This window comes from Vibrio sp. 1069 (genome assembly GCF_033340555.1).
Genome location: NZ_JAWOWP010000001.1, coordinates 576,716 through 634,386, shown reverse-complemented (window position 1 = coordinate 634,386; position 57,671 = coordinate 576,716). Strand labels below are relative to the sequence as shown.

General features: G+C 44.8%; 55 protein-coding genes (2 of these 55 running past the window's edge). 29 read left to right on the top strand and 26 right to left on the bottom strand.

What is annotated here, in order from left to right; genetic code table 11:
• The 10 genes from R7040_RS02760 to R7040_RS02715 form a co-directional block, all read right to left on the bottom strand.
• Positions 1 to 708, bottom strand: partial view of an RHS repeat-associated core domain-containing protein gene (locus tag R7040_RS02760; RefSeq protein ID WP_064353917.1) — the 5' portion only. Its footprint begins 3,690 nt before the window's first position; the window shows 708 of its 4,398 coding nt (coding positions 1-708); it begins with the start codon at positions 706 to 708; its stop codon lies beyond the left edge, outside the window.
• Between the two features lie 423 nt (positions 709 to 1,131).
• Positions 1,132 to 1,548: a membrane protein gene (locus tag R7040_RS02755; RefSeq protein ID WP_012841836.1), complete on the bottom strand. Its 417-nt coding sequence runs from the start codon at positions 1,546 to 1,548 to the stop codon at positions 1,132 to 1,134.
• On the bottom strand, positions 1,532 to 2,584 hold the full coding sequence (locus R7040_RS02750; protein ID WP_064353916.1) for a formate dehydrogenase subunit gamma: 1,053 nt from the start codon (positions 2,582 to 2,584) through the stop codon (positions 1,532 to 1,534). The genes R7040_RS02755 and R7040_RS02750 overlap by 17 nt, the downstream gene beginning before the upstream one ends.
• A gap of 14 nt (positions 2,585 to 2,598) precedes the next feature.
• Positions 2,599 to 3,207 (bottom strand): formate dehydrogenase FDH3 subunit beta, encoded by a 609-nt coding sequence (gene fdh3B, locus R7040_RS02745; RefSeq protein WP_005377536.1) that lies wholly within the window; start codon positions 3,205 to 3,207, stop codon positions 2,599 to 2,601.
• A gap of 11 nt (positions 3,208 to 3,218) precedes the next feature.
• A complete protein-coding gene (locus R7040_RS02740; RefSeq protein WP_262600241.1) occupies positions 3,219 to 6,074 on the bottom strand; it encodes a formate dehydrogenase subunit alpha in 2,856 nt (951 codons plus the stop codon).
• A 10-nt stretch (positions 6,075 to 6,084) separates the two neighbouring features.
• Entirely contained in the window at positions 6,085 to 6,285 is a 201-nt protein-coding gene (locus R7040_RS02735) for a twin-arginine translocation signal domain-containing protein (protein WP_005377542.1), read from the bottom strand.
• Positions 6,286 to 6,358: 73 nt separating this feature from the next.
• Positions 6,359 to 6,985: a molecular chaperone gene (locus R7040_RS02730; protein WP_005377544.1), complete on the bottom strand. Its 627-nt coding sequence runs from the start codon at positions 6,983 to 6,985 to the stop codon at positions 6,359 to 6,361.
• Between the two features lie 9 nt (positions 6,986 to 6,994).
• Entirely contained in the window at positions 6,995 to 8,656 is a 1,662-nt protein-coding gene (locus R7040_RS02725) for a 4Fe-4S dicluster domain-containing protein (RefSeq protein WP_017634908.1), read from the bottom strand.
• Positions 8,657 to 8,964: 308 nt separating this feature from the next.
• On the bottom strand, positions 8,965 to 9,594 hold the full coding sequence (locus R7040_RS02720) for a DUF3306 domain-containing protein (RefSeq protein WP_213895587.1): 630 nt from the start codon (positions 9,592 to 9,594) through the stop codon (positions 8,965 to 8,967).
• A complete protein-coding gene (locus R7040_RS02715) occupies positions 9,584 to 10,048 on the bottom strand; it encodes a DUF3305 domain-containing protein (protein WP_005377550.1) in 465 nt (154 codons plus the stop codon). Before R7040_RS02715 ends, R7040_RS02720 begins: the two co-directional genes overlap by 11 nt.
• Before the next feature lie 323 nt (positions 10,049 to 10,371).
• On the opposite strand from R7040_RS02715, the gene R7040_RS02710 reads away from it, so the two are divergent.
• The gene (locus tag R7040_RS02710) at positions 10,372 to 11,196 is read left to right on the top strand and encodes a formate dehydrogenase accessory sulfurtransferase FdhD (RefSeq protein WP_017820681.1); all 825 of its coding nucleotides are present in this window, start codon (positions 10,372 to 10,374) and stop codon (positions 11,194 to 11,196) included.
• Positions 11,197 to 11,436: 240 nt separating this feature from the next.
• Here R7040_RS02710 and R7040_RS02705 read toward each other — a convergent pair whose 3' ends face one another.
• From R7040_RS02705 to R7040_RS02695, 3 genes are all read right to left on the bottom strand, one after another.
• Entirely contained in the window at positions 11,437 to 13,029 is a 1,593-nt protein-coding gene (locus R7040_RS02705; protein ID WP_025766654.1) for an ABC-F family ATPase, read from the bottom strand.
• A gap of 217 nt (positions 13,030 to 13,246) precedes the next feature.
• Positions 13,247 to 15,286: a cache domain-containing protein gene (locus R7040_RS02700; protein ID WP_017634912.1), complete on the bottom strand. Its 2,040-nt coding sequence runs from the start codon at positions 15,284 to 15,286 to the stop codon at positions 13,247 to 13,249.
• A complete protein-coding gene (locus R7040_RS02695) occupies positions 15,276 to 16,727 on the bottom strand; it encodes a sigma-54-dependent transcriptional regulator (protein WP_136977097.1) in 1,452 nt (483 codons plus the stop codon). Before R7040_RS02695 ends, R7040_RS02700 begins: the two co-directional genes overlap by 11 nt.
• A gap of 334 nt (positions 16,728 to 17,061) precedes the next feature.
• Between R7040_RS02695 and R7040_RS02690 the strand changes: the two genes are divergently transcribed.
• The 6 genes from R7040_RS02690 to R7040_RS02665 all read left to right on the top strand — a co-directional run bounded on the left by R7040_RS02690 (position 17,062) and on the right by R7040_RS02665 (position 22,036).
• The gene (locus tag R7040_RS02690) at positions 17,062 to 17,880 is read left to right on the top strand and encodes a substrate-binding domain-containing protein (RefSeq protein ID WP_005389522.1); all 819 of its coding nucleotides are present in this window, start codon (positions 17,062 to 17,064) and stop codon (positions 17,878 to 17,880) included.
• 6 nt (positions 17,881 to 17,886) lie between these two features.
• Positions 17,887 to 18,585: an ABC transporter permease gene (locus tag R7040_RS02685; RefSeq protein WP_005389524.1), complete on the top strand. Its 699-nt coding sequence runs from the start codon at positions 17,887 to 17,889 to the stop codon at positions 18,583 to 18,585.
• 50 nt (positions 18,586 to 18,635) lie between these two features.
• On the top strand, positions 18,636 to 19,355 hold the full coding sequence (locus tag R7040_RS02680) for an energy-coupling factor ABC transporter ATP-binding protein (protein ID WP_025766658.1): 720 nt from the start codon (positions 18,636 to 18,638) through the stop codon (positions 19,353 to 19,355).
• Positions 19,333 to 19,920: a molybdenum cofactor guanylyltransferase MobA gene (gene mobA / locus R7040_RS02675; protein ID WP_017820674.1), complete on the top strand. Its 588-nt coding sequence runs from the start codon at positions 19,333 to 19,335 to the stop codon at positions 19,918 to 19,920. The genes R7040_RS02680 and mobA overlap by 23 nt, the downstream gene beginning before the upstream one ends.
• The gene (locus tag R7040_RS02670) at positions 19,917 to 21,695 is read left to right on the top strand and encodes a bifunctional molybdopterin-guanine dinucleotide biosynthesis adaptor protein MobB/molybdopterin molybdotransferase MoeA (RefSeq protein ID WP_318081210.1); all 1,779 of its coding nucleotides are present in this window, start codon (positions 19,917 to 19,919) and stop codon (positions 21,693 to 21,695) included. Before mobA ends, R7040_RS02670 begins: the two co-directional genes overlap by 4 nt.
• A gap of 74 nt (positions 21,696 to 21,769) precedes the next feature.
• Positions 21,770 to 22,036 (top strand): DUF2960 domain-containing protein, encoded by a 267-nt coding sequence (locus R7040_RS02665; RefSeq protein ID WP_005377584.1) that lies wholly within the window; start codon positions 21,770 to 21,772, stop codon positions 22,034 to 22,036.
• A 185-nt stretch (positions 22,037 to 22,221) separates the two neighbouring features.
• On the opposite strand, the gene nagK is transcribed toward R7040_RS02665, so the two are convergent.
• A complete protein-coding gene (nagK, locus tag R7040_RS02660; RefSeq protein ID WP_017820672.1) occupies positions 22,222 to 23,130 on the bottom strand; it encodes an N-acetylglucosamine kinase in 909 nt (302 codons plus the stop codon).
• 175 nt (positions 23,131 to 23,305) lie between these two features.
• Positions 23,306 to 24,055, bottom strand: a complete 750-nt coding sequence (locus tag R7040_RS02655) for a tRNA-uridine aminocarboxypropyltransferase (protein WP_021033873.1) — start codon at positions 24,053 to 24,055, stop codon at positions 23,306 to 23,308.
• 140 nt (positions 24,056 to 24,195) lie between these two features.
• Between R7040_RS02655 and R7040_RS02650 the strand changes: the two genes are divergently transcribed.
• Complete coding sequence (locus R7040_RS02650) at positions 24,196 to 25,011, top strand: sterol desaturase family protein (protein ID WP_031777247.1); 816 nt, start codon at positions 24,196 to 24,198, stop codon at positions 25,009 to 25,011.
• Positions 25,012 to 25,114: 103 nt separating this feature from the next.
• Here R7040_RS02650 and R7040_RS02645 read toward each other — a convergent pair whose 3' ends face one another.
• From R7040_RS02645 to R7040_RS02630, 4 genes are all read right to left on the bottom strand, one after another.
• Positions 25,115 to 25,333 carry a hypothetical protein gene (locus tag R7040_RS02645; protein ID WP_005389537.1) on the bottom strand — a complete coding sequence of 73 codons (219 nt, stop codon included), beginning with the start codon at positions 25,331 to 25,333 and terminating at the stop codon, positions 25,115 to 25,117.
• A gap of 48 nt (positions 25,334 to 25,381) precedes the next feature.
• Complete coding sequence (locus R7040_RS02640; RefSeq protein ID WP_005377611.1) at positions 25,382 to 25,762, bottom strand: hypothetical protein; 381 nt, start codon at positions 25,760 to 25,762, stop codon at positions 25,382 to 25,384.
• A 198-nt stretch (positions 25,763 to 25,960) separates the two neighbouring features.
• Entirely contained in the window at positions 25,961 to 26,374 is a 414-nt protein-coding gene (locus tag R7040_RS02635; RefSeq protein WP_021707743.1) for an NUDIX hydrolase, read from the bottom strand.
• A 270-nt stretch (positions 26,375 to 26,644) separates the two neighbouring features.
• Positions 26,645 to 28,663 carry a methyl-accepting chemotaxis protein gene (locus R7040_RS02630; protein WP_318081209.1) on the bottom strand — a complete coding sequence of 673 codons (2,019 nt, stop codon included), beginning with the start codon at positions 28,661 to 28,663 and terminating at the stop codon, positions 26,645 to 26,647.
• A 134-nt stretch (positions 28,664 to 28,797) separates the two neighbouring features.
• Here R7040_RS02630 and R7040_RS02625 point away from each other — a divergent pair, with 134 nt between their 5' ends.
• Positions 28,798 to 29,292, top strand: coding sequence for an NlpC/P60 family protein (locus R7040_RS02625; protein ID WP_005377619.1), 495 nt, complete (start codon positions 28,798 to 28,800; stop codon positions 29,290 to 29,292).
• Positions 29,293 to 29,336: 44 nt separating this feature from the next.
• Here R7040_RS02625 and R7040_RS02620 read toward each other — a convergent pair whose 3' ends face one another.
• The 3 genes from R7040_RS02620 to R7040_RS02610 form a co-directional block, all read right to left on the bottom strand.
• Entirely contained in the window at positions 29,337 to 29,681 is a 345-nt protein-coding gene (locus R7040_RS02620) for a DUF3802 family protein (protein ID WP_005377620.1), read from the bottom strand.
• 190 nt (positions 29,682 to 29,871) lie between these two features.
• Complete coding sequence (locus R7040_RS02615; protein WP_005377621.1) at positions 29,872 to 30,834, bottom strand: GGDEF domain-containing protein; 963 nt, start codon at positions 30,832 to 30,834, stop codon at positions 29,872 to 29,874.
• Positions 30,834 to 31,808 carry a response regulator gene (locus tag R7040_RS02610; RefSeq protein ID WP_042523017.1) on the bottom strand — a complete coding sequence of 325 codons (975 nt, stop codon included), beginning with the start codon at positions 31,806 to 31,808 and terminating at the stop codon, positions 30,834 to 30,836. The genes R7040_RS02615 and R7040_RS02610 overlap by 1 nt, the downstream gene beginning before the upstream one ends.
• A gap of 224 nt (positions 31,809 to 32,032) precedes the next feature.
• On the opposite strand from R7040_RS02610, the gene R7040_RS02605 reads away from it, so the two are divergent.
• Together R7040_RS02605 and R7040_RS02600 are read left to right on the top strand one after the other, a co-directional pair.
• The gene (locus tag R7040_RS02605; protein WP_005377623.1) at positions 32,033 to 32,899 is read left to right on the top strand and encodes a fructosamine kinase family protein; all 867 of its coding nucleotides are present in this window, start codon (positions 32,033 to 32,035) and stop codon (positions 32,897 to 32,899) included.
• Between the two features lie 253 nt (positions 32,900 to 33,152).
• Positions 33,153 to 33,347, top strand: coding sequence for a CPXCG motif-containing cysteine-rich protein (locus R7040_RS02600; protein WP_005377624.1), 195 nt, complete (start codon positions 33,153 to 33,155; stop codon positions 33,345 to 33,347).
• Between the two features lie 75 nt (positions 33,348 to 33,422).
• On the opposite strand, the gene R7040_RS02595 is transcribed toward R7040_RS02600, so the two are convergent.
• A complete protein-coding gene (locus tag R7040_RS02595) occupies positions 33,423 to 34,034 on the bottom strand; it encodes a riboflavin synthase (RefSeq protein WP_005377625.1) in 612 nt (203 codons plus the stop codon).
• Positions 34,035 to 34,426: 392 nt separating this feature from the next.
• Between R7040_RS02595 and R7040_RS02590 the strand changes: the two genes are divergently transcribed.
• The gene (locus R7040_RS02590) at positions 34,427 to 35,797 is read left to right on the top strand and encodes an MATE family efflux transporter (protein WP_005377626.1); all 1,371 of its coding nucleotides are present in this window, start codon (positions 34,427 to 34,429) and stop codon (positions 35,795 to 35,797) included.
• Positions 35,798 to 35,931: 134 nt separating this feature from the next.
• On the top strand, positions 35,932 to 36,930 hold the full coding sequence (locus tag R7040_RS02585; protein ID WP_171345400.1) for a DUF3080 domain-containing protein: 999 nt from the start codon (positions 35,932 to 35,934) through the stop codon (positions 36,928 to 36,930).
• Between the two features lie 15 nt (positions 36,931 to 36,945).
• Here R7040_RS02585 and R7040_RS02580 read toward each other — a convergent pair whose 3' ends face one another.
• A complete protein-coding gene (locus tag R7040_RS02580; RefSeq protein WP_053307085.1) occupies positions 36,946 to 37,791 on the bottom strand; it encodes a DNA ligase in 846 nt (281 codons plus the stop codon).
• Between the two features lie 423 nt (positions 37,792 to 38,214).
• On the opposite strand from R7040_RS02580, the gene R7040_RS02575 reads away from it, so the two are divergent.
• From R7040_RS02575 to R7040_RS02500, 16 genes are all read left to right on the top strand, one after another.
• The gene (locus R7040_RS02575) at positions 38,215 to 38,535 is read left to right on the top strand and encodes an STAS domain-containing protein (RefSeq protein ID WP_017634929.1); all 321 of its coding nucleotides are present in this window, start codon (positions 38,215 to 38,217) and stop codon (positions 38,533 to 38,535) included.
• Between the two features lie 26 nt (positions 38,536 to 38,561).
• Complete coding sequence (locus R7040_RS02570; RefSeq protein ID WP_017634930.1) at positions 38,562 to 39,428, top strand: OmpA family protein; 867 nt, start codon at positions 38,562 to 38,564, stop codon at positions 39,426 to 39,428.
• Positions 39,425 to 41,527, top strand: a complete 2,103-nt coding sequence (locus R7040_RS02565) for an SLBB domain-containing protein (protein WP_064353904.1) — start codon at positions 39,425 to 39,427, stop codon at positions 41,525 to 41,527. Before R7040_RS02570 ends, R7040_RS02565 begins: the two co-directional genes overlap by 4 nt.
• Positions 41,527 to 42,213: an AAA family ATPase gene (locus tag R7040_RS02560; protein WP_033905258.1), complete on the top strand. Its 687-nt coding sequence runs from the start codon at positions 41,527 to 41,529 to the stop codon at positions 42,211 to 42,213. The genes R7040_RS02565 and R7040_RS02560 overlap by 1 nt, the downstream gene beginning before the upstream one ends.
• 11 nt (positions 42,214 to 42,224) lie before the next feature.
• On the top strand, positions 42,225 to 42,605 hold the full coding sequence (locus R7040_RS02555; RefSeq protein WP_005377636.1) for an Hpt domain-containing protein: 381 nt from the start codon (positions 42,225 to 42,227) through the stop codon (positions 42,603 to 42,605).
• Between the two features lie 308 nt (positions 42,606 to 42,913).
• Positions 42,914 to 44,440, top strand: a complete 1,527-nt coding sequence (locus R7040_RS02550; protein ID WP_031778967.1) for a sigma-54-dependent transcriptional regulator — start codon at positions 42,914 to 42,916, stop codon at positions 44,438 to 44,440.
• Positions 44,415 to 45,485: a glycosyltransferase family 4 protein gene (locus R7040_RS02545; RefSeq protein ID WP_064353903.1), complete on the top strand. Its 1,071-nt coding sequence runs from the start codon at positions 44,415 to 44,417 to the stop codon at positions 45,483 to 45,485. The genes R7040_RS02550 and R7040_RS02545 overlap by 26 nt, the downstream gene beginning before the upstream one ends.
• A gap of 144 nt (positions 45,486 to 45,629) precedes the next feature.
• Positions 45,630 to 46,814 (top strand): glycosyltransferase, encoded by a 1,185-nt coding sequence (locus R7040_RS02540; RefSeq protein ID WP_318095342.1) that lies wholly within the window; start codon positions 45,630 to 45,632, stop codon positions 46,812 to 46,814.
• Between the two features lie 11 nt (positions 46,815 to 46,825).
• On the top strand, positions 46,826 to 47,998 hold the full coding sequence (locus R7040_RS02535; RefSeq protein WP_054730237.1) for a glycosyltransferase: 1,173 nt from the start codon (positions 46,826 to 46,828) through the stop codon (positions 47,996 to 47,998).
• Complete coding sequence (locus R7040_RS02530) at positions 47,991 to 49,421, top strand: lipopolysaccharide biosynthesis protein (RefSeq protein ID WP_213906447.1); 1,431 nt, start codon at positions 47,991 to 47,993, stop codon at positions 49,419 to 49,421. The genes R7040_RS02535 and R7040_RS02530 overlap by 8 nt, the downstream gene beginning before the upstream one ends.
• Positions 49,418 to 50,782 (top strand): O-antigen ligase family protein, encoded by a 1,365-nt coding sequence (locus R7040_RS02525; RefSeq protein WP_318095341.1) that lies wholly within the window; start codon positions 49,418 to 49,420, stop codon positions 50,780 to 50,782. Before R7040_RS02530 ends, R7040_RS02525 begins: the two co-directional genes overlap by 4 nt.
• Positions 50,783 to 50,897: 115 nt before the next feature.
• A complete protein-coding gene (locus R7040_RS02520; protein ID WP_054730653.1) occupies positions 50,898 to 52,022 on the top strand; it encodes a glycosyltransferase in 1,125 nt (374 codons plus the stop codon).
• Positions 52,019 to 53,452, top strand: a complete 1,434-nt coding sequence (locus R7040_RS02515) for a GumC family protein (protein WP_005377649.1) — start codon at positions 52,019 to 52,021, stop codon at positions 53,450 to 53,452. Before R7040_RS02520 ends, R7040_RS02515 begins: the two co-directional genes overlap by 4 nt.
• Before the next feature lie 221 nt (positions 53,453 to 53,673).
• Positions 53,674 to 54,792 carry a glycosyltransferase gene (locus R7040_RS02510; RefSeq protein ID WP_054730656.1) on the top strand — a complete coding sequence of 373 codons (1,119 nt, stop codon included), beginning with the start codon at positions 53,674 to 53,676 and terminating at the stop codon, positions 54,790 to 54,792.
• Positions 54,785 to 55,975 carry a glycosyltransferase family 2 protein gene (locus tag R7040_RS02505; protein ID WP_064353899.1) on the top strand — a complete coding sequence of 397 codons (1,191 nt, stop codon included), beginning with the start codon at positions 54,785 to 54,787 and terminating at the stop codon, positions 55,973 to 55,975. The genes R7040_RS02510 and R7040_RS02505 overlap by 8 nt, the downstream gene beginning before the upstream one ends.
• Positions 55,976 to 55,985: 10 nt before the next feature.
• Positions 55,986 to 56,624, top strand: coding sequence for a sugar transferase (locus tag R7040_RS02500; protein ID WP_054576904.1), 639 nt, complete (start codon positions 55,986 to 55,988; stop codon positions 56,622 to 56,624).
• 19 nt (positions 56,625 to 56,643) lie between these two features.
• On the opposite strand, the gene R7040_RS02495 is transcribed toward R7040_RS02500, so the two are convergent.
• Positions 56,644 to 57,033: an ATP-binding protein gene (locus tag R7040_RS02495; RefSeq protein WP_054579474.1), complete on the bottom strand. Its 390-nt coding sequence runs from the start codon at positions 57,031 to 57,033 to the stop codon at positions 56,644 to 56,646.
• 126 nt (positions 57,034 to 57,159) lie between these two features.
• Positions 57,160 to 57,671: the end of a BCCT family transporter gene (locus R7040_RS02490; protein ID WP_054579965.1), read on the bottom strand. It continues 1,069 nt past the right edge of the window; only the last 512 of its 1,581 coding nucleotides appear in the window; its start codon lies beyond the right edge, outside the window; its stop codon occupies positions 57,160 to 57,162.

Sequence of the window (57,671 nt, the reverse complement as noted above, 5' to 3'; positions counted from 1 at the left end):
TCCAATATCTACTGGCTCAAATTCTGTGATATCGGCCTTATCGTCAACAAACTCCCAAGCGATAACATTGTCTTTCTCGTTCGTCTTTTCGCGTAATTCAAACTGAAATGCATGTCGCCAACCAAAGCCCATTCCATGATTTACATCCGACTGCGAAGAGCGGTAAGTACGCTGCCAAGTAGTACCTTGTTGTAGCTCGATATCATAGAGTTCGAGAATTTCTTCACCCGTCACAAGTGATACAGGATCACCGGCTTTCTCATGTTTTTCGCTGCTTTGTTGCTGAGGCTTGGCGGATGCGGCACTTCTGCCACTCTTTTTATTCGACTTCCCCTTTCCCTTCGATGGTTTTGCATTGACGGTATTTTGAGTCGGTGGAGGCGTAACCGCCGACGAGAGTGCGTAGTTTTCGCCGGTAGGTACAATTCGAGCGACATGCAAGTCACCGTTCACCAAAGCATTGGCAAACGTTGAATTATAGTGTTGGGAAGTAAGCTCACCGTCAGGTATGTTTGGCTTGAATTGACCAATCGCATAGAACAAATCCTCGACATAGCGAAGGTCAAGCTCACCAAAGCTCTCAAGAAACTCTATTGCCTCTTGTTTGGTCACGAATGTTTTAGGTTCGCCGCTAGTAAGTAACTGACCAGAGAAGTGATAACTTTCGCCAAAGCGATTCGTGATAGGAATGACGAATTGAGGGATCATAGCCGTAACGTGTTTGTCCTTTTCTTACCTTGCCGCATCATTTAATGCTCGTTTCGCTCTTTTTATTTGTGAGAGCAAGATGCCTTAATCAAACATCCTCCGATAGAGATTCCTCTGTATGCGTAGACTGAATGTATTGATGGCAATTTTCACGTATGCAACTCTTTGAATTTCTGAGCGCAGCGTACTTTAACGGGACGATGAATCCTGAGTAAATGAACAATAGCGTGAGTGAGACTAATGTCTCATCGTGACGCGATTTTTTTACATGTTTCTTACTTAACTATGATTTTCTGCCCAGTTACGTAAATTCACTCAATAAGTTGCATCAAGTATCACCACTGCGACTCAACGCTTCATATTTGAGACAAAACAGCAACAAAAAAACCGCCTATTACGGCGGTTTTGCTTAAAGAATACTGATTAAAGGTTTGGACCTGTCGATGGTCTGTGTGGTTGGTTATTCCGCAGTTGCTGCATCCCTTGAAACATTCGCATAAACCACACCAAGATGGCTAATGCAGCAAACACCATCCCTACCCAAGGAATAAAGTAAGCGATGGTTTCAAGCAAAGTACTATGCAACCAATAATCACTCACGCCAACGAGTACACCGTTAGAAGTCGCGACGGTGACGATCAACACAACAAAAAACGTCAGGTAGAGAAAGAAGGTGCGAATTAAACCGTAGTAATGAGAAATCACTACGTCGCTGTCTTCTCCCTTATCTAATCGGTAACCCGCATAGATAATTGCGATAACGCCTGAGATCAGAAACGTAAACGGGGTCAGACAGCTCAGGATGTACGCAACCCAAATCCCGTTATGAGGTTTGTTCATTCGCTTTCGCTCCTTTTACTTCCGTTTGTGCCGTATCTGTTTCACCCATCGCTTCTTTGGACTTCACTTCCTCATACCAAAGATCGTGATGCTCTTTCGCCCATGTCTCGTCAACTTCACCAGTCACCATGCCTTCTAGCGCACCTTCCATACCGAATAGACCAATATAGATGTGGAAGATAAAGCCACAGATTAGAATCAGCGCCGAAATCGCATGAACTAAGTTAGAAAGCTCCATGTCACGGCGAGTTTGGCCAAAGATAGGAAAGTCCAGAACTAAGCCACTCACTGCCGCGATAGCACCAAAGAAGATTAACAACCAATAGATTGCCTTCTCACCACCGTTTGAGAAACCAGCTGACGGATGTGTGCCTTTGTATTTACCAACCATGCCGCCCATTTTCATAAACCAACGAACATCTGTCATGTTTGGAATCGACTTGCGCCACCATTTAAAGAGCACGAGCATCAGTAAAATGAAGAACAATGGTCCCATGTAATTGTGGTACTGCTTCGCCAACATGACGATAAAGCCCCAGAACTCAGTAGGAACGTACGGTTTTAAGAAGTGCTTACCGTAAACCAGCATCAAACCACTGAATGCCAGCGTTAAGAATGTAAACGCCATACTCCAGTGAAGCGCGCGGTCTAAACGAGACCAACGCTTCATTTTTTTACCAGTACGCGGCTTGCTAAGCATCAAAGGACCAACGAATACGTAAGCCATGATTACCATTGCAATACTGCCGAAAATCGCGACAGCACCCGCTGGAGACATCCATTTCTCTTTTAGAATGTACCAAGTCTCACCAGGTTTACTGATCAATACGCCATGTTCTGGCGATTGAGACGTGGTGTAGCCTTCTTGCCCCTCTCTGACTTCGCGCCAATAGTCTGCCCCGGCGAGTTGCGTGATCTCCTGTTGAATAACTTTAGAAGATTGTTCCTCTGCTGAAGCAGGCATTGCGAAAGTCAGCAGCAATGCTGTCATCATTGACAGCATTGCTAAAGATGCACGTTTAAGCGTGTTTAACATGTGCCTCTCCTTACTTAGCTTTTCGTCGCATCGTAAGAAAGATCGTTTCCGTCTGTCCAACCTGCGTTTTTCGCGCCGCGTTCTACCACACGTTGACGGAAAATGTCAGATACTTTCTCTGCGTCACCCGCAAGCAGCGCTTTAGTTGAACAAAGCGATGCACACATCGGTAACTTGCCTTCTGCGATACGGTTCGCACCGTATTTTTGACGTTCTTCCTCAGAGCCAGGCTCTGTTTCTGGGCCGCCCGCGCAGAAAGTACATTTATCCATTTTGCCACGTTCACCAAACGCTTCTTGTTTAGGAAATTGAGGTGCGCCAAACGGACAAGCAAACAAACAGTAACCACAACCGATACACAGATCTTTATTGTGAAGAACGATGCCGTCTTCGGTATGTTCGAAACAGTCTGCTGGACAAACTGCCATACAAGGTGCATCGGTACAGTGCATACAAGCAACAGAGATAGAGTTTTCACCAGCTTCACCGTCGTTTAGTGTTACCACGCGGCGACGTTGAATGCCCCATTCAAGCGCATCGTCGTTTTCGTTCTTACATGCAGTAACACAGCCGTTACACTCGATACAGCGTTTGGTGTCACATAGAAATTTCATTCGTGCCATTGTCAGACTCCTTACGCTTTACGAATGTTACATAGGGTTACTTTGGTTTCCTGCATCAAGGTAACCGGGTCGTAACCGTAAGTGGTTGCCGTGTTAGCCGATTCGCCAACAACGTAAGGTTGTGTACCTTCTGGGTATTTAGGGCGTAGGTCTTCACCTTCGAACTTACCGCCAAAGTGGAACGGAATGAACGCCAAACCAGGTTTCACACGACGTGTTACCATCGCTTTCACCTTGATTCGTCCTTTCTCTGCACCTTCAACCCAAACATCATCACCATCTCTAAAGCCAAGATCGTTCGCGTCTTTCGGGTTCACTTCAACAAACATTTCTTGTTGAAGCTCGGCAAGCCAAGGGTTTGAACGCGTCTCTTCACCACCACCTTCGTATTCAACCAGACGGCCAGAAGTCAGAACGATTGGGTACTCGCCCGATTTGTCTTGCTCTTGAATGGATTTATACAACGTAGGAACACGGAAGATTGCATCTTTGTCTTCCCAAGTTGGGTAATCCGTTACAAGGTCACGACGTGGTGTGTAAAGTGGTTCACGATGCAGTGGCACACGGTCTGGGAACGTCCAAACAATCGCACGCGCTTTCGCGTTACCAAATGGAATACAACCGTGCTTGATCGCGACACGCTGAATACCGCCAGAAAGGTCAGTCTTCCAGTTTTTACCCTCTGCTGCCACTTTCTCTTCAGCAGTTAAGTCGTCCCACCAACCAAGTTGTTTCAACAACTTGTCAGTGAACTCTGGGTAACCGTCTTTGATTTCACAGCCTTTCGAATAACTGTCTTCTGCAAGAAGGCTCTTGCCTTCAAATTCCACACCAAAGCGCGTACGGAAGTTACCGCCACCTTCTGCAACCGTCTTAGACGTATCGTACAGAATGTGTGTACCTGGGTGTTTCATTTCTGGTGTGCCCCAACATGGCCAAGGTAGACCGTAGGTTTCACCGTTGACAGGGCCACCTTCCGCTTCCAATGTGGTTTTGTGGAACGTATGCCAGTTTTGTTGGTGCGCTTTCAAACGCTCTGGGCTTTGGCCTGTGTAACCAATCGTCCACATGCCTTTGTTGAATTCACGCGTTAGGTCTTCAATCACCGGCTGGTTGTTTTCAACACGGATGTTTTTGAACAGAAGATCGGAATAGCCCAGTTTCTTCGAAAGCAGGTACATGATTTCGTGGTCTGGTTTTGATTCAAACAAAGGTTCAATCACCTGATCACGCCATTGTAGAGAACGGTTAGATGCGGTAACGCTGCCGTGTGTTTCAAACTGTGTTGTTGCAGGAAGCAGGTAAACGCCGTCGGTACGGTCGTTCATTACCGCAGCAACCGTTGGGTATGGGTCCACAATCACCATCATGTCCAACTTCTGCATCGCTTTTTTCATCTCAACACCACGTGTTTGAGAGTTCACTGCGTGTCCCCAGTAGAACATTGCACGGATGTTTTCGCGTTGACGAATGTTGTCTTTGTTTTCCAGTACACCATCAACCCAACGAGATACAGGAATACCTGCACTGTGCATTGGTTTCTGACCGCTGTAAGCGTTGTCATCGAAACGACCTTTGATCCATTCGTAATCGATTTCCCACACTTTTGACCAATGACGCCAAGCGCCTTCAGAAAGGCCGTAGTAGCCAGGTAGCGTGTCAGAAAGTACGCCAAGGTCGGTTGCGCCTTGTACGTTATCGTGACCACGGAAGATGTTTGCACCGCCGCCTGATTTACCAATGTTACCAAGCGCTAGCTCAAGCACACAGTAAGCACGTGTGTTGTTGTTACCAGTAGTATGCTGAGTACCACCCATACACCAAACAATGCAGCCTGGGCGATTTTCAGAAAGCAGTTTTGCTGTTTGGTAAACGTCTTCTTCGCTTACGCCTGTTACGCGCTCAACTTCTGCTGGCGTCCATTTCGCCACTTCAGCACGGATCTCATCCATACCGAATACACGTTGACGGATGAACTCTTTATCTTCCCATTGGTTTTCGAAGATGTGCCACAACACACCCCAAATGAATGCTACGTCAGAACCAGGACGAAGTGATACATAGTGATCCGATTTTGCTGCCGTACGTGTACGACGAGGATCCGCTACGACGATCTTACAGTTGTTCTTCTCTTTCGCGATCAGAATGTGCTGCATCGCTACTGGGTGTGCTTCAGCTGGATTTGAACCAATGAATAGCATCGACTTACAGTTGTGCATGTCATTGAAAGAGTTGGTCATCGCACCGTACCCCCAAGTGTTCGCTACACCCGCCACGGTTGTTGAGTGACAAATACGCGCTTGGTGGTCAACGTTGTTCGTACCCCAAAGTGATGCCATTTTGCGGAACAAGTACGCTTGTTCGTTGCTGTGCTTTGCGCTTCCCAAGAAGTAAACCGAATCAGGGCCGGACTCTTTACGGATGTCCATCACCTTGTTACCGATTTCTTCGATCGCTTGATTCCAAGAAAGCTTTTTCCACTTCCCGTTTTCAAGCTTCATTGGGTATTTTAGACGACGCTCACCGTGACCATGTTCACGCAGTGCTGCGCCTTTTGCACAGTGACCACCGGCGTTAAATGGGTGGTCGAATGCAGGCTCTTGACCCGTCCAAACACCATTTTGAACTTCTGCGTAAATACCACAACCCACTGAGCAGTGAGAACAGATAGTACGTTTTATTTCTGTTTTCGCTTCTGGATCGACTGATTTTGCTTGCGCTTTTTTCATCATTCCCGGTGCGAATAGACTAGCACCAACCACTGCGCCACCAGCGGCAAGCGAAGTGTTTTTCATGAATGCACGACGAGATACGCCAAGCTGATTCGTTTCTTTGCTCACACTGTCGGAGCGTTTGACAAGTTTCATCCGTTATCTCCTAAAGTGTGTCGTAGTAATCGCGAATGTGTTGAGTTTCACGATACCCTTTCTTCTTCACGTCATTTTCAGAAGGCTCAACCGTTTCTGAAGCAACGGCCACTTTCGTGGTTCCCGCAACAACAGCACCGGCAACGGCAGCGGTTGTGAAGCCTTTTAGGAGATCCCTACGGCTTGTGTTTATTTCTTTATTATCTTTCATCATTGCTTCCTTACCTTACGGTAGATCTTTGGAGACTCATGCCTCTCTATCGATATGACCAAGTACTGCTCGATTACTCGTAATCAGTGACGTTTTTCACATCAATTTTTAATTTGTTCTTACTGCTTTTGGTGTTCACGCTAAAGCGCACTTGCTCTAACGTTAAAAACGCATCGCAAAGCTGTGCAGCTGGCTTGTAGAAGTTCACGCTTTCTGCGCTCTCTAGTTGGCGCGTAAAAGATTGGAACCAAGGGGCGATGTGTTTGTTAAACACCGCTTGTTGAAGTTCTTCCTCTTCACCTGTCAGCATTGCCATCACTTCGCACAGTGCAGAAATATGGTCTTCAGGCTCTTTCACGTTCTCTTCTCGTTCGATGCCTAAAAGATCCAAATCGCGACGAATTTCCGCTAACGGTTTTTCCATCATCGAGCCAGTGCGATGCCAAGATCCGAATGGCACAACTTCACCACGTCCAATGCCAATAAACAGATCTTGATATTCTTCTTCTAACGCTTCTCGCTGCGTTTCGTTCGCGGCTTGTTGCAGTGCGAGCCAAGCTTTTTGCATCGCGCTCTCAGACGGTTCAATTTCTAGCGACTTCAGGAACGCCAGCATTTCATCACTAGGCGCACTACGAAAAAGTGCAGATAGTACGAGATAAATGTCTGTTCTCAGTGTTTGTTCTTGTTGTGTGTCCACTGCGAGCTCCTAGTATTTCAGTTGTTTCATTGGGTCTTCTGCCATCGACTCAAACATGTCGATCACACGGCAGTCTTCACACATCGCGATACGATTGATCGCCGCTTCATCAGAGAAATGAGAGTGACCGCGTAACTTGTTTTGTAGCATGTCGATCATCGATTGCGGAGCAAAAGGCTTGTGACAACGAATGCACTCGGCTGCCTTTTCTTCATGAATCACAACCGCTTTCTGGCGTTCTTCTTTCACCCAGTTCATACGAGGAGTAAGCGTCAGCACTTTCTCTGGACACGCTTTCTCGCACAGCCCACATTGAATGCAGTCTTGCTCGACGAATTTAAGCGACGGAGATCGACCGTCCGTATGCAATGCACGTGTTGGACACACCGCCACACAGCTCATACACAACGTACAACCTTTACTTTCACAAGAGACTGTGCCGTAAGGTGCGTTCGCTGGAAGTTCAACAATGTTCTCAACTGGAATACGTGATGCGGACAACGCATCCAACGCCGTAAATAGACGCTGACGTTTGTTGCCTTGCAAGTCTCCTAATGCCAAATCAAAAGACTCGGTACAAAGTGTCGGAGCACCTTCACGTAGTGACTCTAGATACAGAATGTCGATGGTTTCTTTGGCGATACCAAGCTGACCGAGCAGCTCTTGAGCAATACCTACTTCGCTATTAAGCACACGAATAATGGTTTGAGGCATAAAACGTGAAGCCGCAAACAGCACCTGAGTAGCACCATTCACAAGCGCGGCGAACCAAGTATCAATACCAACCGAAGGCAGTTCTTCCACCACAATTGGAATCACATTATCTGGCAGTGCTTTTAGTGCCATCACGTTGTAGCTCTCGTGGCGAGAACTGCAAATCAATACGATAGGATCTAAACCACCCGCTTGCTCATAGTTGGCGAGCGTACGTTCAATAAACTTTTGCGTATCTTCAGGGTTTGGCAGTGCGTAATGAATCGCTTCTGTCGGACACGCTGTAGCACAAGTACCCACGCCTTGACATAGGTATGGGTTGATCTCGATGCGATGGCCCGTTTTGTCGCTGCCTTCACTCGATAGTGCCCCTGCCGGACAAGCATCCACACACCGTTCGCAACCTTTTACGCCACGAGAGCTGTGTGCACATAAATCGGTATCTAAACGGAAGAATTTCGGTTTATCGAACGTCCCCATTAAGGTTGGAATCTCTTCCAACGCTTCAGCCAGTTTCGGATAGCCACGACCTACTGGGTAGTAGCCCGGTACTGGGACTTCTTCCGACATGCAGCTGTTAAGGCAAAGATCGAGTACGATATCGAAACAATCGCTATTGATCGCGACCTTGGCAAGATTGTTGGTCGAACCATGATTTTCAATCAGAACTTCAAACGTACCTAAGAACCCTGAAACCTGAACCGAATTGGCGTAATAAAGCTCGGGATTTGTGCCCTTTTCGCCATCGGTAGAAAGCAGCGTTAGGCTGTTCATTTGCGACAATTGCGCTGCCGCACTTTCGATGATTGCTGTTGGGCCCACAATCAAAGTATTACCGCCGCTTTCATAGCTTACGGTTGGTGGAATAAGATTGGTCAACTCTACGGTATTTTCGAAAGCGTACAGCCTCGCTTTACCGTTATTGGAAGTTGCTTGTTCTAATAATTGTTTCAGCATTGCTCAATTCCATTTATGAACATGGATAGTCTTTTCCATCTCTTAGTGTAGTTAGCGCCGGAGATTCTGCTGATTAACTTATCAATGGGCATTCTTATTCCGCCTTCTACAGGCGATGAATACTACGCAGTGCGTCCGTACTAACTTCAACCAGATTGGTATTGATCAACAAATAGCAAGTGTCATGCCAACAAAATATCAACTAAAAATCAATAGGTTATCAATTTTACTGACAAATAGTAGGGATAAAAAAACCGGTTGAGACATTTTGTCTCAGCCGGTTCATTGAGTGTTTAGTCAAAATGTACCTATTCTTTGTGTGGTATATTTTGTCTCACCTCGTTAGGCTGTGATTCTTCAGCAAAAGTATCACTTTCACTAGGCACTGTATTTATATACGGTTCATTTTCATCTTGAGTAATTTGGGCATTTTTGTCGGTGTTTGACTCTGCGTCTTCAACTACCTCAGATGCGATATCGTTAGCGTTAATCTCAGACCCTTGCGCAGTTTCAGCATCTGGTTCGTCTTCCACTTTGTCTTTAACCCAATCACGCAGCGTCTCAGCGACGTCTTGAGAAAGTGACTTTAAGTTACTGTAATCATCATCGTAATCGTCTAGGCCGTCACGCACGTTAAATTCTTCGGACAAGAACATTTTGCGCAGCGCAGCTTTCTTGACACTTTCTGAAGCTTCAGAAACCAGCAGTTGCGCCACAGACATTTCTTCAGTCTTTTCAGTCCCTACACTCGCGGTAATGTCTGGAGCCTGACTATCCTCATTGACGTTCAAAGCATTTGAGCTTTCGTCAGCGTTTGAAAGCGCTGTGACACTATCTTCGGATTGCGCCATCTCTGCTATCGGCGTGATCTCTTCAGCATGTTGGGAAGATTCTTCTAGTTTACGTTTCGACCAACGGCTTAAAAAACTAGTTGCCATTTGCTCTGCCTGCTCCTTTGCGTTTCTTGCGTCTTACTTCTAACAACTCACCGTGACGACCAATAAAGGCTTCCATCCAAGCCTGAACGGCTAACGGCATATCGTTAGATAGTACAAGGTTATCACCATCCATATATTGCGCCGCAACAGATTGTGAAGCCGTCAGTAACTGTATCGCTGGTTTTTCACCAGACTCGACGTTATCCATCACTAAAAAGAGTTTAGGTTGCTGAGAGCTTAAGTTAAAGCGGTAGTCTGTACGTTCATCTTTATGTAATTGCAACGGACAAACATCTGGAGTCTCTTCCGTCGGATTCAGCGCAAATCCTGTCAACTGCCATTGCGTTGTCACCCAAATCCCTGTACTGATCTCATGCTCAACAAGCTCTACGCCGATTGGCCATGTATCCTCAGTCTTTTCGTAATTTTTTTCGAAATCTTTCTTATCCGACATAACTCACCCAGTCTTTCTATTTTTGGTCTGAAAACACACAGGATATTTTGCCCCCGTTTTCGACCATTTTTATTGTCTTCGAAGCAATAAACGCGCCAAGCTGATATAACTTAGTCTATATACTCCCTCAGGCTATAAGTACCAAACTAGACGAAACTCAAATGTACTGATGTGTCATTACTGCGAACTCGCAGTTTTAATGCATTGTTGACATAAAACCTCGCAATTTCTGTGGGAACCGCTATTTTGGAATGAGATTTGCTAGCCACTTAAAAAGCTAAAATGCGTAGCAACCTAACGCTCTTAATCACTAGGACACGACTGTGCTGAAACCAAATATTATTAAAACCAGTGAAAATCCCCTGCAAACCATTGAAGTCGATGTGTACGACGAGTACGGCGAAAAGCTCACGAAGCAAATCGCTTGCGAGCGTCCTCTTACGGTCATGCTGAACTGGAAAGAAGTGGTCACGCTCATGACGCTAGGTTCGCGTCCAGAAGCACTAGTACTCGGTTATTTAAAAAACCAAAGCTTCCTGTCCGATCCAGCCGCGATCGAATCCGTTATTATTGACTGGGAAACGCATTCCGCAGCGGTGATTACTAAAGAAAACACTGAGCACTTAGAAGGCGCCCTGAAAAAGAAAACCGTCACCTCAGGTTGTGGTCAAGGCACTATGTATGGCAACGTGATGAAGCAGCTTGAAAATTATCAAGTGCCTCAAGTTCCTCTTAAGCAGTCAGAGATTTATTCTGCGCTGGAAGCGTTAACTCATTACAACGACACCTACAAAAAAGCGGGCGCAGTACACGGCTGTGCGGTTTGCAAAGGTAATGAAGTGTTGTCATTTGTGGAAGATGTCGGCCGTCACAACGCAGTGGATACACTTGCAGGTGAGATGTGGCTCAAAGAAGAAACAGGTGAAGATAAAATTTTCTACACAACTGGTCGCCTTACATCAGAGATGGTGATTAAAGTGGCTCAAATGGGCATTCCTGTTCTGCTTTCTCGCTCTGGCGTTACTCAAATGGGGTTAGATCTAGCGAAGCAATTTGGTATTACGACCATTGCGCGTGCGAAAGGTTTGCGCTTCCAAGTGTTTACAGGAGCCGACAAGGTTGAATTTGATGTAAAAGGCAACCAATAACACCTTTTCAGTGTAAACTAAAACCAATAATGCGGATTCACAGAGGATGTGGACTATGAATAATGACCAATTGTGGAATTTTCTGCTTACGCCCAGCGGTATCATGCTTTCTATGATTATTACCTTTGGCGTGGTCGGGCTCTATGCGTATATAACCGGTCAGTTTAAGGATTAAGGCCAAATATCAAAAAAGCCTCGCTAAATAGCGAGGCTTTTGCTTTTTAAACGCTTTGCGAGTAATTACGCGTCAACGCCACGAGATTTTAGGAACTCAGAGTAAGTGCCTTTAAAGTCTGTGATTTTACCATCGCGGATTTCGATAATACGCGTTGCTAACGAGTCTACGAATACACGGTCGTGAGAGACGAAGAACAACGTGCCTTTGTATTGCTCAAGCGCGGTGTTCAAAGATTCAATTGATTCCATGTCCATGTGGTTGGTTGGTTCGTCCATTAGCAGCATGTTTGGCTTGTGCATCATTAGCTTACCAAGCAGCATACGACCTTGCTCACCACCAGACAGTACTTTTACTGACTTCTTAATGTCATCTTGACCAAACAGCATACGACCAAGGAAACCACGAACGACTTGCTCATCATCACCTTCTTGACGCCATTGACCCATCCAATCCGTTAGATTCATATCTTCTGCAAAGTCATGCGCGTGGTCTTGCGCGTAGTAACCGATGTTTGCATTTTCAGACCATTTGAACTCACCAGCACGCGGTTCAAGTACACCAGCAAGCGTGTTTAGAAGTGTTGTTTTACCCACACCATTTTCACCGATGATCGCAACGCGCTCTCCCACTTCAAAAATTGCATTGAAGTCTGAGAACAAGTCCTCTTCAAAACCTTGGCTCAGGTTTTCTACAATCAGAGCGTTACGGAACAGCTCTTTAGACTGTTCAAAACGAATGAATGGGTTTTGACGACTAGACGCTTTCACTTCGTCCAATTTGATCTTGTCGATTTGCTTCGCACGAGATGTCGCTTGTTTTGCTTTCGATGCGTTTGCAGAGAAACGCGCAACGAAAGTTTGTAGCTCAGCGATTTGTGCTTTCTTCTTAGCGTTGTCGTTTAGTAGACGTTCGCGAGCTTGAGAAGCCGCCGTCATGTACTCGTCGTAGTTACCTGGGTAAACACGTAGTTCACCGTAGTCCAAGTCAGCCATGTGTGTACATACTGAGTTTAGGAAGTGACGGTCGTGCGAAATGATGATCATTGTGCAGTTACGCGCGTTTAGCGTGTCTTCCAACCAACGGATTGTGTCCATGTCCAAGTTGTTGGTAGGTTCGTCAAGAAGCATCACATCTGGGTCTGCGAATAGAACCTGCGCTAGAAGCACACGGAGTTTCCAACCTGGTGCTACTTCACTCATTAGACCGAAGTGTTGCTCCATTGGGATACCTACAGCAAGAAGAAGCTCGCCCGCTTTGGCTTCTGCCATGTAGCCGTCCATTTCAGCAAACTGAACTTCTAAGTCAGCCACTTTCATGCCGTCTTCTTCGCTCATTTCAGCAAGTGAGTAGATGCGGTCACGCTCTTTCTTCACTTCCCATAGCTCTTTATGACCCATGATAACGGTATCGATTACAGTAAATTCTTCGTAAGCGAACTGGTCCTGGTTCAGTTTTGCAACGCGCTCGTTTGGATCGTAGCTTACGTTACCACTGGTTTGCTCAAGCTCGCCGCTGAGGATCTTCATAAAGGTTGATTTACCACAACCGTTAGCTCCAATTAAGCCATAGCGATTGCCTTCGCCGAACTTAACTGAAATGTTTTCGAATAGCGGCTTAGCGCCGAATTGTTGAGTAATATTCGCTGTGGAGATCAAAACCTTTACCTTAGCAATTGGGGTGTATTTAGAAAAACCGGGCAACGGTACTTGTTCATGCTACATACTGCAAGTGTTGTTTTTATTAATTCATCGCTAGTGAAACCATCGCAGTGCTTCTTCAAAGCAAAAAGCTCAAGCACAAATGCGTCATTGAATACAAAAAAGAGCCAGTATTATAACTGGCTCTTTCTTCCGTAATGCTTACAACAAGTGACTAAGCGATATTCGTCACCTCTAGGATCAGTTCGGCTTTTTTAGGTAAATAAATACTGAATTTACTGCCTTTTCCCCATTCAGACTCTGCTTTTAACTCACCACCCGTTTGGCTGAGAATACTTTGGGAGACCGATAGCCCTAACCCTGTGCCTTCTCGTTTCGTTGTGTAAAATGGCGAGAAGATTCGACTCAAGTTTTCTGGTTTAATACCGCAGCCCTCATCGATAACATGAATCGCAGCTCCTTTCACTTCGCCCTCTTCAATCCAGTCTTCACTGACTACTGTTAAAGTTCCTTTACCGCTCATTGCGTGAATGGCGTTCATTTGCAAATTAACTAAGATTTGTAGCAAGTGGTGACGGTTTATCTCAACGGACGTATGCGCTTGTAGGTCAGTCACAAACTCAACGTCGCGTTTCTTGGTGCCAGTTTTAACCAAGGTGATGCTTTCATCAATGATAGGATTGACATGTTGCCAAGTGATTTCATCTTGAACACCGCCTTGGCGACTGTATTGCAATAAACTGCGTGTGATATTGCGGATACGATCAATTTGCGCGTGAATCGCATCAATCTCTTCTTGTACTCGACTTGCATCGTCACCCAATTCAAAATGGATCAATTCTACGTTGCCAAGAATCACGGCGGTTGGGTTATTAATTTCGTGAGCAATCCCCGCGGTGAGTTCTCCCAGTGCTGCAAGTTTTTCATGAACAACGAGTTTGTCGCGGGTTTGGTTGAGCAATTGAATATGCAGTTCAAGATCTTGGGTTTTTTCTCTCAGGCTTGCCGTACGCTCTTGAACTTTGCATTCAAGTTGAGCTGCGGAGTTTTTCAGTTCAATTTTGCGCTCTTCTAGCGCGTCTAACATATCATCAAACTGTCTGGCTAACTGCGCAAGTTCATGATCGGCATCTAATCCTAACGGGCCAATCCGTTTTTCTTTACCTTGTTGGACCTGCTTCACCACTTTATGAATGCGTTCGATCGGTCGAAACAGATCATAAGAACCGCGATATACCATCACGCCGGAAACCAGCAATAACATAACCGTAATCAAGCTGATTTCGGCAATGTTCGTCATGTAGGCTTTAACGAATGGCCACATGAGGTAACCCGTATAAAGCATACCAATAACATTGTCGTATTGGTCTTTGATTGGTTGATACGCCGTAATATACCAAGCGTCATACACATAAGCGCGATCAACCCACTGTTCACCCTTCGAAAGTACTTGGTTATACACTTCTGCGCTCACGCGAGTGCCTATGGCGCGCCCTAGCCTATGATCGCTGTCTAAAGGAACGTTGGTGCTCACACGCAAATCATCGAGAAATACCGTCAACGTACCCACAGGGCGAAGGCGGTCATTATCACTTAAGTATATGAGATCGCGGATTTGATCCACCAGCACTGTGCTGTTGTTAAGGAGCAAACCACCATCAAGAAAGCCGATCAAATCGTTCGCTTGGCTGTATACCGGAATCACGGTTCGACTGACTAACCCACGCACTTCCCTGTCACCATCAGCAAGAATAGGCACTTCTGCTCGTTTGGCGAGTTCAGGATCGAGGCGTTCGAGTTCTTCTTTATTGAGTACATCAAAAAACGATTCGCGCTTGGTGAGATCCATAAAGCGGAATTTGTTTTCCATGGAATTAACGCGTTGGAAAGAGAGAAAATCTAAAGCATATCTTTTCTTCTGCTCTGTGACCCACTTTTGCAGGTCACCTTGTGGCGTTCCTTGATTAATGCGAATACGGAAATCGTACGAATCGGCAAACGCCCGCACGTAATTGGCTTGCTTTTGCTGTAACAACGTTACACTGTTATTTGCAACACCAAGACGTTCCGAGACATCAAGCAGCGCATTTTGCCACGTGTAATGAATAGACCAATAAATGGTAATGCCGATCAGAGCTAACAATGTGAGGAAAATCGGCGCAGAGGTTAAGAATAACAAGCGATAACGCACCATGGTTTTAAAACGGTGCGTCCATTTTGACAATCCTTTGTGCTGTGGGCCGTTAGTCGGCATATTCCTCACCCTCAGAATCCCATTCTTTGTACTTACGTTCTAAGGTCTTGCGAGCTACGCCCAAGTCACGAGCAGCAGCAGACTTATTACCTTCATGCAAGTTAACGACTTGTTTAATATGTGCTTTCTCGACTTCTTTTAACGTCCAGCTGTTTGGATAGCCTTCGCCAGTAAATTCTTTGCCTTCTCTAAAGGTTGGTAACTCAGAAGAGTGAGAAACAGTAATCGATACATTAGGCAGTGAATGCCCGCCATTCAGCTCTCGCCAATAGTGTGCAGGTGGTTTGCCAAGCAAGATACAACGCTCAATCAAGTTTTTGAGCTCACGAATGTTTCCCGGCCAATCGTACTCACTCATGGCTTCCATATCCTCGTGAGCCCATTTGGGCGCAGGCATACCGAGCTCGCGCGTCAGCATGTTGCTGAAAAATGGCACCAACTCAAATAAGTCGGTTTTGCGCTCTCGCAGCGGACACACTTCAATTTTCAGAACGTTTAAACGGTAATAGAGGTCACTGCGGAAATTACCTTGATTGACCTCTTCTTGCAGATTACGGTTGGTGGCGGCAACAATACGGACATCAATACTGATCTCTCTTTCTGAACCGACAGGGCGAATCGTGCGCTGCTCTAACACACGCAATAATGATGCCTGCATTGCAAGTGGCATCTCCCCGATTTCGTCAAGAAATAAGGTGCCACCGTTCGCAACACGGAACAAACCTTCACGCGATTTTTTTGCACCGGTAAACGCGCCCGATGTATGACCAAACAACTCACTTTCTAAAAGCTCTGGTGCAATCGCACCGCAGTTGATTGGCACAAACGGGCCCGTTCTCCCACTCGCCTGGTGAATACCTCGTGCAACTAGCTCTTTACCCGTACCCGACTCACCTTCAACCAAAACAGAAGCGCGTGATGGTGCAAATTGGTTAATAAGTTGCTTAAGCAGACGCGTTTTTTCTGAGCCGCCGATGATCTCTGAGGTATTGTGACGCTGGTAATCGCGTGTCATGGCGTACTGCATGCGTTCGTTCAAACGGCGATCCATACAGCGACTGACCGCTTTTAACATCTGCTCAAGGTTGAATGGTTTGAGGATAAAGTCGGAAGCACCGAGCTGTAGCGCTCGAATGGCAATTTCTAAATCCGCATAACCCGTCATAAAAATCACATCGGCACGTTTGTCATCATCTTCAAACGCTTCTTCCCACTCAATTCCAGAACGCCCTGGCAGATTAATATCCAGTAAGATCAGATCATAATGTCGAGAATTACGCAGTTGTTCTGCTTCTTCGATGCTACCAGCTGTATCGACATGTGAAAAAAGCTTACCCAATGCCTTTTTCAAGATGGCTTGCATGCCTAATTCATCATCGACGACCAGTACGGAAAAGGCGCTATATTGTTGGTTTGTACTAAGATGGGATTGAGTAGACATATTTACCCCAGATGGATTTCGATGGGACAGAGTGTACCAAGTTTAAACAGAGATACCCTACAAAAAGTGCGACATTTTGTACCAACGCAAACTTTTATGCAAATAACCCCATGATTTAGTGCATAAACCAAGCACTTTAAGCTTGTAAAAGGTTGGCATCTTGTTTGCTATAAGGTGGATACGGAGCGCATTTAAGTGATCTCAGGATGTTGATGTTTGCTTATTCCAACACCCTGAGACAACTTGCGTATTACGCTAATCGCTCTCGTCCAAAAAGGCTTCTCCCTAAAACCTGGAGAGATTCCAAAGAATCATTGGAAAGGAACACATAAAAATGAAAAAAATTGCGCTAACTCTGGCTGCAACGTCAATCACGCTTGTAAGTTACTCTGCGTTTTCTGCTCAAGACGGAGAACACGTTCGCCTTGCAACCACAACCAGTACTTACCATTCAGGTTTACTTGATTACCTGCTTCCACAATTTGAAAAAGACACGGGCTACAAAGTCGATGTTATTGCTGCAGGTACTGGTAAAGCCTTAAAAATGGGCGAAAACGGTGACGTAGATTTGGTGATGACACATGCACCAAAAGCTGAAGGCGCATTTGTTGAGAAAGGCTACGGCGTTTTACCTCGCAAGCTAATGTACAACGACTTTGTGATTGTAGGCCCGAAAGCTGACCCAGCAACAATCAAAAATGACGAAGGCGTGTTAGATGTATTCAAAGAGATCGCAAACAAAAACGCAACGTTCATCTCTCGCGGCGATGATTCTGGTACGCACAAAAAAGAAATGGGCTTCTGGGCTCAAACTAAAATCGAACCGAACTTTGGTGGCTACCGTAGCGTAGGTCAAGGTATGGGCCCAACTCTAAACATGGCGTCTGAAATGCAAGGCTACACCATGACGGACCGCGGCACTTGGCTGGCTTACCAAAACAAATTGGATCTAGAAATTCTGTTCCAAGGCGATGAAAAACTGTTTAACCCGTACCAAGTTATTCTTGTTAACCCTGAGCGTTACCCAACGATCAACTACCAAGGTGCGAAGGCATTCAGTGATTGGTTGGTAAACCCTCGCGGACAGGAACTTATCAATGGTTTCCGCCTAAACGGTAAACAACTGTTTGTTGCGAATGCTGAGAGCAAATAACGCAATATGAATCTTGCTGATACAACACTGGAAGCGCTTCGCTTACTGGTGAATTTTGATGCAGACCTATGGGAGATCGTTGCGGTCTCCTTTAGTGTTTCTATTACGGCAATATCCCTAGTGGTATTGCCGGCTATTTTGATGTCCTTTGTACTGGCGTATACCGACTTTCGCGGTAAATGGTTTTTGTTGTCGATCGTAAATACGCTGCAAGCGGTCCCTACCGTGGTGATTGGCCTGTTGCTGTACATGTTGCTGTCGCGTGCTGGCCCTTGGGGAGACTGGCAAATGCTGTTCACTCAGAAGGCAATGATCTTCGGCCAAATGGTGATCTGCTTCCCTGTTTTGGTATCGATGATGCATGGTGCATTACAATCTAGCGACCGTCGTGCAGTGGAAACTGCCATCACGCTGGGCGTCTCCATTCCGCGCTTGGCAGCAACGATGATTTGGGAAACCCGCTTTCCTCTACTTGCGGCTATCATTGCAGGATTTTCACGTATCGTGACCGAGGTGGGCTGCTCAATGATGGTTGGTGGGAACATTATGGGCGTGACGCGAAATATTCCCACGGCTATCGCAATGGAAAGCAGTAAAGGTGCTTTTGCGCAAGGAGTTGCATTAGGAATTGTATTACTATCTTTAGCGTTGGCTCTAAACTTCTTCTTATCAAGTATGAGAGGCAAAGGCTACCTCAGAACATAGAACATGAAGCAAACAAACGACTCACCATTAACCCCATGTCGAGGCGAATTATGACTATAAAAATCACCGCCGAACAGTTATCCATGCGCTTTAAAGAGCGTGTGCTTTTCCACATCCCTGAGTTAGCCATCGGCCCAAATGATGCCATTTATCTCAAGGGTGACAATGGTGTGGGCAAAACTACCCTACTCAAAATCCTTGCTGGCTTGCTCAAACCCTCTACTGGCGATGTTGTTGCGCCAAAAGATACGTGGCTGAAAAGACTGACGCGTCGCAATGGTCGTGTCGATGTGATTTATCTCCATCAATCCCCTTACCTTTTTGACGGCACTGTATATGAAAACGTAGTCTATGGAGTGAAATATCAACAAGACACGCAAAAAGATAAGCGAGCTCAAGTTATTCACGCGCTGCGCATGGTAGGTTTAGAAACCTTAGCGGACGAACATATTTCCGTGTTGTCCGGCGGTGAAAAACAGCGCGTTGCCATGGCAAGGGCTTGGATCTTAAAACCGTCGATTTTATTGATGGATGAGCCAAGTGCGTCTTTAGACCAAGAATCCATTGAACGATTGGTGGTGATGGCGAAAGATCTTTTGGATCGCGGTTCCAGTATCGTGGTGACAAGCCATCAGGCAAACGCACTGACCGACTTATGTAAAAAACAGTGGTGGATTAAAGACAAGACTTTGATAGAGTCTCCTCTGTTGTATGTCATACCAAAAGAAACATCCCAAGAGAATGCATATGCTTCAACCAACACAAACTAGTTGGGTCATTTTGGCTGGTGGCCAAGCCAGCCGTATGGGTGGAAAAGATAAAGGTCTGATTGAGTTAAATCAGAAGCCACTCATCGAACACGTTATTGAACGTTTATCTCCACAAACTCCACGCATTTTAATTAATGCCAACCGAAACCAAGATGCGTACAGCAAATTTGGTTTCGTATTTAGTGATCAATTCAAAGATTTCCCTGGGCCTATGGGCGGTATTCACGCGGGTTTGATGCATGCTGAAACTGACTGGGTCGGATTTGTACCTTGCGATAGTCCACAAATTAACACCGACCTTGTCGAGCGTTTCTGCCAAGCCGCCCAAGAAGACAGTGATATTTTGGTCGCGCATGATGGTGACCATCAGCAACCTGTTTTTACGCTCTACCACAAGCGCGTAATGCCAAAACTCACCGCATTTTTAGAACGTGGCGACCGAAAAATCATTCTGCTCTACAAAGAGTGCAACACCAGTTACGTTGACTTTAGCGACTCACCAAACTGTTTCGTCAACTTGAACACTCCGGAAGAACTGGCGCAATTTGGACAATTAGAATCATGAAATACACGCTAAACATTCCTATTCTTGGTTTTGCAGCTTATTCAGGCACAGGCAAAACCACGCTACTTGAAGCCCTATTGCCAAAGCTGACTGAAGCAGGTTTACGCATTGGCATGCTAAAACATGCGCACCACAACTTCGATGTCGATAAGCCGGGTAAAGACAGCTACCGTTTACGCAAAGCTGGCGCGTCTCAAATGCTGATTGCTTCTCGCAACCGTTTTGCGTTAATGACAGAAACGCCAGAAGCCGAAGCGGAGTTTGAATACCTCTTAACTCGTTTTGATGAAGACAAGCTCGATGTGGTTTTGGTTGAAGGCTGTAAAAACATCGCGTTTCCTAAAATTGAATTGCACCGTGAAGAAGTGGGTGAACCTTGGCTTTACCCTCACGATGAAAACATCATCGCTATCGCGTCAGACGGCGGCGAGTTGGAGTCTGAACTGCCACAAATGAACATCAACGATCTTGAGGCGATTGCTCAGTTCGTTATTCAGTATGTTCAAGAAGCGAAAGCACCAAAAAACAAAGAGAAAGACGCCGCATGTTGCGACACACTTTCTCCGGCTTTCCTTTCTGTGGTTCAAGGCCAAGAAAAAATCCTTTCTTTGGTGAACACGGTTTCGGAAATAGAAGCATGCAGGATTGAAAATGCTTACGGGCGCGTTCTTGCGGAACATATCGTTTCACCAGTAAATGTGCCGCAATACACCAACTCCGCGATGGACGGTTATGCCATCCGCAGTGATGATGTTGAGCGTGATAGCTACCAAGTGATTGCTGAAGTGATGGCGGGCCATGCTTACGATCAGCCTCTGAAAGTTGGTCAAGCAGTTAAGATCATGACTGGCGCACCAACACCACGTAACGGCGATACAGTGGTCATGCGTGAGCAAGCCACTCAAAAAGGTGACAGGGTCACTTTTAACGGTGCGAATATCAAAGCAGGCCAAAACGTTCGTCAAGCAGGTGAAGATCTCGCTATCGGCAGTGATGTCTTTACCGCAGGCACTCGCCTCGCCTCTCCAGAAATGGGCATGATCGCTTCGCTTGGCTTTGGTGAAGCGAATGTATTCCGCAAATTGAAAGTTGCCGTGTTCTCCACCGGTGACGAAGTACAAGCGCCGGGAACAGAGCAAAAAGCGAATTCTATCTACGATTCCAACCGTTTTACCATCATGGGCATGCTTGAAAAGCTCGGCTGCGAGATCTTGGATTTCGGTATTCTGGAAGACAACGAACAGTTAATGATTGAAGCGTTGGAAAACGCATCGGCTCAAGCAGACGTGGTTATGACTTCTGGTGGCGTATCTGTTGGTGATGCGGATTACATCAAACTTGCCTTGGATAAACTTGGTCAAATCGATTTTTGGCGAATCAACATGCGTCCGGGACGTCCATTAGCGTTTGGTCAAATCAACAACAAGCCGTTCTTTGGTCTGCCGGGCAACCCTGTTGCCGTGATGGTTTCATTCATCAACTTTGTTGAGCCTGCACTGCGTAAGATGCAAGGCGAACAAGGGTGGAAGCCTCTGAAAGTGAATGCCATCGCGACTGAAAACCTTCGCTCTCGACAAGGTCGTACCGAGTTTAGCCGTGGCGTCTATGAACTGGATGAAACTGGCCGTTTAACCGTTCGTACAACAGGCAAGCAAGGTTCTGGTATTTTGCGCTCAATGAGTGAGGCAAACTGTTTGATCGAAATCTCCCCAGCTATTGATACAGTAAAAGCGGGAGAAAGCGTGACAATTATCCCACTTCAAGGCAGAATCTAGCTCAAACTAGAAATTCAAAGGTCAGCGAGTCTGGCCTTTTTGTTTAATACAGAAACCTTTTTAGAGAGACAGCTATGGCTCGCACCATTCTTTACACTTACAAAGACCAAGACAAAGAACTGACGTTCTCATACCAGCAACACCGCAACATTCAAGAAGCAGTTGCAGAGGCAGAAGGTATCGATATCACTGAGTTCCTAAAGATGGAGCAACAAATCGAAGCAGTGTCTGACACTAAAGCGGTGCGAAACTACCGCGACAACTACTTCAGAAAATTAGGCTTTAGCAAAATCACCCTAGCTCAAAAAGAAAACCTGGGCGTAGGCAAAAAGAACAAATAAGCTTAGCTGCAAACAGAAAACTCACGATTCGTCGTGAGTTTTTTATGCATGCTACTTTTGTTCATGATCTATACCCGAGCATACCGAAATTACTTAGGTATATAAGTAAAAGCCCCGTTTAACCTTGAAAGTCTAAACGGGGCTTTAAATTTCTTCTTACTTTATATCGAGTAAGGTTTAAGTCATTACTTGATGTTTAAGAACGCAGCGCCGCGTACACCACCTGAATCACCGTGTTTTGCTTTGATGATCTTAGGACACTTAGCCACAGACAATAAGTGTTTAGGGATGCGTTTTGGCATCTCTTCGTAAATCAATTCGAAGTTAGATAAGCCGCCACCAAGTACAACGGTGTGTGGGTCTGTTGCAGTAAACAGGTTTGCAAAGCAGATCGCTAGCAGCTCCATAAAGCGCTCGACGTGCTCTACTGCTTTCTCCTCACCCTCTACGTGCGCTTTAATAATGTCGATCGCTTTCTTCTCTTCGCCGTAGTAATGCGCGTAAAGAAGCTCGAAACCACGACCAGATAGGTAGCTATCTAAACAGCCTTTGTTGCCACAGCCACAACCCAGTAATGGTGCGTTTTCGCCTAGGTGGAACCATGCGTCGATAGGAAGACGTGTGTGACCCACCTCACCCGCTACGTGGTTGCGGCCAGAGAATACTTTGCCTTCGTAGATAAAGCCGCCACCAAAACCAGTACCAAGGATCAAACCTAGTACAGATGGTTCATCTTGAAGATCTTCGTCCCAGGCTTCAGAAAGCGCGAAACAGTTTGCATCGTTTTCAATTTTTACGCTGCGACCGATTTTAGCTTCCAGATCAGCACGAAGTGGTTTGCCTTTTGCCGCAGGAACGTTAACTGTTAGTACCGTTGCATCATCGGCGTCTTCCATACCTGGTAGGCCAAGACCAATCGTACCTTCGCAGCCAAACTCTGTATCGTATTTGTTCACCAATTCCGCAATGGTATCAACCAGCAGCTCGTAGTTGTCTGTTGGTGTAGGTACACGTTCCGTCGCTACACGCTCAAGCTTCTCGTTAAATGCACCAAATTCAATTTTAGTGCCGCCGACATCAAAGCCGTAATACATGTATTTCTCTCCTAAAAAATGCTTCAAACGACTCTCAAAAATGGCTAGAGTCAAAAGTATAAACTGATGGCATTATCCATATCTGTACGCCTGCAAACCGTGACCGAATGCAGATTTATCCCCTCACCGAAGCCAGTTGAACAACATACCATCAACAAAAGCTCATTCCTTAGAGTCAGCTCTCGGTTTTCATCCACTCTTTGAAACGTTTCAAGTGTGGCTGGTTAGGGTCGTTTTTGACTCGAGTCTTGCTCAGCATGTAAGTTTCTCTGAAGGCTTCAAACCACAATTGAAGGCATTCCGCAGCTTTCGGCTCACCAGCTTGTTTTAAAACTAATGTCGCGACTTCGGCGGTTGAAAGATGCTGCTCATTCTCGGAGCGGCGCATGATGTATTCAGACAGAGATTCCGGCTCAATGGAAAGCACAGGCAAAGATTTAAGAAAATCAGAACGACGGAATATCTTTCGTGCCTCACGCCAGCTACCATCAATAAAGATCAGCAACCATTTTTTGTTCTCGACATCTTCTTTTACCAATCGCCCTGGCTCTAGATCTTCAATTAAACGAGAGGGATCATCCACATAGTCTGCAGGAAATACAATCACCGGTTGGTAACTGTCATCCTGTAGTAGCGCTAGCATCTCTTCAGACGGTTCTGTTCGGTTCCATTGATACACGTAAGTCTCTTGAATCGTATCAGCGATTAGACGACCGGTATTACTTGGCTTAAACACTTCGTTTTCAGAAACAATCAACATACATGCAATATTGGCCTTGATGTTTGGCTGAAGGTCGCACAAACAGTGTTGCTCAGAAACCTGGCAATATTGGCAACGAACCACTTTACATCCACGCGCGTTGAAAGGCTTGGTTGAGATAGATTGTCGGTACTGATATAAACGGTGGAAAGCGTGAATTCTCATGGTAAGTAATGCCAAGTAAAAAGTAGAGCGCGATTCTACTGATATTATGGTTTCGCCTCAAGATAAGCCCATCAGCAGTGTGTTGAAATAATTTCACTCTTATCTCGGTCATAGATAAAGAAATAAATAAGGGAATGACAGTGACAGAAACGACATTTCAAGAACCCTCATGGCTCAGATTAGGCTTTTTCCTTGGCGTATTATTGCTTTGTGCTATTTGGGAGAACAAATTGCCTAGAAAAACACTGACCGCTTCGCGCAGGTTTCGCTGGGTCAATAACTTGTCATTGGTTGCTTTTAACAGCCTAGTTATTGCTTTAATCATGCCTATCGCCGCCTTTCAAGCTGCGGTCATAGCTCAGGAGCAACAATGGGGGCTGCTGAATATTCTGTCCCTCCCCGCTTGGTTAAATATTTTTCTAACCGTCATTTTGCTTGATTTCGTCATTTACGCTCAGCATGTTGTCTTTCATCATGTAAAACCGCTGTGGAAGATTCACCGAATGCATCACGCCGATCTCGACATAGACGTCACTACAGGCGCACGCTTTCATCCCTTCGAAATAATCATTTCAATGGGAGTAAAAATTGCAGCCGTGTTTATCTTAGGTGTTTCACCTATCGGAATTGTGGTATTTGAAATTGTGCTTAATGCGAGCGCGATGTTTAATCACAGTAATGCAAAACTGGCTTTATCTATGGACCAAAAACTGCGAAACGTCATCGTTACACCAGACATGCATCGCGTGCACCATTCAGTGATAGTAAAAGAGACCCACTCAAACTTTGGTTTTTTCCTTTCAGTTTGGGACCGCTTTTTTGGGACATACCGAGCTCAGCCTAAGTTGGGTCATGAAGATGTTGTTATTGGTGTGCCGGAAATTAGAGACGAAGAAGAGCAAAGATTAGATAAGCTGTTAACGCAGCCCTTTCGCTACAATAAAGAGAAGAAGTAATGGTTGAAAAAATATTGTTGGATGAAGTATGTCAACAAAACGAATAGACCAAGCCTAAACCCCAGTTAAACACTACTTCATCCTCATGATGTGTAAGAACAGATTAGTTTTCTGCTAGCTGACGCTTTTTGTTTAGCTGAGTAATACCAACAAATAAACCAACAACACCAAGCACTGCACATGCCAAAGCATTGGTGTTCATTACTTGCTGTGCCTCTATTGAGCTGTATAGAAAAGCAAGGCTGAAGAAAGTGGTGGCAAAGCTCAAACCTGTCAGTACGCTGAAACCAGCAAAACTGGCCAAGTCTTTAAAATCGTTCATAACGAGTCCCTGTTTACAATCCTTAATCGAGTGTTGTGAAAATAATAATTAACGAAATATTTGGCGCGATTGACTATGTTTTCGCGCATTCCATAACCAGATAGATACCCCAAATGAGAACCCTAAAAACAGTGTCTTCATTTGTAGGGCGACGTTGTTATCTAATATTTCTAATGTATAGTGAGCGTGGGAACTAAAGATAACATTGGTTATAAGAATCAATAACATAACGACTAGGCCAGAGCGGCGATGCTTGACCAATAGATACGCTGCTAATAAGTCCAATAGTCCCAAAGCGCTCCAATACATATTCAACCAGCGTGGCGCAAAATCGTAAGGTAAAAAGCCACCAACAATGTTGTCATAAAGATGAACCACTCCGCCAACTGTCATAAAAAGGCATAAGAGAAACACGACGAATTTATCCATTACCGTTTCCTTATCTGAATGAATGAGCAAAGCATATAGAAGTCACTTAAACATTTGTAATCCCATCGCCATTTTTGAGATCGACAGTGCCATTATCAACACGATGAGAACAGTAACGGCTGCTCTACCTTCTTTATTTAGCATAGTGTTTGCTTTGTCATTGTCCCAAATCCGCCAATGCAACGACAGAATCCTCCTTTAAATCACGCCTTGGTTTATCAACTCTCGTACCTTTTCCAGCCCGCGCTGAAACACAGTATGTGCATTCGCGGGAAGGCCGCTCTCGACATCGTGCCAGAAGAACGCGAAATCATGTCCACCATCGTCTTGCGTATGAAACAGCCATGAATTAGCGAGGTCAGCACACTCACACAAAACAAAATGCCATACTTGATTTTGAAAGCCACTGTCCCATGAGCATAAATATCGTGCGGAATGAACATGTGTGATACCAGACTCCTCAGCGAGCTCCCGCTTGGCCGCTATGATGTAACTTTCATCAAACACTTCAACAGTGCCCTTGACGAGCTGAACACCCGCCAACGGATGTTTAAAAAGTAGGATCTCTTGATTTTGATTACGTAGAACGACGGGGCAAACTTTATCGATCACAAAACCACTCCTTCTTATGGCTTTAGCTTTCTCTGGATATAAAAAAATCGCATGAAGCTGCATGATTCATTCCTTTGAATTCTGGCGACATTCTAGTCAACGAGTCCCTCGAACAAAGCATTAACATCACGTTGTGATAACTAAACCCTTTAGAAATGAACGAGATGAGATGTAACTCACTTTTGCGATGCAAATAGGAGCCATTAAATGAGTAGCCGTAACAAAAAAGCAGAACCGAGGTTCTGCTTTTAGTCGGTGGAAACATCTCATTTACTTGGTCTGATGAAGCTCATACTTGTGCAGCATTGCTTGCTGGTGCCCAGCAATTTCCGCCACTTGCTCAGAACTCTCAACCATAGACTCAAGCTGCAGCTTTGTGCGTTCGCCAAGATCAGAAATATGTGTGATGGATTGAGATACATCTGCCGTCGCTCGTTCTTGTTCTTCTGTAGCCACTGAGATTTGCTCAACACGTTCTTGAATGTGCTTAACCGCGAGGTTGATATCAGAGAATGTCGATTTCACTTCATTGCTGGACTGTAGCGCGTGGGTCATTTCTTCTCTTGAATCATTAACTGCTTGGCGCGAGCGCTCTGCGGCAGTAATAAGCTCGCTCATCATTTCTCGGATGTTCGTAGTTTGTTGAGAGGTATCACTTGCAAGTTTGCGAACTTCATCAGCGACAACCGCAAATCCACGCCCTTGCTCACCAGCACGGGCAGCCTCTATTGCCGCGTTGAGAGCAAGTAAGTTGGTGTTGTCCGCGATCCCACTGATCATATCCACCATTTCACGAATCTGTTTAACACGCTGGTCTAGCTCTAACATTGACTGTTCATTTACATCCAAAGAGCTTTCTAATGACTCCAAACGTTCGCGGTTTTGTTCCACGACTTGAACCCCTTTTTCAGTGTGCTGGGTTGCAAGGAGCGAGTCCTGTGAAGATGCATTTGTCACCATTGCTATTTCACGAATAGAGGCTTCAAGCTGCGTTATGGTCGTGATCATACTCGACAACGCTTCATTTTGTGTTGCCAACCCATCACTTGTTTGTTCGGCTGCACTGTGACTTACTTCTGCCGTCTGATAAAGCGTTTCACAATTGCGCGTCACCGTTTGAATGGAGTCGTGTGTGGAATCGATTACTTGATTCAACTTTCGTGCTACTTCTTTCAGCTCATAAGGGCCGACTTCTTCTGCCTTGTCACGAAAATCATGTTCGGTAAGTGCTGAAAGACGCGTTAGTACATTCCTTAACCCTCGGTTTGTCCATGACTTGAGACTAAACCAAGTAACCAGAATAATAAAAGAAATCACACACGCCGCAAACACGAGCACAACGCTCACCGATTCAATGGTCTCGTTGACCACCCGCTCTTTTTCATCGATCAACTGACCAGCGGTTTGGGAGATTTGATCAAGTAACCGCATGGTTTCATCCGCAAGCATCGAAGCCTGTTTAAACTCTGAACGTTGCAATTCCCCTTGTTCTAGTTTGGCGAGGATCAAACGCAGCACGCCCTTTTCACTAAAGCCTTGTTTCACCATCTCATATGGTGCGGTTAAGCTTGCATATTCACTTACTTCAGGATGAAAAGATTGGAAGTCTTCATAGGCGAGTTTAATACCTGCTATGCGATTTCGCATTTCTCGGTATTCTTTTTCGGCTTTGTTTAATTCTGAGTGCATCATCATGACTAAGAACGTACTTTCCATTGAGCTTGCAGAAGCAATGAAACGGTTAGCGGCACCGCTCGACTCAGGATTATCAGCACTAAGGAACGAACTGATTCGATTCATTTCCGGGCCGATAGAGCTAAGCCCATAGCGAAAACCACCAACAGCGGCATCAATATCCATTTGAATTTGTATCACCGAAGATTGCTTCAACAAAATGGACTGCGTGATGTTATGTAAACGCGCTAGTTTGGTGTCTAACTCCTCCGAGAGTTGCTGAGCTACACCAGACGCTTTCACAACCAAAGTTGTGCTTTGAGTTGCAAGAGAGTCGATTTGCTCTTTTACGAGAGGCAACTCTTTCGGCTCAGTAATCTGCATACCATGGTTGAGTAGCTTAACCATCTCCAATACATTCCTGGTTAACTTTGCGTTTGCCATCGCGATTGGTAATGCTTTTTGCGACAAGTCTTCAAATTGTTCCCCTACCTGTTCCATTCCTTTGAAACTTGAGACAGAAAGGGCTATAACAAGAGCAATGATAGTTAAAAATGTTGCACTGACAGCCTGAATCAGTGAAAGTGATGTGCGTGAGCGTTTTCGCTTTGCCATAATCAATTTTTATTCTTTCTTAAGGTTGAATCGGTTCTGCAGTGATTCCGTCACATTTGTGAGACAAAACCGTGATTTGCAGCCCATACTATGGATTGGTTATGACACTAATATTTCAGTTGTGAGTCATAGAGATGACAGGTGGTGATTTGCGTCGAGTATATTTTCCTTTGATAATCAGTGTGCTACTAAGCGCCTGCTCTTCTGGGCCTGAGCCTAGTGAGCAAGCTCAAGTGACAGCACCTACAAATCAGCTATTGTCGGACAACCCCGACTTGTTCGAGTTTTACACAGAGTGGCACGGCACGCCTTATCGCTTAGGCGGGACACAGAAATCTGGAATTGATTGCTCAGCATTTGTACAAAAAGCGTTTATTGAGGCTTATCAGCTCTCGTTACCAAGGACAACGAGGCAGCAATCAACGCAAGGTGTGGAGTTAAGTTGGACGGATGCCAAGCAAGGGGATCTAGTGTTTTTTAAAACAAGACGTACAACTTATCATGTCGGAATTTACTTGGGTAACAAGCAGTTCATGCATGCATCGACGTCTAGAGGTGTGATTATTTCAAGAATCGACAACCCATACTGGGCATCTAAGTTTTGGCAAATAAGAAGAGTTACAATGTAACTCTTCTTACTCTTAACCGGACATTGCTGTAAGTTAAAACAATATCAGTCGTAAGTCGCAACAGCATTATCGAACAGATTTTTGACCAGAGCGATGTATTCATCAAGGAACGTGATCTGTTCATTGGTCGCTTTTTTATGCCATACCCCAGCCAATATCTCACCAAGATCTTCAACAACTGCATCAGCCTCTTTCAACAATTTGAAACGTACGCTCGAGTGAAGTTCTGGATTTTGCTCAAAAATCGCCATGATGTTTGAAGCCACCATATCGGTGACAACATCTTCGATGCTTTCGGATCCAGTGTCGCCAATTTCGGTCGTAAAAATATCTAGATTTAGAGACAAGTGCTCGATAAGAGCGAGATATCCATCGGTTTCTAAAACCACTGTTTTTCTCCGTTTATTGCAAGCCTTCGAAGCTGAAAGCAGAATAGTTTCAATAGTAAGACATGCCGAGAAAATTTCATTAACTTATTTCATATTAACAAACATTCACGAACCAACTGGATGATTTTCAAACAATTGAGCTTTGCTTCACTGAATTCGGATACAGGGTTTCTTCAAACCTTTTTATATTTCAGCCATTTTCATGCAAACAGGTTTGGTTACGACCATTTTCTTTTGCACGATACAGCGCAGCATCGGCACTCTTTAACCATTGAGTGTGAGTTTCAAAATAAGGCTTATACTCGCAAACACCAATACTTATCGTGTAATTAATCAAAAAATCTTCCACTTTCACGATCTCTTGCTCAATTCTTTTGCGCAAACGCTCTGCGAAATAGCAAGCTTGCTCCTGGTTTGTGTGAGGAAGTAGTACGGTAAACTCTTCACCACCAAAACGACCGCAGATGTCACTGCTTCTTGCTGTTTTTCTCAACAAGGCAGAGGTTCGACGAATGACTTCGTCCCCTGTCGGGTGACCATAAGTATCATTCACCTTCTTAAAGTGGTCGATATCGAATATTACTAATGAGCATGGTCCGTCGATAACTTTTAAGTGAGCAAACTCATCTTTCAATGATTGCTCCCAATAAGCGCGATTAAATAAACCTGTTAAACCATCTTTGCGACTGATTTCCGACAAATGTTGATTTGTTTCTTTCAAATGAATGCGATTTCTCGCAGTTTCAGAAACATCATTGACTTGAATCGCTATGTGGCTGACCTCTCCTGAGAGCCCAATTAACGGCGTGATCACGATATCTTGATACATAAAATCACTGCTGTTTGAAACCGGAGAAAAATTGTTGAACTTAAAAAGATACGGTCGGTTTTCCCAGCTAGAAAAAGAACGAGTTTCCAGATCGGCGGCAGCTTTTATCTTGGTTTCTAGCCAAGTTCTTGGCAGCTCTTCAAAATGCTCAAATAAACATTCACCAAGAATTTCTTGTGATAGAATGCCACTGTATGACTGCATAAAACTGTTCCACACACACACTTTATACTCTTGATCCAAAACAATAAGCCCTGAATCCATCGTATCGAGAATTTGTGTGACCCAATGAAAGTCTGCTATGTCCAGCGTGATATCGGACATTAGATTAGCTCCATGATTTCATAGATTATTTCTACGGATGGCTTATCAATTAAAAACAGTACCTCGCACTCGAAATCGAGCGCTTCTGCCATGTAGGTGTATTCGATAGTAAAGAGCTCACCCAACTCGCCTTGCTCTTCACAATAAGGTGTTAAGGTATCCACAATGCCTGGCTGACGAAGTGAGAACTGCTTGTCGAGTTGATCGCCCAATGATGTGAGAAATGACGAAACCAGTAGGTTAGAGATATTCAAGATGATTTCATTATGAGGCGTAAACTCAAGGAGGTAACCTAATTTTTCCCCAATCTGATTGATATCCCTACCACGTAAGCACACCAGTGCCTCTCCGTGAATACCACCACCGACAAACCTCTGCGCTACCGCAACGGAACTGTCACGCCCAACCACATCAACCAGTGTCATATGAAGCTCGCCGTAGGACAACGGTCCAACATGAGGAACAGGAAGTTGTATGAACTCATGTAAATGGTCGGCCATAATCGCAGCCCCTTTACCAAGGGCAATGTTCGCAATTTCACGGAATTTGGCTAGTAAGGAAAGCTCTTCGCAACCCTGGTTTTTAGAATCAACCGAATGACTAGGTTTGAACGCATAATGCAGTCCTAATTGTTCGTATAGTGGGAGCACCTGCTCTTCTGTCAGAGGCTTAGCGATAAAAGCTTGAGCACCAAGATCGAGACAGCGCTGTTTTGCCTCTTGTTGAACATCTCCAGAAATAATGACGATGTTGGTCGGGTACTGACTAACAGGTAATGATTCGAGGACCTCAAAACCATCCATTATGGGCATCGTTAAATCGAGAAACAAAATATCGATATTTTGCTCAGCAAGAATATTAAGCGCCTCATAACCATCTTGCGCTTCAATAAGATGCAATGATGTATCTTGTACGATAGAACGCGCAATAAGCTTTCTTGCAACAGCTGAGTCATCACATATCAGTATTTTCATGCCACCAATGGAACTAACGTCAAAAAAATCATAATACCTGTTGTAAACGTTCATCTCCATATGCTAAGCCAACAAATCAGAGGCTTATAAGCGATTTGATTCACATTTATACAAATTGACTACACTAAGAGGAAGGTTTCTTTACTAAGTATGCTCAACATAGCGCCAACTCCCTGCTATTTATCCTAAACTATTGGTGGTCAAATAGATTCGCGAGGTTTTGTATGTGGCAAGCAATATCGCAACAGCTTTCTGATACTTTATTGTTCGATTACCAGATCACGGAAAAAGTAAGGCTGTCTGGTGGGGATATCAGTGAAAGCTACATGATCAATGATGGCGAGCAACGTTATTTTGTGAAAATTAACGATCGCGAGTTTTTGTCGAAATTTGAGGTAGAAGCTGAAAGCCTGCATCTTTTGCGTGAAACATCCACCCTATTTGTACCTGAGGTGGTATTGGTTGGTAAAACCAAAAATGCCTCATTCTTAATTCTTAACTACCTTCCAACGAAACCATTAGAAGATGGTCCCAACAGCTTTAAATTTGGGCAGCAATTAGCTCACCTACACCAGTGGGGCGAGCAAAAAGAGTTTGGTTTTGATACCGACAACTATCTCGGTTCGACTCTACAGCCCAACAAATGGCACAAGAAATGGTGTGTATTCTTTGCTGAGCAACGCATAGGATGGCAATTACAGCTCCTTAAAGAAAAAGGCGTCACCTTGGTTGATATCGATGACTTTATCGATGTCGTAAAACAGCGGCTAGCAAACCATGCTCCGGAACCTTCTTTGTTGCATGGCGATTTATGGAATGGAAATGCGGCACTCACTGCATTCGGTCCTATCTGTTACGATCCTGCGTGCTATTGGGGGGACAGGGAGTGTGATATTGCGATGACGGAGCTTTTTGGTGGATTTCAACCAGAATTTTATCAAGGCTACGAATCGGTTATGCCACTTTCTTCAAGCTATGAAGAGCGTAAAGATATCTATAACCTTTACCATGTTCTCAACCATTGTAATTTGTTTGGCGGCCATTACTTGGAACAGGCTCAACTGGTTATTAATAAAATCATTTCTTATTAATTTGGAAGCCACTGCATATTTCAAGATGTAAAATCTCGAGGCACATCACTACAGAAGATCACCCTAAGCTCAAGGTTGAGTTTGGGGTCAAGTTTTGTACTTATTTCGACTCAATTAGCAACAACTCGACCTAATATCAAAGGAGACTTAACTTTGGATTGTGCCTATTTTCCTTGTAGGCAAAGTAAGTAAAGGGCTGTACTTCCTTGATGAATAGTGTGTTTAAAAGCCCTGCGAGATTAGGAGTTGTTGTATGAAAAATTATACCGAAAGGTATGTAAAGTGCCCGCATTGCGGACACTCTATCGGCATTACATTGGATGCAAGTAATGGTGACCAAGAGTTTTATGATGATTGCCCAGCTTGTTGCCACGCTATCCACCTAAATATGCGAGTGGATGAGTTACAAGATAAGGTCGAACTAATTATCGATGACAATTACGAATAACAGCTCGAGCATGTGAACATCAGAAATATAAAAACGCTTAAATGAAAAAGGAGCATTAGGCTCCTTTTTCTCATTCTAAAGCTGTTTTGCTGCAAGAACGCGCTCAACAGTATCAACAATTGCTTGAGTCTGAGGATCAAACTCAATATTAACACGCTCCCCTACTTGTCTCACTCCGAAAAGCGTTCGCTGCAAGGTTTCTGGAATTAGGTGTACCGAAAAACGACACGCTTCAACTTCACCAATAGTTAGCGAGCAGCCATCTAAACCAATGTAACCTTTCGCTAATACATATTTCATTGATTCTTGCGGCAGTTGGAACCAAATCGTGCGGTTATTGGGCGTATCGATGATATCGACAATATCTGCCGTTAAACTAATATGACCAGACATACTATGCCCGCCTATTTCGTCACCAAACTTAGCCGCGCGCTCAATGTTTACGCTATCCCCTTCCACCAGCCGACCTAAATTAGTAAGAGCCAATGTCGCTTGCATTAAATCAAAACTGATAAGGTTGCCTTCGATCTTAGTCACAGTTAGACAACATCCGTTGTGTGCAACGGATGCACCAATTTCTAACCCTTTACAAAGTTCATCGCTTAACTCGACAACGTGCGTTTGAAAGCGTTCTTTTTTATCAATTTTAACGACCTTCGCCGTACCCTGAACTATTCCTGTAAACATTTCTTTTTACCTATTGATTTAATACCAACTGTAGTCGAAGACTAAGCCCTAAACACTGCGCTACAGGTCGGAAATAAAGACCGCAGACGATAAAGCCATGGCTTAATGAACACTGGTTTGTTCTCATGCATGCTTCAACATTACCATGATTCGCTGCTGTTCTCAGTAAAAGCGTATCCTTAGCGTGGAGAGCGTCCAGTCAGTGTTATCGACTATTAGCTACCTAGCTATGGAATATAAACATACAATTGTTTATCATTTGCGCGGAGTTTCTCCGAGGCATTTTTTCACCTTATCGTGACTAAAATCAACCATCAGATCCGTTCACCACATCTTTTGCCCTCGAGTACTCTCATTCTTTCAACTTATTGTTCCGCTCTGGAGTATTTTTCGTGCATCGCTATAAAGAAGAAGCATCAAGTCTTATCAAATTGGCGACCCCGGTATTGATCGCATCTGTCGCTCAAACTGGTATGGGGTTTGTTGATACCGTAATGGCTGGCGGCGTTAGCGCCACCGACATGGCTGCGGTTTCTGTCGCTTCAAGTATTTGGCTACCATCCATTTTGTTTGGGGTGGGTTTATTAATGGCATTGGTCCCTGTTGTCGCACAGTTAAATGGCTCTGGTCGTCGAGTGAAAATACCGTTTGAAATTCAGCAAGGCGTCGTTTTGGCATTGCTGATCAGTGTGCCGATAATTGCAGTCCTGCTTCAAACCCAGTTTATTCTCGGGCTGATGGATGTTGAAGCACTGATGGCTGAAAAAACGGTGGGATACATTCATGCCGTTATATTAGCAGTACCCGCTTTTTTACTTTTCCAAACGCTTAGAAGCTTTACGGATGGTATGTCATTGACGAAACCGGCAATGGTTATTGGCTTTATCGGTTTGCTGCTCAACATTCCTCTAAACTGGATTTTCGTGTACGGCAAGTTTGGTGCACCTGAATTAGGCGGTGTTGGCTGTGGTGTAGCAACCACGATTGTTTACTGGGTCATGTTTGCCATGCTATTGCTGTATGTGATGACATCAGAGCGATTGAAAAGCATCAACCTATTTGGAGAATGGCATCGCCCACAATGGAAAGCGCAAGTTCGTCTATTCAAGCTCGGCTTTCCTGTTGCAGCAGCGCTGTTTTTTGAAGTGACATTGTTTGCTGTTGTTGCACTGCTCGTTTCACCACTGGGTCCTATCATTGTGGCAGCGCATCAAGTCGCGATTAACTTCTCCTCGTTGGTATTTATGCTACCAATGAGTATTGGTGCAGCAGTAAGCATTCGTGTCGGCCATCGACTTGGTGAAGAAAACGTAGATGGCGCGCGCGTAGCGTCACGAGTCGGCATTATGGTTGGTCTAGCATTGTCCGTTCTCACAGCGATTTTAACCGTCTTGTCTCGTGAGTGGATCGCCGAGCTTTATACTAGCAACCCAGAGGTAATCACTCTAGCGATGCACCTGCTCGTGTTTGCCGCTGTTTATCAATGTACGGATGCGGTTCAAGTGATCGCAGCTGGTGCATTACGCGGCTATAAAGACATGCGAGCCATCTTCAACCGTACTTTTATTGCTTATTGGATTCTTGGGCTGCCAATTGGTTACGTCCTTGGCCGTACAGACTGGATTGTCGAGCCAATGGGAGCACAAGGCTTCTGGCTTGGTTTTATCATCGGCCTATCTTCTGCGGCCTTTATGTTAGGCGTCAGAATGCGTTGGATGCATCGCCAAGAGCCAGAAGTGCAATTGAACTTTTCAGTTCAATAAAAAGTAAAAAAAGCCAGCATCCGCTGGCTTTTTTGATCGAATAATCACACGGTTGAGTATACTTATAACAAGATTGCGAAGTGGTTGATTTTGCTCTCTAGACAACGGATACGAAGTTATAAAAAAGGATATTTGTGCGGTCTATTTTATTGTTCTTAATCTTGATTCTTAATGGTTGTGATAACTGGTTCAATCCAGAGAACGCCATGTTTGATAAGTATCATCAACGTGTAGCCAATGTATTGGACGTTCCTGCTATTCCAATAGAATTACAGTCTACGGTAACGATTCCTGCGAAACGCGTTTTGTTCGAGCCATTGCCAAGGCTATCTATTGGCCTGCTAGAGAGCTATCAATTACGACAATGCGGACTCTTTAATTTACTTGCCGAGAAAAACTCACAACTTGGAAAGGTGCAGGATGCCTTTCATGATTTTGATTATCAAACTGCCCTTTTAAGAATCATAAATCGATGTTTATCCGAATTTCCACTTAGCGATGAAGAACGCGCGACATTGACAGAGCTTTACTCAACCAAGTGGCAACATCTAGACATTCATCTCGACAACTTACTACTCGTAAGTGATGCCATGCAAAAGCAACTAACAGCCTCTGATTGGCTATCTCAAAATACGACGAATGATATTGCACGCATTAACGATGTCTATCGTATTTTCAGCGAAATGTATGATTTACCCCACCGCGCGGTCTCACGTCTACCCGATGTGGAAGTTACTCAATATCAAGAAGAGTTAGAGAAATCTCGTTTACTCGGACGACTTTACTACTCGATGGTAAACACATCCCTTTGGTTAAAAGCAACAACTCAGCTACTTGAGCAGAACCAGAGCAACGTATTGTGCGGGCCGAACAGAGACACCACCCAGTTCCGCTACTTAAGAAATGTCTTTCAATCCATTTACGTTGAAGAAGTGCAACCTTATTTGGCTTATTTAGACAGTACCTATCAACAACTTAATGATGGTGCCACTTTGGTGGAGAACCGTATGCAACTCCATGGTCACCAGTACGGCATCATTGAGGCACATAGGACATTTAGGCAAGAAACCCTAAACCACGTTCAGTTTTGGCAGGGTCTCTTCAAACGATGTGGCGTAACCGTTGGCAACTAGTAAGTGCAGAGCGTTCTATTCCTTCAACCTTTCACGCAAGAATCGAGCAAAACGTGGTTTACCAGTATGTGTAAAACCGTTATATCTAAATGTAATGGTTGAACCAATTTTCGGAGGCTGGCGACGCACTTCATCGGTAAATCCGCTACCGATGTAAAACTCAATGCCATTTGGTAAGCGAACTAACATTGCTCCCATCATACCTAATAAGCGCCCTGTTCCTGGCTTATAACCCACAACTAACGCTTCATCATCTGCGTATCGTTTAAGTTTAAGCAAATCACTACCGCGTCCAGCCTGATAGCGGCTTGATACCTTCCGCAACATCACCCCTTCACCGTCGGATATTGAAATTTTATCCAACTGTGTAAACAGATGAGCTTCATTTTGAATGGCTCGGTGCTCGACATATTTGATATGAGGCTGGTCGACTTCAAGCACTAAATCTTTGATGTTGTAATAACGCTTCCGATAATCACCAGCGGAATATGGCATATCAAAGATCATAAAGTCGATGTGTCGCCAAGCAGACTCTACAGGAGTTTTATCTAATACCGTTTGCTGAACAAGATGGAAGTTACCTCTCCCAGCCCAAAGTTCACCGTCCAACGGATAATCAGGCAAAGGTCCTGTAAACCAATCTGGGGCGTAGATTCGATTACCATTTCTCGTCACGAGATGTTGCCCAGTCCAATAAGCGCGAACACCATCAAGTTTTTCGCTATACCAATATTCAGACACATCAATGCCATCCTGATAGCTTTGTGCAAGAGAAACTGGTGGTGCGAAAGACGTATCCGCTTGAGGCTGTGAAGACGCTGCCATAACAGCCAGCGCAATTAATGTCATTTTTAATGGCATAAGAAGACCTTGTACAAAAAATCGCCTTTATTGAAACGTAAGTCCTCTCGATGACCTATTTATTACTAGTTATTCTTCGACTCATAACAATCAACATTAGTAATAATTTGCAAAGATAATCATAAACTTTAGACAGGTTTTGCATTTAGTCGTTACACATTATTCTCGTATGGCGGATGGTTCGTCAATCGAGTTGGAATCTAATCATGACGTGCCTCCCCCGGTCTAACGACTTCTTTCGGCTCAAAACCTCTTATAAGCAAACCATTTCTCTGTGCGTTTTTGATTCTCAATTTGAGAATCAGTCCTTTCTCAAATTGAACAATATAATTAACAATATTTAACTGTTTGATTTTTCATTAATTTCAAATTGGCACGTTACCTGCTCTATATCCAATTAGAAAAACAAACGGAGACAGAGTCATGGAATTACGCAAACTAGAAATCAATCAAGACAAGTTAGCCATTGAGTTTTTTGGTGACTTAGACGCAAGTGGCTGTCGACAAGCACAACATCACATTGATGAAGTAATTCACAACAATCATCACAAAGAAGTCGAAATTAACCTACAGCACGTCCAATTTCTTGATTCTTCAGGGATTGGTGCCATTGTTTACTTATATAAGCGTCTAGTTGAACGTGAAAGAAGCATGAGTATTGAAAACGTATCAGGCCAACCTTTAGAAATCATGAGCTTGCTTCGTATCAACCATGCCATTCCCGTTAACTCAAAAGGACACTAAAAATACCGGTTTAAACGGAGGTTGGCATGGTAAATCTTTTACGACGATATGCAGTAAGCGGTCTTGTTGTCGGCATGTTTGGTTGTTCGTCGTTTGACTACCCAGAACACGGGAAAGGTGGCTTGGCGGAAAGCTATCAAGATATCTCGATCGAGAATTATCAGTTTTCCCCAGTAATGCCTGACGAGCCTTTAGGTCCAGAACATGGGTTAAGGTTTGATTGGCAATTGACCAAGTTACATCTAGACGCACTAATCCAAGAGGGCGCGCGCTGGTGTTTTCCTGCGGCAGTTGTTCAGGCCCTTGAAAAACAAAATAGAATTGCGCGCGAGTTAGAAGGTGGGCTTTTACTCGACGCTGCCAACGACCTTGTGATTCAGCGTCGACGCTTAAACCAGCTCGAACAACAACTCGACTACGTACTGAGCCAAACAACTTGCACACCGCCCGATGATATTGAAGCACTACGTAGCGACCTAAACATAGTCTCGGATATCTATGCACTACTTAATATCGACAACCAGTTTGCTGTCGATTCAGCAGAAATCAACCCGAAGTACATGGGACATTTGGCAGAAGCAGCCTACATTTTACGTGACCACCCCAACCTATCTCTTGTAGTAACGGGGCATGCGGATGCAACTGGAACACCCGATTACAACCAGAAACTTGCTCAAGCGCGTGCGGAACAAGTAAAGCGTTACCTAACCGTATTTGGTATCACTTCAGAGAGAGTCACTACCAAATCTGTCGGAGATAACCTGCCACTCTATGAAGGTGAAACATCCGCCGTGCGTTTAACTAATCGTCGAGTAAGCATCGAGGTTATTAGCCCTAATTCAGATAGCGATACCTCAATAAACCGCAACCCAACGGCAGGAGGCGCGCTATGAACACGATGAAACCATTTATCCTCTTAATGTTGTTGTGCCTGGTCGCGTGGGTACCTTCTTCCATAGCGGATGAGAGCAATACTGTTAAGGTCGGTGATTTAATACAGATTAACTTACCTGGAGAGGCGTCGTTAAACCAAGGGTTTCAGGTTGATCGTCGTGGACGAATTAATTTACCAGAAGTCGGCCCTGTATTAGTGGCCGGCTACAATGAACAACAACTCCAAGACGTGATTATCGACAGGCTAAAGACCGTGTATCGTGACGTTAACAACGCTCGAGTTTTTATTAAACAGCAACAGTTGTTAGTGTCCGTTCAAGGCTACGTGGTCAAACCCGGTGAATATACCTTACCTTCTGGGTCCAACATTCAAATGTTTGTGTACGAAGCTGGAGGCCTGCGCGCAGGGGCTCAGCTTGATAAAATGATCGTGAAACGTGGAAATAAAAACATTGAATTTGACTACAAACGCTTCCTTGATACGGGGGACAATAGCCAGCTGCCAAAACTAGAATCACTGGATGTCTTATTTGTCCCCGCTTCCCCACTCGTAGGGAATATTGAGCAAGAGTTTGATGCAGCAAAACTCGCGAATTCAGGTGACAGCGCAGATTCCGCTCGTGCAATCAAAGTCTTTGGTGAAGTCAACGCACCTGGCTCGTTCTCATACAAGCCAAACACCACGCTAGTTGATGTCGTAATGCGAGCTGGCGGCGTGACACGATATGCCAGTGTTGAGCAAATTCGCGTGATAACAAACAATAACCCAACCATGTTTAACCTGAAAAAGTACCTTGATACTGGAGACCAAAGCCTACTGCCGGAGATCCTGCCAGGTGCAACCATCTTTGTCCCAAAACAGGAAGAAGAAATCAAAGCAGGTGCAAATGTGGTTTACGTGATGGGTGAAGTCGCCCATCCTGGGGCATACGAAGGCAAGCAAGGCGCTAGCTTCATGGATATCCTCGCCAACGCTGGCGGGCCCACTCGCTACGCAGAATCTCGCCAAATTCGCGTTATAAAAGCCGATGGCAAAGTCATCAAATTCGATCTTACCGCGCATACAGAAGGACTATCTTCAGCCAGACCACCAAATGTTGGACCAGGAGATGCGATTTTCGTGCCGGAGAAAACCGATTTCAATGAGAAGTCTTGGTTAAAAGTAGCACCTAGTAGAGCGGTCGCAGTGATGGGAGAAGTTGTTCGCCCTGGACGCATCGAGTGGTCAGACGAAATGGATTTGATTGATCTGCTTGCACACGTTGGTGGCCCAACTCGACGAGCTGATACCACCAAAATTGAAGTCGCCAATAACGGTCAAATGACACAATTTGACTTAGACCAATACATTCTGGATGGCTCACCAACATCAAGCCTACCTCGAGTTTCCGCTGGTACAGTCGTAAGGGTACATGCATTGCCTGACGACCCATCCGATAATAAATCGCAATGGGTAAGCCAAAGCTCTGACGCATCGATATACGTTTTCGGGCAAATCAATGCACCTGGGCGCTATCGTTTCACTGAAGATATGCATTTTCTGGATATTTTGTCTGCCGCCGATGGACCGACAATGGATGCAGATATTCACAACATTCGTGTCACACACCGAGGCCTAGGTTATGCCAAAGTGAGTAAATTGAATTTATCGATGTACTTTGAAACAGGTGATGAATCAATTCTGCCCCACGTTCGTCCTGGTGATACCATTTACATTCCAGAAAAAAACAAAAACTGGTTAGATCGTTCAAAAGAGTCCACGGTACGCGTATTAGGTGAAGTAAGAGACCCAGGGCGATACGTATTCAATGACAACATGACTGTGCTTGATCTGTTAGCGGAAGCAGGAGGACCAACTGACAATGCCTACCTTGAAAAGATCAGTGTGGTCAATATGTCTTGCTGCCAGGGCCAAGCCCGAACATTTGATTTGGTGAACTTTAGTAAAACAGCCAACATTTATGAGCTGCCAGTCATTCGCGCAGGCGACACGATTTACATTCCCCATAAAGACGAAAGCTTTGTTGAAAAAGCGAGGGCCGGATTAAGAGATATTTTACAAATCACCACAACCATCGTGTTAATAGGAGCGTTGTAATGACTATTCCTGCAACTCACGCTGAGATTGAGCAAATTTATCTTCAGAGTGAACAGAAAGGCCACAAAACGATTTGTGTTGTGGGTTGTAAATCTGAAGATGGTGTCACTTCCGTGGCGTCATCTCTTGCAGAGCGCTTGGTTTTAGCAGGCCACAATACTTTGTATGTAGACCTTAACTTATTCAAACCCGCTTATCACACTGTTCACGACTTTGATGATGACGAGAAGGTTGGCCATTTGATCACACGAGAGAATACACATCAAACTTTAGTCGGCCTCCCTGCTCCATCTCTCGCCAGCACTCAGTTAGCGTACCGAGACCCAACAATGCTGAAACGAAACATTGCACAATGGTTAACGCAGTACGAGCGCGTCGTGATAGATACATCACCACTTCTCAGTGTCAACCGAAGCAATATTGCGCCTCAAGTGATTGCTGGCGTATGTGATGCTACTTTGTTAGTAGCGCATTATGGTTCTACGACTGCAACCCAGCTCGAGCAAGCCAAAAAGCTACTCGATGCTAGCGATGCGAACTTGATTGGTTCTGTCTTGAACATGAAGCATACACCAAGCCTGAAAGATGAGTTAATCCGCCAAGTTTCCAAGCTGCGTTTCTTACCAAAAAAGTGGAAAGAAAAACTGTCTCAGCAAATTAAAAAAAGCGAACTGTTTATGTTATAGGGAGCGCTATTATGACGATAAATAACACATTGACTATCGAGCAAGAATTAGTGGATGAGCATATTCTTCAGCAAATGATCAAAGATACGTGCGCCGAAATCATCCCTACCTTGATTGATCACTATGTCGAAGAGTCACGCGATCGCATGGAGAAAATAGAGCAAGCATTAAGCACAAAAGACCTTCAAACATTAGAGTTCGAGGTTCACACACTGGGCAGTTCTGCTCTCGCTCTAGGCAATCGAACGCTTTCAAGACAAGCAAGAATGATTGAGAAGTACTGTGTCGAAGGAAAAATACCAAAAGCATTGGAGCTTTGTGAAACACTTCCTCAACTCGCCAATGAATCGTTTGATGCGTTAGAAAAGCGAAAAGCTCAAGGGTTTGAGTAGTATCAGTGTCTTACTCCCTAGCGAAGCATCGCGTTTGATAAAGCGCGATGCCTACATCATCTCAGAAATTTAGGCTCCAAATTCAGTCACCCTCGCCAAGCCACACACCTTGAAGTTATTTGGGCATAACTTAATCAATTAAAAAGTATGGATTTTTCGCAAATTTCCTACCTTGTGCTAATACTTAAATAACGCTTTTCTCAAATTGAGAATTTTCAGCACTAGAGAGCAATAAACCACTCATAACGCCAAATAGTAGTGCTGACAAAAATCATAAAAAATGAAACAAACTACGTTGGGATGGGACTATGAGACCAAGGGTGTTACTGGTAGAGGACTCTACTTCACTAGCCATACTTTATAAGCAGTATGTGAAAGACGAACCTTATGACATTTTTCATGTCGAGACAGGTCGCGAAGCGATTCAATTTATTGAAAGAAGCAAACCTCAGCTCATCATTCTCGATTTGAAACTGCCCGACATGTCTGGCGAAGACGTGCTGGATTGGATCAACCAGAATGACATTCCTACGTCCGTTATTATTGCTACGGCACACGGCAGCGTCGACTTAGCCGTTAATCTAATTCAAAAAGGTGCGGAAGATTTCTTAGAAAAGCCCATAAACGCTGATCGCCTAAAAACGTCAGTTGCATTGCACCTTAAACGCGCCAAATTGGAAGATTTGGTGGAAAATATTCAGTCCAAGTTTGATCGCCACAACTATCACGGATTCATCGGTTCAAGCCTCCCGATGCAGGCGGTATACAAGACCATTGATGCTGTTGCGCCAACTTCTGCCAGTGTGTTTATTGTGGGAGAAAGCGGCACAGGTAAAGAAGTTTGTGCTGAAGCCGTCCACCGCCAGAGCGACCGTAAAGACAAGCCTTTTATTGCAATTAACTGTGGGGCTATTCCACGAGATTTGATGGAAAGTGAGATTTTTGGTCACGTTAAAGGGGCCTTTACTGGAGCAACAACAGATCGAAAAGGTGCGGCGACGCTGGCACATGGTGGTACGCTTTTTCTTGATGAGCTGTGTGAAATGGAACTTGAGATGCAAAAGAAGTTGCTCCGTTTTCTACAAACGGGCACTTACACCCCTCTTGGTGGCACTCGAGAAATGAAAGTAGATGTGAGAATCATTTGTGCCACTAACCGAGATCCATTAACAGAAGTAGAAGAAGGTCGTTTTCGTGAAGACTTATACTACCGTGTGCACGTTATACCTATCGATATGCCCCCATTACGTGAACGAGGAAGTGACATCGTCACGCTTGCCAAGCACTTCTTGACCACTTACGCCAAACAGGACAAAAAGAAATTCTCAACAATCGACAGCGAAGCTCAACATATCATCAAGCATTACGAATGGCCGGGTAATGTAAGGCAACTACAAAACATCATACGTAACATTGTGGTGCTTAATAACGACGAAAAAGTCACGGTGAGCCACCTACCCGCTCAACTTACTAAAAAGTCTAAAGTGACGAAAACAACGACGCCTGCGCATGTTGCTCAAGAGTCAGCAAACATTGCACCAATCACACCACCACCTGTTTATACTGAGGAACCTTCACCTTCTGCGGTCGAACCGTCGATTACCGCAGCGGAGCTGCCTGGTACACCGTCCTCTGCTGCTACCTCACCGTACTTTAACGCTGATGGAACCATTCGTCCTATGTGGCAAGTAGAGCGTGAAGCAATTCAAAACGCAATCGCGTACTGTGATGGCAACGTCCTCAACGCCGCTGTCATGCTGGAGTTAAGCCCATCTACGGTTTACCGAAAAAAACAAGCGTGGGAAGCGGATGAAATTAATCTCGAACAATCTTGATAAACCTGCCATTGGTGAAATTTGGATCTTGCTTGATAGCCGTCTATTCGGTGGCATTGAAAGTCACGTTATCGAGCTAGCTCGGGGATTAATCGCCTTTGGACACAAAGCTCGAGTTGTGCTAACCACTGAGTATTCGCCAGCCGCTCAGATTGTACAGAAGGCAAAAGAAGCCGCGATCCCTGTGAGTTACTTAAACTATTTGTCTGGCGAGCCCAATAAAGCTTTAAAAATTAAACACCTAACAAGCGCCGTCGCCAATCACCAACCCTCAGTGGTTCACTCCCATGGTTATAAAGCGTCGATTTTGTCGCGCTGCGCCAAACTGCTCACCCGTACGTTTCCTCGTTTGATTTCAACTTATCATGCTGGTGAATCGTCCTCAGGGAAACTATGGCTATACGATTGGCTTGATAGAAGCTCCGGCAGCCTATCTGACCATTGCTTTGCTGTCAGTCCAAGTATTCAGCGCAAAGTTTTTTGTTCTTCAGAACTGCTGAATAACTTTGTTTCGATTCCCAACAGTCAACTCAACTATCAGGAGATCGCTTTTGTCGGCCGATTGAGTCAGGAAAAAGGCGCCGATCAATTTATTGAGGTAGCGAGGCTCTGTCCAACATTACAGTTTAGTGTGTACGGTGATGGCCCGGAAAAAGAGTCGCTTAATCAAACTGCCCCTTCAAATGTGACTTTCTTCGGCCATCAAACCGATATGGAAGGTGTTTGGGAAAATATCAGTGTACTTATCATTTCTTCTCGTTATGAGGGTCTTCCAATGGCGGCGCTTGAAGCCATGTCGAGAGGCATTGCCGTGATGAGCTTACGTGTAGGTCGTCTTCCAGATATTATCCAAACGGGTAAAAATGGTTTTATCGTCGAAGACATTCCCTCTCTTGCTAAATGTCTTCATGACTGGATGTCGATTGGTGAAGCGCAACAATCACTCATTCGCCAGAATGCTCGACAAACCATCATTGATGATTTCTCAGCGCAAAGTGTGATTCCCGTATTGCTACAAAAATATCAAATTGAAACGGATCACTAATCCATATTGGTTCTCAATATGAGAATGATGAGTTCCAAACATAAATATCATATAAGATTCAATCACATAAACTAATAGCATATTTTGGCATCTCTATTGCAGCTCAGCAGTTAACGCAGATTAATGATGAGACAGAGGTGACTTATGACTACGCCAAAACGCATTCTATATGTTCATTATGGTGATAATTGGATTCGCGGCAGTGAAGTGGTGCTTCTGGATCTCATTTCAGGAATCGACCGCAATAAGTTTGAGCCATTCGTATGGTCAAACTGCCAACCATTAATCGATAAGTGCCATTCGCTCGGAATTGAAGCGGAACATTCATCCTTCAATTTGGTTGGTGGTTGGAGCGCTCCACGCTGGGATATTAGCGGGTGGAATAGCCTTATCAAACAAGGCTCAGCTTTGATCGAAAAGCACAGCATCGACTTGGTAAACGTCAATAGCGGCGGCCCTTGTCAATGGATGTGTTTGGCTGCTCGCATGAATCATATACCACTTGTCACGCAACTTCATTGCCATTATACATTGCGCGATCGCTTCTCTCTCGGACTTCACCTCTCTCCAAAATTGATTTGCGTTAGCAAAGATGTTGGACGCGAAATTCTTCAGGACGGCTACCCGCAAAACCAACTTCATGTCGTACACAACGGCGTGTCACTTCAAGGCGTGGATACACCCATCGACATTAAAGATCGACTCGGAATCCCATCACAGGCCTTTACCTTTCTGTCGGTGGGTTCGCTGATTAAGCGCAAAGGGTTCGACCGCCTTATTCGCGCAATGCGCATGCACAACTACCACCACCACAACCCTCACCTTGTTATTGTTGGTGACGGCGAAGAAAGAGAAGCATTGCAACAGCTTGCCGCGGATCTTGGTATCCAAGAGCGAGTGCACTTTGTCGGGGAGCAACACAATGCCGGAGAGTGGATGTGTGGTAATGCAGACGCTTTTATTAGCGGCGCCTATGAAGAGGCCTTTGGTCTCGTGCTCGGGGAAGCGGCTTTAGCTCAACTGCCTATCGTGGCTCCTAAAACGGGAGGCATTCCTGAGTTGTTCGAGCATAATCACTCTGCATTGCTGTACCAGAACAGTGGAATGGCGAGCCTGTTAAACGCGATTCAACAAGTCATGCAAGACGCGGCATTAAGAAACAAGCTGGCGGAAAACGCTTACCTACATGCTAGCCAGAACTTAACGACGACTGCATCTATCAACGCTATTGAACGTATTTACGAAGGTGAACTTAATAACAACGCCATTACACCAATGCCAATGACTCACTGCATGAAGCCTCTTTCACGCTGGTTGAGCATCAATTGAGGAGCCCGGTCATGAAACGTGTATTGATGTTCGACGCCATCCCAATGCAAGGTGGATCCAAAATCGCGAATGCAGAGCTCCTTAAGCAGTGCGATAAGCTGAACGTGATTGGTTATCTACTCACTACAAATCCAGAGCATTGGGCGTCACTGCTTAGTGATACACCGCGTGTGCAAGTTATAAAAATAAAACCATCACCATTTAACTCGACTCATGGACTGACCTACTGGTTGATGAACGCTTACTACTTTCTCCAACTTCTCTACGCGTGCATGAAGCTGCCAAAAATAGATAGCTTTTTGGGCCTATCTTGCCCAAGTAATGATATGCCTTTGTACTTACTACGATTAATTAGCAAAAAGCCTGTGGTACAGATGGTTCATGGTCCTATTGGACGATCGAGATCTGCTGGCTACTGCTTAGTAAAAGCATCGGCAATTTACTACTTGGCAAACACCCGCGAATCAATGGTAGAAGCATTACAGGCCTACCTCAAAACAGAGAAGCCAGCCACCGAAAGCTATTGGTGTGGTTTGAATACATCTACGTTTGTTAATGGATTATCGAAAGATCGCTGGCCAAAACAAGCGAATCCGATTTCAAGCCGCGTTTTCTGGGCAGCTAGCTTACTAAAATGGAAGAACATCGATCTTTTGCTTGATGCTTTAACACTTGATGAGTCGAAAAAGATCAAATCCACCGTGTGTTACATCAAACCTAATGTGGCAGGTGTGGAATATTCAACACCGGACTTCAACAGACAAGGTGTTGAATGGCATGAGTGCCCAAACAACTTAGATGAATTGCGTTCACAGTGTGGTGTGTTTGTTTCCACCAGTCTCAACGAACCTTTTGGGTTATCTATTTTGGAAGCTCTCGCTGCAGGTATGTGTGTCGTCATTCCACATGATGATAGTTATTGGGACCGCGTGTTAACTCACGGCCGAAATTGTATTAAATACACGCCTAACAATGTGGCTTCGTTACACAACGCAATTCGCCTTTTGAATGAATCGCCGTGGATGAAAGTAACGATGGGTATCGAAGCACTTAATGTTTCTCAACTATACACAGCCGAACGTTGTTATTTGCCAATCGCCCAGCACCTTGCTGCCGAAATTGCTACCAACAATGATTGCACACTCAAGACACCGCGAGACATCAAAGGATATGATCATGTCTAAAGCAATGACCAACATGACGCTATTTGCTATCGCCTTAGTGATCAATAAAAGCATCAGCCTGATCATGCTGCCTGTATTGCCCCACTTTCTCTCACCAGAACAAATGGGCAAGCTTGAGCTTCTAACAACCTTTGGTGTTGTTACGACCTTGTTTGTCAGTTTCGCTTTGCATGAAGCGCTTTATCGATTCGTCGGCGTTGAAAAGGATCAAAATACGCGCACAAGCCTACTAAACCAGCTGTACTCACTTGCTTTACTCATCGCTGGCGTCGTCGCTCTTAGCTTGCTCACTATCATTTTAATCGCCCCCATTCCCGCGCCTTTTACGCGAGTCGAATTTGCTATTGTTATGTTTGCCATCGTTCTAGAAGGCAGTATTGCAATCGGCACTGCCTGGTTAAGAACACAAGACGACAAAGCAAGAACACTGCTTAACGTCATGGTCACTACCACCATTTTTCAGGTCATTTTTATCGTCGCGGCGCTGTCTGTTCATCCCCATGTTATTTCTGTTTTGTGGGGGGGCTTGTTGGCTGCTATTACTCAATTTGTTTGGCTGCACATCGTTAACCGTTACAATGTCACCCTTCCTAAGCTGACATTGGCAAAACAATACCTAAACTACTGCCTACCAATGATGATGGCCGGTTTAGTAGCATTTTGTCTCAATGGCGCTGAACGCTGGTTCATTGGTGCCAACACTTCTCTTGCGACGTTAGGGATTTACGCGATAGCGGTAAAATTTGCAGTGGGCATGTGTATTTTAGTGCAGCCGTTTGGCATGTGGTGGATGCCACGTCGATTTAACTACTTAGAAGGGCGCAAGTGCACTGAAGCAGTGCGCATCACACACTTAGGTATGATTTACATTACAGGTTTGAGTGTAGTGGTCGGCACATTAGCAATGGTGATGATCACCTACTTACTGCCAGAAACCTATCATGAGGCGGTACTATTCAGCTTATTCTTGCTACCTATCGCCATGTTAAAAGAATGGAGTGAGTTGATTAACATCTCCATTTTGTACAAGCGTCGTACTCGCTGGCTACTGGGTATAAATGTCGTCTCTGCGTGCGTTGCGATTGCTTTGCTGTTTGGCTTATCTTCTCTGGGTATTTATGGGGTGTTCATTGCGCTTTATTACGCACAACTGTGTAAGTTGGGCCTGACTTATGTAGTAGGCCAACAATGTATGACGTTGCCTTTTCACCTCAGTCTGATGGTTTTATTACAGATTATATCCGGTGTGGCACTGTTCCTGCTTCACTCTTCACAATCAATAGGAATCGCCATCGCAATTTGCATTTTGACATGCAGTTTGCTGGCAGGGATAGCCACTCGCTACATGAGTAAAGAGACGCTCAATGCTCTCACTCGATACATAGTGAAACGGCGTGGACAGGTGAAGAGATACTCGTTATGAATGAAACCACGGTGAGAACAAAACAGTCCATCGCAGCACTGACGATTACAGTCTGTATCGGCCTGCTTTGGATTGTTATGCCTCATCCCATTTTGATTGTTGCGTTGTGTTTCGCACCACTCGCGTTACTGTTTGTTCTCAATCAAACGTTTTGGCTTGTCACACTGTTCGTTATTTTTTCATTCTTTCGTATTCACGAAGCCTTTCCTGTTATCTATAACTTCAAGATCCCATTACTGTTATCATTGGGGGCACTCGCCGCACTCGCTTTTCACCTTCTTATAAGCCGCCAGATTACAGCTTTTTGGCACCCTTCATTAAAGTGGCTGTGTATATTTTGGGGTCTGGTGATCATCGGAATCATATTCGCTTCCAGTCGTGATATCGCAATAACGGTGTTCAAAAACACCTATTGGAAAATCATCATTATGACGTTGGCCATCACCTGGCTTATTACTAAACCTTCACAGCTCGCACAGATGTCAAAAGCAATTATTTTCGCCGGATTATTGATTGGCTTAGTGGCATTACAAAACGCTGCGAATGGCATTGATTTGGTTGAAGGGACGCGCGTGTCGATAGGACGATCCATAGGTTCAGTACTTGGCGATCCTAACGATTTGGCACTAGTGCTGATGTTTCCCCTTGCCTTTACCGTTAGTCAATTGATGGAGAAGCATTCCCCCAAGCATCTCAGGCTCTTTGCCCTTATCACCTGTTTGGTTTTGTTCTTTGCGATCATTGAGACGCAGAGCCGCGGGGGGTTACTAGGTTCACTGTCTGTATTTGCCTACTTTGCTTTTAAACACATCAAAAGCAAAACATTAGTCTTGGTATTAGGCGCTATCGCAGCGATCGTACTCTACGCATTCGCTGGTATTTCAGGACGAGAATCGGGGGGAGCCGCTGAGGATGGTATAGATGCCTCTGCGATGGGGCGACTTTATGCGTGGGAAGCGGCATTTAAAATGGCGCTGCATCACCCGTTGACTGGCGTAGGTCTAGATAACTTCTACTTTAATTACTATTTCTACAGCCCACACTGGGATGGTATCAACCACGCCGTCCATAGCACTTGGTTTGGCGTGTTAGCAGAAACGGGTTTTGTCGGGCTCGCGGTGTTCATTACTTTAATTGTGTCATTGATCCGCACCTCTTTGCATTCCATCTCATTGTTGACACCAAAATCAGATTACACCCTCTCTGTAGGAGCAAACGCCGTGTTAAGTGGGCTTATCGGTACCATCGTATCAGGCACTTTTCTGACTCAAGGTTTCACCTGGCCAATTTACATTCTAGCGGCATTAACAGTTGTCGTTAGCCGAATTGTTCAAAGTGACTGTCAAAATGAGAAATCCTAGTTTCAAACATAAACAAAACCCATAACTCACTGTTTTAAAATGGCTAATTCCTTGGCACGCATTGTGATTACTCACTTAATTAGTAATCAAATAACCAAGACTCAAGGAGAGCCACATGACGGACATCGTAGTATTTGGAGAAGATTTTGGTGGGTTACCCTCTTCCACTCAGCATATTGTCAAGCGACTAGCAGCGAACCATCGCATCCTTTGGGTGAACTCCATTGGCCTTCGTCAACCTAAGCTGGATTCTAAAGACATACAGCGTGCGTTAAACAAACTCACTCGTGTATTTCATAACGTAGGCTCACACAAGCCAACATTGGACTCTGAAACAAACCCAAACATTCACATCATCAACTTGCTCACCATTCCTGCCCCTAATTCTGCATTAGCAAGAAAAGTGGCCGCTAAGATGATGAAACACCAACTCAACAAACAATTACAAGCTCTTGGTTTTGATAAGCCTGTATTTTGGACGTCGCTCCCGACTGCTGCCGATGTTTGTGCAGAAATGAACCCACGTGGACTGATTTACTATTGTGGCGATGACTTTAGCGCTTTAGCTGGTGTTGACCACGACACGGTAACAAAGCACGAACGTACTCTTGTTAATGCGGCCAACGTTATCTTTACGGCAAGCGAAACACTCTCCACCAAGTTTCCATCACATAAAACCGTCACTTTGCCTCATGGTGTCAACGTTAGTCTGTTTTCTGAGCCAGCACCGAAGGCCAAAGACTTGCCTGACAACGGCCGCAAAGTGCTGGGCTTTTATGGTAGTTTGTCTGAATGGTTAGACTACGACTTAATTGCCCAAGTCGCAGACCAAGCGCCTGACTGGGATCTCGTGTTCATCGGCCCCAACGAGTTCAGTGACAATCCACTTCCACAAAGAAGCAACATATACTACCTGGGCCCGAGAGCGCATCACACTCTGCCACGTTACTCTCAACACTGGGATGCCAGTTGGTTGCCCTTTGTTGATAACGCTCAAATCAAAGCGTGTAATCCGCTTAAACTTCTTGAGTACTTGGCAACAGGAACCCCCGTTATTAGCACGTCGTTTCCTGCATTAATGCCGTACAAGCATATGCTCCACATAGTTCAAAATGTCGAAGATGTATGCGCCAGTCTCGATCACCTGATCCCACCCCCGGCAAACTCAAAGCAATATGTTCAACAGCAAAGCTGGGAAGCAAGAGCCAACCAAGTTGATAAATTAGTGAGGGCGCTATGAACGATTTAAGAGAAAACCTCAGCGTACTGTTACATGGAGCTTGGAGACGTCGCTACATGATCGTTATTCCTATGCTTGTCTTGCCGGTGCTGGGTTTCATCGTAAGTAAACTGGTTCCGACGACTTATGTTGCTCATACCAGCATGCTTATTCAAGAGACAGCGAAAATGAACCCGTTCCTTCAAGACCTTGCCGTCTCAACAATGCTGAAAGACCGATTGAGCGCACTCAGTACTCTGCTAAAAAGCCGACACGTTTTGTATTCAGTCGCAAAAGAACAATCGTTGATCAATGACGAGATGAGTGCAAAAGAGCAAGAGTTCATCATAAAAGATCTCGCGTCGCGCCTGTCTGTTCAGCCACTCGGTAAAGACTTCATTCAAATTCAATTGCAAAGTGGTAAATCAGAAGGAATGGAGTCGATGCTGCTGTCTGTCAGAGAGCATTTTGTCGAACAGCTTTTGGCTCCTGAGCGTTCTTCGATTAAAGATTCGAGCCATTTTTTGACTATCCATATCAACAAACGCAGGGAAGAACTAGACAAGGCTGAACAAGCCTTTGCAGAATATAAAAATACTTACTCAGACGCGACGCCCGAAATGCAAGCTCAAAGCCTTACTCGCCTTGCTAGCCTCAAACAAACGTTAGCCGAAAAGGAGGCGGAGCTTGCTGGTGTTTCACGAAGTCTAGGCAGTTTGGATCAACAACTATCCAAAACGAACCCGGTTATCGGTAAACTGGAAGAGCAAATCATCGACATTCGTAGTGAACTTACCCTGCTTCGCGCTAAATACACAGAGGCGCATAGTTTAGTGCAAGGTAAGTTGCGAGAATTAAACCGGTTGGAGCAGGAACGCTCGGTACTCTTGAACTCTAAACAACCAGAACTAAACAGTGCTCAACTATGGGATATCGCGAGCAATACCACAGTAAACAGTCTTGGCGAAGCACAGCCTCTACTTGTCTCCCAACTACATCAATTACAAATGATGCGCGGACGTTTTGAAGCACTTACGGAAGAAACCAACAGCTTGCGAGACATGATCCAAGAATTAGAGCGAAATGCGCACCAATTTGGGAGCACAGCGACAGAAATCAACCGCTTAGCTCGTGACGTCGCAGTGAAGAGAGAAATGTATGATGAACTCGTCGAACGCTATGAGATGGCCCAACTAACGGGTTCTTTGGGAGAATTTGAAGAGAATAAGCGCGTAAAAATCATTGATGAACCGTTCACGCCAACGATCCCAACTAACTTACCTAGTTTTGTATTTGTCATTTTAGGATTTATTGGTGGCGCTGGTTTAGGCATTGGATTAGCGACGATACTAGAGTTAGCCGATAACTCTATCCGCTCTAAAAGAGCATTAGAAAAACACCTTGGTGTTCCTGTCATCACCACTTTACCTAACGTAGTGTACGGAAACTAACCGCCATAAGAACTCATTTACAAGCACTCGGTCGGCGAGTGCTTTTCTTTTACTACTGCCTTATACAGCCTCATAGCATGTCCACTAATATGAATCTCAAATTGAGAATAAACATAAAGTCTCATAAACATCAATATTAACCTATTGTTTTTAAATGATTAATTTTTTGGCACGCAGTCTGCAACTCCTAAATAAACAAAGAACTCAACGAGGGTTTGAAAATGGAATTCAGACAAAAACACAATAACACTAAGCACAGCAAAAAAGTGATATTACACGTCGTGCAACACTTAGCTCCTGGTGGTTTAGAAACGCTCGTACTAGAAATGCTTCGTTTTGCGCAGCCAAACCATTCCGTTTTTGTCGTGAGCTTAGAAGGAAGCAAAGAACATGCACTACAAGGCTGGCAAAAACTATTGCCCTACCAAGGCCAACTGCACTTTCTTAATAAGAAACCTGGATTCAGCGGAAAAACCATCAGTACGCTGACTTCCATGCTCAAAGGACTTAAGCCTGACGTGGTCCACACCCATCATATCGGCCCACTTCTGTATGGTGGTATTGCTGCACGTTTAGCGCACGTACCTGTAGTGATTCATACCGAGCACGACGCATGGCACCTTAATAACAAAAAATCAGCTCGACTACAGTCCCTTTTGCTAACGATGATTCGCCCGCAAGTAGTTGCGGATGCTAACTTTGTCGCCCATCAAATACAGACTAAGTTAAAGTATCGCAAAATTTGTACTATCCATAACGGGATTGACTGTCAGAAGTTTAAAAGCGGTGACCAAACGGCAACAAGACACTTGTTTGAACTTCCAACCGACAAAATCGTGATTGGCGTTGCCGGGCGTCTAGAAGCAGTTAAAGGCCATAAAGTGCTTATCGAAGCATTCTCTCATCTTACGCCAAACACACACCTAGCCATTGCTGGAGATGGTTCTCAGCGAGTTCAATTGGAAGCACAAGTTAGAACGTTAAAACTTGAAGATCGAGTAACCTTTTTAGGCTTGGTCGACGATATGCCCAGCTTTTACCAAAGCCTAGACTTGTTTTGCTTACCATCACTTCAAGAGGGATTTCCTCTCTCAACCCTCGAGGCTCAAGCATGTGACATTCCTTGCGTCGCGACGGATGTTGGCGGCGTGAAAGAGACGCTCTGTCCGAACAACAGCACACTGGTTGAAGCAAATCGCGTGTTTTCGTTGGCCGAAGCGTTATCACAGCAACTGGAATCATCACACCATTCTCCTCGAACTTTTATTCTCAAACACTTTGATATCAGAGACATGGTGAGTCGCTACTCACGTTTGGCCAAGGAGGCTAGTTATGAATGATTTACTTTGGATTATAGGGTTTGGTTTATCCGCGTTTTTGATTGTCTATCATCACGTTGGGTACCCACTGCTCCTTAAGTGGCTTCCTTTAAAACAGCAAGACGAAGCCAAAGCACCATTTGTAGAGCGAGCTTACAAAGCCTCCAAAACAGACAGCCAGCTACCCTCTATTACTGTCATCGTGCCCGCCTACAATGAAGAACAATGGATAGCAGAGAAGATCCGTAACCTTGCGAGCCTAGACTACCCGAGGGATAAATTAAGAGTAGTGATCGCATGTGATGGCTGCACAGATAACACAGCCGAGATTGCTCAAGCGACAATTCAAGAAGCAATCTGCTCTGATACTCTGTTCATTATTAATGATCACCAAGTCAATCGTGGTAAAGTTGCCCTACTCAACGAAGAAATGCGTCATGTTAGCTCGGACATTACCGCACTGAGTGACACGTCGGCATTGATTTCTTGCGATTCTCTATTGCTAGCTAGTCAGCATTATCAAAATGAGAACGTTGGAGTGGTTAACGCAACATATCAAATAATGAGCACTGATAACCAAGGTGAAGCGGCGTATTGGCAATACCAGTCTCGAGTAAAGCACCAAGAATCTTTGTTAGGTTCAACGATTGGTTCCCACGGTGCGTTTTACACTTTCAGAACTCACTTATTTGAACCACTGGAAGTTAGCACCATTAATGACGACTTTATTCTCCCTATGAGAATCGTTTTGCGAGGCTATAGCGCTATTTACGAGCCAAACATGCTGGCTCTTGAACTAGAACAGAGCTCAGACAACGCAGATTTCAAGCGGCGCCTAAGAATTTCAGCGGGTAACATGCAGCAGCTCATGCAATTAAAGAAATTACTGCTACCTCGTTATCGTGGCACTGCCTTTGCATTTCTATCGGGAAAGGTTCTGCGCTTAGCAACACCCTATTTGATGATTGTTTGCTTTATTTGCTCACTACTACTGGCACACAATCCGCTGTTTCAAGTAATGCTGTCCGCACAAGTTGGTATTTATAGCATCGCGCTTATCACTTACTTGATGCCAGCACTTAACACAATTAAACCTTTTAAGCTGATTAGCTACATCGTCATTGGTCATCTCGCCAACTTTATCGGCGGTATGAAGTATTTACTCGGAATGGAAAATGGACGTTGGAAACGCGTCAACCAATAAGGAAAGCATCATGAAAAACTCACGCTACGATTCAAATGTATGCCACGCGAAAAGAACGTTTGATGTACTGGTTGCAATGCTTATTTTGGTCGTCACTGCACCGCTATTCCCATTTATCGCGCTAGCTATAAAAATCACATCGAAAGGCCCAGTGATCTATCGTCAACTGCGTGTTGGGCGCTGTACACCAGAAAAAATGGATCTTTTTCAAATCATGAAGTTTCGCACCATGTATATTGATGCAGAGCAACGCTCTGGCGCAGTATGGGCAACTGAAAATGATCCCCGCATCACGCCAGTAGGACGCTTTTTACGCAAAACGCGTTTAGATGAACTACCTCAACTGTTTAATGTGTTGAGAGGTGAAATGTCGATGATTGGGCCGCGCCCAGAACGCCCAGCTTTCTACCAGAAATTGGAAGATGAAATCCCCTATTTTGTAGAGCGCACATATGGCGTGTTACCAGGTATCACAGGCTTAGCTCAGGTTAACCAAGGCTATGATGCATGCATTGAAGATGTAAGACGCAAAGTTGGGTTTGACCACAGTTACGCACTAAGCTTAGGTTCGTTTTACTCTTGGATTTCAATGGACCTTTCAATCATGAGCAAAACATTCGTTGTGATGATTGACGGACGAGGTCAATAACTTCCGGTTCTGGTAACGGTCACTCTTGCCACTGGCGGCGCATCTTTTCTATCGTCGCTGGTGGCACGTCATGAATGCTTTGATACGCTCCGTGACACACTTTAATTTCCACCTCGATGCGCTTCTTCATGCAGTAGTCCATGTAACGCTTCATCTCCCAATGTCGAACAAACGTATTGCTCACAATCACGACTCTCCCTTTGTTCAGCCACTTTCTAGCTTTCTGAAAACACCACTCATGCGCTTGAGGTAATTGAACCGGTTCAAAGTGATAATCACCTTCATCATTTTCAAAATACATGTCAGCTTCAAAATGCTTAGCACCAAGCTCTATCGCTAGTTGTTTTGCTAAGGTTGTTTTACCTGAACCCGGAAGTCCACGAATAAGAATGAGTTTAGCCAGTGACATAATGCAGTTTAATGAGGTGGGAATAAGCCTAAACTGTAACGAAATTATTGGAAAAGAAAAGTAGAAATAAAAAATGCCGAGCACATTAGGCTCGGCATTTAAACTCAATCATGGATCGTGTTGTATTTATTTGTAAGCTGGCAGTTCAGTTCTTAACCCTTTCACCAGACTGACGCACATCAACAGCAGAACAAAAGTAAACGGTAATCCTGTTGCAACAACGCCTGATTGCAATGCTTGCAGGGCTTCTTTACCACCAACCCAAAGCATTACGGCTGCAATTGCACCTTCAATACACGCCCAGAAAATGCGTTGCGGTACTGGTGCATCAATCTTACCACCGGCGGTAATACTATCGATAACCAGCGAGCCAGAGTCTGACGATGTAATAAAGAATACCAGAATCAGCACGATAGAAAGCATTGAAATCACTGAGCTATACGGAAGCGCATCGTAAACATGGAACAGAGTCAATGAAATATCAGTTAGGCCATTTGCACCTAGCTCACCAACTTTATTCACCACTTGGTCAAGCGCGATACCACCAAACACAGACATCCAAGTCAAAGTAACAACTGTAGGAATAACGATGACTGCGAATAAGAATTCTCGAACCGTACGACCTTTAGACACACGCG

What these genes read in the sequence shown, in the direction of transcription:
- R7040_RS02755 (WP_012841836.1), bottom strand. Translation starts at nt 1,548, where the DNA reads ATGAACAAACCTCATAACGGGATTTGGGTTGCGTACATCCTGAGCTGT.
- R7040_RS02750 (WP_064353916.1), bottom strand. Translation starts at nt 2,584, where the DNA reads ATGTTAAACACGCTTAAACGTGCATCTTTAGCAATGCTGTCAATGATG.
- fdh3B (WP_005377536.1), bottom strand. Translation starts at nt 3,207, where the DNA reads ATGGCACGAATGAAATTTCTATGTGACACCAAACGCTGTATCGAGTGT.
- R7040_RS02740 (WP_262600241.1), bottom strand. Translation starts at nt 6,074, where the DNA reads ATGAAACTTGTCAAACGCTCCGACAGTGTGAGCAAAGAAACGAATCAG.
- R7040_RS02735 (WP_005377542.1), bottom strand. Translation starts at nt 6,285, where the DNA reads ATGAAAGATAATAAAGAAATAAACACAAGCCGTAGGGATCTCCTAAAA.
- R7040_RS02725 (WP_017634908.1), bottom strand. Translation starts at nt 8,656, where the DNA reads ATGCTGAAACAATTATTAGAACAAGCAACTTCCAATAACGGTAAAGCG.
- R7040_RS02720 (WP_213895587.1), bottom strand. Translation starts at nt 9,594, where the DNA reads ATGGCAACTAGTTTTTTAAGCCGTTGGTCGAAACGTAAACTAGAAGAA.
- R7040_RS02715 (WP_005377550.1), bottom strand. Translation starts at nt 10,048, where the DNA reads ATGTCGGATAAGAAAGATTTCGAAAAAAATTACGAAAAGACTGAGGAT.
- R7040_RS02700 (WP_017634912.1), bottom strand. Translation starts at nt 15,286, where the DNA reads ATGCCGACTAACGGCCCACAGCACAAAGGATTGTCAAAATGGACGCAC.
- R7040_RS02695 (WP_136977097.1), bottom strand. Translation starts at nt 16,727, where the DNA reads ATGTCTACTCAATCCCATCTTAGTACAAACCAACAATATAGCGCCTTT.
- R7040_RS02690 (WP_005389522.1), top strand. Translation starts at nt 17,062, where the DNA reads ATGAAAAAAATTGCGCTAACTCTGGCTGCAACGTCAATCACGCTTGTA.
- R7040_RS02685 (WP_005389524.1), top strand. Translation starts at nt 17,887, where the DNA reads ATGAATCTTGCTGATACAACACTGGAAGCGCTTCGCTTACTGGTGAAT.
- R7040_RS02680 (WP_025766658.1), top strand. Translation starts at nt 18,636, where the DNA reads ATGACTATAAAAATCACCGCCGAACAGTTATCCATGCGCTTTAAAGAG.
- mobA (WP_017820674.1), top strand. Translation starts at nt 19,333, where the DNA reads ATGCTTCAACCAACACAAACTAGTTGGGTCATTTTGGCTGGTGGCCAA.
- R7040_RS02670 (WP_318081210.1), top strand. Translation starts at nt 19,917, where the DNA reads ATGAAATACACGCTAAACATTCCTATTCTTGGTTTTGCAGCTTATTCA.
- R7040_RS02665 (WP_005377584.1), top strand. Translation starts at nt 21,770, where the DNA reads ATGGCTCGCACCATTCTTTACACTTACAAAGACCAAGACAAAGAACTG.
- nagK (WP_017820672.1), bottom strand. Translation starts at nt 23,130, where the DNA reads ATGTATTACGGCTTTGATGTCGGCGGCACTAAAATTGAATTTGGTGCA.
- R7040_RS02655 (WP_021033873.1), bottom strand. Translation starts at nt 24,055, where the DNA reads ATGAGAATTCACGCTTTCCACCGTTTATATCAGTACCGACAATCTATC.
- R7040_RS02645 (WP_005389537.1), bottom strand. Translation starts at nt 25,333, where the DNA reads ATGAACGATTTTAAAGACTTGGCCAGTTTTGCTGGTTTCAGCGTACTG.
- R7040_RS02640 (WP_005377611.1), bottom strand. Translation starts at nt 25,762, where the DNA reads ATGGATAAATTCGTCGTGTTTCTCTTATGCCTTTTTATGACAGTTGGC.
- R7040_RS02630 (WP_318081209.1), bottom strand. Translation starts at nt 28,663, where the DNA reads ATGGCAAAGCGAAAACGCTCACGCACATCACTTTCACTGATTCAGGCT.
- R7040_RS02625 (WP_005377619.1), top strand. Translation starts at nt 28,798, where the DNA reads ATGACAGGTGGTGATTTGCGTCGAGTATATTTTCCTTTGATAATCAGT.
- R7040_RS02615 (WP_005377621.1), bottom strand. Translation starts at nt 30,834, where the DNA reads ATGTCCGATATCACGCTGGACATAGCAGACTTTCATTGGGTCACACAA.
- R7040_RS02610 (WP_042523017.1), bottom strand. Translation starts at nt 31,808, where the DNA reads ATGAAAATACTGATATGTGATGACTCAGCTGTTGCAAGAAAGCTTATT.
- R7040_RS02605 (WP_005377623.1), top strand. Translation starts at nt 32,033, where the DNA reads ATGTGGCAAGCAATATCGCAACAGCTTTCTGATACTTTATTGTTCGAT.
- R7040_RS02600 (WP_005377624.1), top strand. Translation starts at nt 33,153, where the DNA reads ATGAAAAATTATACCGAAAGGTATGTAAAGTGCCCGCATTGCGGACAC.
- R7040_RS02595 (WP_005377625.1), bottom strand. Translation starts at nt 34,034, where the DNA reads ATGTTTACAGGAATAGTTCAGGGTACGGCGAAGGTCGTTAAAATTGAT.
- R7040_RS02580 (WP_053307085.1), bottom strand. Translation starts at nt 37,791, where the DNA reads ATGCCATTAAAAATGACATTAATTGCGCTGGCTGTTATGGCAGCGTCT.
- R7040_RS02575 (WP_017634929.1), top strand. Translation starts at nt 38,215, where the DNA reads ATGGAATTACGCAAACTAGAAATCAATCAAGACAAGTTAGCCATTGAG.
- R7040_RS02570 (WP_017634930.1), top strand. Translation starts at nt 38,562, where the DNA reads ATGGTAAATCTTTTACGACGATATGCAGTAAGCGGTCTTGTTGTCGGC.
- R7040_RS02565 (WP_064353904.1), top strand. Translation starts at nt 39,425, where the DNA reads ATGAACACGATGAAACCATTTATCCTCTTAATGTTGTTGTGCCTGGTC.
- R7040_RS02560 (WP_033905258.1), top strand. Translation starts at nt 41,527, where the DNA reads ATGACTATTCCTGCAACTCACGCTGAGATTGAGCAAATTTATCTTCAG.
- R7040_RS02555 (WP_005377636.1), top strand. Translation starts at nt 42,225, where the DNA reads ATGACGATAAATAACACATTGACTATCGAGCAAGAATTAGTGGATGAG.
- R7040_RS02550 (WP_031778967.1), top strand. Translation starts at nt 42,914, where the DNA reads ATGAGACCAAGGGTGTTACTGGTAGAGGACTCTACTTCACTAGCCATA.
- R7040_RS02545 (WP_064353903.1), top strand. Translation starts at nt 44,415, where the DNA reads ATGAAATTAATCTCGAACAATCTTGATAAACCTGCCATTGGTGAAATT.
- R7040_RS02540 (WP_318095342.1), top strand. Translation starts at nt 45,630, where the DNA reads ATGACTACGCCAAAACGCATTCTATATGTTCATTATGGTGATAATTGG.
- R7040_RS02535 (WP_054730237.1), top strand. Translation starts at nt 46,826, where the DNA reads ATGAAACGTGTATTGATGTTCGACGCCATCCCAATGCAAGGTGGATCC.
- R7040_RS02530 (WP_213906447.1), top strand. Translation starts at nt 47,991, where the DNA reads ATGTCTAAAGCAATGACCAACATGACGCTATTTGCTATCGCCTTAGTG.
- R7040_RS02525 (WP_318095341.1), top strand. Translation starts at nt 49,418, where the DNA reads ATGAATGAAACCACGGTGAGAACAAAACAGTCCATCGCAGCACTGACG.
- R7040_RS02520 (WP_054730653.1), top strand. Translation starts at nt 50,898, where the DNA reads ATGACGGACATCGTAGTATTTGGAGAAGATTTTGGTGGGTTACCCTCT.
- R7040_RS02515 (WP_005377649.1), top strand. Translation starts at nt 52,019, where the DNA reads ATGAACGATTTAAGAGAAAACCTCAGCGTACTGTTACATGGAGCTTGG.
- R7040_RS02510 (WP_054730656.1), top strand. Translation starts at nt 53,674, where the DNA reads ATGGAATTCAGACAAAAACACAATAACACTAAGCACAGCAAAAAAGTG.
- R7040_RS02505 (WP_064353899.1), top strand. Translation starts at nt 54,785, where the DNA reads ATGAATGATTTACTTTGGATTATAGGGTTTGGTTTATCCGCGTTTTTG.
- R7040_RS02500 (WP_054576904.1), top strand. Translation starts at nt 55,986, where the DNA reads ATGAAAAACTCACGCTACGATTCAAATGTATGCCACGCGAAAAGAACG.
- R7040_RS02495 (WP_054579474.1), bottom strand. Translation starts at nt 57,033, where the DNA reads ATGTCACTGGCTAAACTCATTCTTATTCGTGGACTTCCGGGTTCAGGT.